A 53692-nucleotide genomic window follows, 5' to 3' on the forward strand; every position below is an offset into this window, starting at 1 on the left:
GATGGCAACCAGGGAGCGCGGCTCGACAACGATCTCCATTACTACCTGATTGCGTGCGCCCATAGCCCGCTCTTAGAGACTCTCTTTGCCCAGCACGGCGCATACTTCACGGCGCTTTTCGATCACGCCGCCCCTGAGACCCGCATGGAAGAGACCATGGCCGCCCAGCACCGTGCCATCTTAGATGCTCTTTTGGAGCGCGACCTAGACCGTGCCGCCGCCACCCTCGCCGCCCATATTCGTGCCCAGCGCCGCATCGTCGAGACGCTCCTTCGGCAGCTCCGATCTTAGTCGTAGCGGCAGGCGAGCTGGCCTTTTATGGGGTCCCAAACCACCGAGAGGGTGCCTGCGAGTGTGGCTTGCAGCGCCTCGCCCAGTAGCTCGTGACGCCAGCCCGTGAAGAGATTACGCACCGAGGCGGGGTTGCGCTGAATGGCGAGCTGGCGCAGGGCATCCGAAGGGGCGAGCAGCGAGGGGGGCATGTCCTCTTCCATGGCCCGGACTTTTACCACGGCGGAGAGAAGCTCCAAGAGCGCGGCACCGTGCTCATCTAGCGGCGGCGAGGACTCGGTGATGGGCCATAGCTCCTCAGGGACTTCCAGGCCGCGCTGGATCGCCTGAACCAGCTCCTCGGCCTGACGTGTCCCGACGCCATTGACGGCACGCAGCTCCAGCACGGCGGCGGCTGTCTTGGGCTTGCGCTTGGCAAGCTCGACGAGCGGCTCGTCCTTGAGAATCGTCCGACGCGGTTTGTTGCGCCGACGCGCTTCGTCATCGCGCCACAGAGCCAGCTCCTGCAAGACCGCAAGCTCCCGTCGGCTGAGACCCTGCTTGCTACCCACTTTCTTCCAGAGATCCTCGGGCGGCGTGGTCTCTGCGGCAGCGGTCAGGAGGCGCTCGGTGTGCTCCGTGGCCCAGACCGTTCGCCCGCGTCGCTCTAGCCGGGCAGAGAGCCGATCGTGGAGCTGATGGAGGTAGCGCACATCGTCGGCGGCATAGCTACACATCGAAGGGGTCAGTGGGCGACGCGACCAGTCAGAAAAGCCCTCTTCTTTGGAGAGCTTCACTTTCAGCACGGACTGCACCAGTGCGCCGTAGCCAACTTGGGTGCCAAAGCCCGCAAACGCCGCCGCGATCTGGGTGTCAAAAAGGGGAGCAGGAATGTGGCCGAGGAGCGCTGTCAGGATCTCGACATCCTGGCCACCCGCGTGCACGATCTTGAGAATCTGCGGGTCGGTGAAGATCGCGCCAATGGGCCCAAGTCCTCCCAGAGCCTGGACATCCAGCAAGGCAATCATACCATCCACGGTGCCTACTTGAACCAGCTCCAAGACGGGTTCGTAGGTTCGCTCCCGGATAAACTCGGTGTCAATCGCAAGGCGCGGGTCGGTGGCGAGGCGGGCTGCTAGCTCAGTAGAGAGTTTTTCTAGCTCATCGGGGCGGGTCAGGGGGGCAATCACAGAAGCTATTAAACCCTAAACAAGTCTTAAAACGAGCGCACTGGCGTATAATTCGAGGTCATGCGCATTTTATTTCTGGGGGACATTGTCGGAAAGTCGGGTCTAGACGCGGTGACCCAGCACTTGCCAGGGCTACGCAGGGAGCTTAAACCCGAGCTGGTGATTGTCAATGGAGAGAACGCGGCGACCACGGGACGCGGGATCACGGAGCCGATTGTTCGTGAGCTGGTTGCCAGTGGCGCAGATGTCATTACGACGGGTAACCATGCCTGGTCGCGCTCCGATGAGCTCGATATTTTTGAGGAGGAGCCACGGCTTCTACGGCCCGCCAACTACCCACCAGGCGCTCCAGGACGCGGCTGGGGGATCTTTCGGACGCGGCAGGGCAAGCTGATCGGAGTGGCGAACCTGATGGGCCGGGTCACGATGGAGGCGCTTGACGATCCCTTTCGCGCCGCAGATGCCATTATCGCCGAAGTGCTACAGCAGACCCCTCTGCTCTTCTTCGATTTTCACGCCGAGGCCACCAGCGAAAAAGCGGCATTTGGGTGGCACTGCGCCGGTCGCGCGTCCGTGGTCGTGGGCACCCACACCCATGTCCAGACAGCCGATGAGCGCGTTTTGCCTGGCGAGACCGCCTATATCACCGATGTGGGCATGTGTGGCCCGGAGAACTCCGTGATTGGGATGGATATTGAGGTCTCACTGGCACGCTTCCGCACCCAGCTCCCCGTTCGCTCCAAGGTCGCTGAGGGCGCTGCGATCCTCTGCGGGGTTGTCGTGGACATTGATGACACAACAGGCCGCGCCCAGCACATCGAGCGCCTGCGCCGCCCAACTCCATTTTAGCCCTTCAGGTACGGCCCGAGCATCAGTCCAACAACGGCATCGCAGGCCTTCTGGGCCTCTTCGCCCGCGACATTGGTAGCCACGAGCACCGCCAAGTGCTTCTTAGGGGCAACCCAAGTGGTGCAGAAGTTCATGGTGTTGCTACCCGCATGGTTAAGCGCCATGCCACCCGCCCAAGAGCGCTTGGCCACAATCCAGCCGCCTGCATAGTTTCCCCCAAAGAGTGGCGTGGTCAGTGCTTTGATCGTCTCTGGCTTGAGGAGCTTCTGGCGCTCCGGGTCGGCGAAGACTGCCACAAACTTGCCCCACTCCCCAAGCGGGAGGTGCACGCGGCCCGCAGGAGACATGAGAGGCGGATTATCAGCCTTCTCTTTGGGGTCTATCGCCACCAGCTTTTTGTCCTCACGCAGGTGCTGCCAGACGAGGGGAGGTGCCCCAAACCCAGCGCCCGTAATGCCTAGGGGCTTCCAGAGCCGTTCGGCGATCAGGCGCTCCCAGGGCACTGCCGCGAGTTTTTCCGTCAGCATTCCCAGAATCGCATAGCCCGCGTTGGCATACTGGTACTTCCCGACTGTCTCATCGGGGGGAGTTGCCAGGCGCTCGGTGTACCAGAGGGCGCGCTGTCTTTCCATTGGCCCCGTAAAGCGGTGCAGGTAGAGCAAGTTCTTGCCCTTGGGCTCATCCATTGTCAGGCCCGCTCGGTGGGCTAAGAGTGCCTCGATGGTCGTTGTCTTCCAGGCAGCGGGGGTCTCGGCAACGAGCTCTCCTAGAGTGGACTTCCAGCCCAGCTTGCCTTCGTCCACGAGGAGCCCTACCAGAGCGGCTGTCATTGCCTTGGTATCGGAGCCGATGTGGAAGGCATCCGTGGGGAGCGCGGGATCCGTGCCGCCTGCCTTGCGCACTCCCGCCACGAGCACGGTCTGCGGCTTGCCCTCGGCCACCACAACCGCCGCCAGAGCGGGCAGGTCGAACTTTTTGCGAATTGTCTCTAAAGCTTCATCATAGATGTGGATCATGCTTTTAGGATACCCTCGGCGCTCCAAAGACAGGAATATTTCCCTCCCAGTGAAACGTCTGCGCCCGGATCACCCGATCCCACCCGGAGCCCGCGTGCCGTGCACTGTGATAGATAATCCAGTCTTGCTTGTTTTTCTTTCCCTCGCGCACAAACGAGCAGTGCCCCGGCCCAAAGACACTCGCCGTTTTTGCAAAGACGGGCTCCGGGTGCTTTTTCCACGCACTCGGACTGAGCGGATCGCCACCAGCGGCGAGAGTGAGCCGTCCCAGGCAGTAGTCATCGCACCACGAGCCCGCCGCCGAGTAGATCACATGAACCACTCCGTTGCGCTCCAGAACCTGCGGCCCCTCGTTGATCGTCGGGAGCTTGCCCGGCCCGCCACTGCCGCGCTTCTCCCAGGCAAACTCGGGCGACGAAATCTTCACGCGCTCACCGCTGGGGGTAAGCGGATCGGCCATGGGGCAGATATAGAGGTGCTGTGCCGTGTTCTCCGCGCCCTCCCAGCCCGACCAGAGAAAATAGAGCTTTTTTGTCTTGGGATGCACCAGCAGCGTCCCGTCAATGGCCCACCGATCCGGACTCAGCGCCAGCTTCCCCACAGCCACATACGGCCCCAGCAGGCTCGCCGCGTGGAGCGCGATCATCCGGTGGTTTTTATTCTCCCCATCATCGGCGGCGACATAGATATACCAGCGTCCCTGGTAGAGATGCAGCTCAGGTGCCCAGATCTCGCGCGAGAACGGCCCCGACTCTTCTGCCTGCCAGAGCGGTTCAATCACCGCCGTACCCAGCCCCGCCAGCGTCGCTGCCCGCCGAATCGCCACGCCGTTATGGTGGCTATGGCACAGAATAAACTGTCCGTCGTGGTGAATTACCCAAGGGTCCGCCCCGGCGCAAATTGGGTTTAAGAGACTGCTCATAGTACTAACAGGATACCAGAGCCACTGTGCAACTGTCTTCGTTTCCCTGTGTCTCACCTCTAGAATGAAACGTTTTTGCCTTACTCTTGTGATCCTAATTAGCCTACTCCCTGTCGCCTGCCTCGCCCAACATGGGGGCTTCACAGGCGGCGGGTTCCATGGAGGAGGATTTTACGGAGGCAGAGGAGGAGGTCATGGGGGTGGGTTAAACCAAGACGAAAACCGGGTAGCTCTAGCCATCGCCGGCTTTGCTCTTCTGGGAATGATCGGAATTTTCACTTGGGCAGACCATAAACAAAGAAGAGTCGGGGTTCTACGGATTGTGGCAGTCCCTTCTGGGGAAGCTCCTGAGGCGATTCGTAGAGCCTGGGTCGGTGTAGCGATCCCATTGCGGCGGGCAGTGAGTCAACCCGTCACCCAAGACACGATTGGAGTGCTCTCGAAAGAAAAAACGGGGCGTATGACAGGCTACGCTCTCACCGGCTCAGAGGCCGTCGAAGCACTTAGAGCGCGGAACCAGAAAGCAGCTACGTGGTGGGAAGACAACGCCCCACATGTCCTCGCTCCAGGGTATATCTTGCTGTTTCCCACGGAAGTATGTGAGACAGAGCTATTCTCTAAAGTATTAGCCCCTGAAGTGCATCTTCGGCGAAGTTGAGCCAGTGGGCATGGAGTTTGTTCTTAGGGAGCGCAATGAGGCCGGGGAGATAGTTTCGGTGACCGCCAGAAAAGAGAGTCTTGGGGACGCTCCACGTTGCGCCGCCATCGTGGCTGAGGGAGAGCTTGATGTCTAGGTGGAGCTTGGCGGCAGGGGTGCCGGGCTTGTCGGGCGTGGCTTGGGCTTCATCGGTGCCGAAGATGCAGGCCAGCGTGCCGTCGGTGCGCTTTGCCAAAAACGGGGAGAGGGCCATGTGGGGGCGCTGTGGCGCTTGAAAGAGCAGGCGGCGGGGTGCCCACATCTGCCCGTCGTCGTCGCTGGTGACATACCGAATCACGCCCGGATGGGGTGACTGGGTATCCACACTCTCCAGAGCGCAGACCAGGCGCTTCCCGACACTCACCACGGTTCCCATGCCATCACGCGAGAGTTTTTCATCTTCCGCACGACTGACCACAACCGGCTCGCCCCAGGTCTTTGTTTTTGCTTCCCAGAACCGTCCCATGAGCCACTGATGCCCCACAAAGCCACGCAAAAACGGCGTGTTCTCGTCGTCGTAAAGGCATAAGAGCCGTCCCCCAGGCGTCTCAAACAGAAACGGAGCCCAGAGCCCACGGCTCGGGCCACCAAGCTCGGTGACGGTGTGAGCCGTGACTTTCGAGTGGGATTTCCAGCTCCTGCCGCTATCTGTGCTCTGGTAGACCTCGATGGCATAGGCTCTCTGAGCGGGGTGGTTGTGGCGGCAGGCATAGAGCAGGCCATAACGCTTGCTATCCAAAAAGGCACCATCCCCCAGATCCGTGGTCGTATCTGGGTCACGAATCACGGCGAAGGGCTCGCCCCAGGTCTTTCCCAAGTCCGTGCTCTGCGACGCCAGCACGGTTATCCCATCTTTGCTGTGCTCCGTCCGTGCCCCCAGGAGCGCTCCGTTGCGCCGCCGGATCGCCCCCCGTGTGACTGGGATTTTCCACGGGCTACTGTACAAAGGTTCCGTTTTCCAGATCGCGCACCACCTGACCAATCTGACTGACCGTGTTCATCACGGAGGAGCGGTACTGAAAAACGGGCTCGCGGAGGGGCGTGGCGCAAACCAGGATAAACCGTGCCTCGGCATCTTTGGGAGCAGTAGCGAGAATTTCTTCGGTCTCGGATTCGGTGATCTCTTCATCGGCAAAGATCGCGAGGTGCCCCGCCGTAACCTCGCGCTCGCCCAAGTGCACACTGCCCTGGTAGACATAGGCAAAGGCGGTCTGCGAGCGGGGCGCGGGCAGGTGCACCGAAGTGCCTGCGGGCAGTGTCACCACAAGATAGGTCGCCTGGATACCAGTTCGTGTCACCGGCCCCTGCACGCCGCTGAGCTCACCTGCGACCACCTGAACGGACACACCACCGGGAAAAGCCACCTCGGGAATTTCGGTGCTTGCAACGGCCTGGTACTCGGGGGGCGTGAGCTTCTGAGCCGCCGGAAGATTGAACCAGACCTGGAGCGCCTCGCTGCCCTGCTCGCCTGCTTGCAAGTACTCCTCGTGGAAGATCCCGCTGCCCGCACGCATCCACTGTACCCCGCCTTCACCGACCTGGCTATCACTGCCCAGAGAGTCGCGGTGCTTCACCCAGCCTTTCACCACATAGGTCAGGGTCTCAATCCCTCGGTGGGGATGGCGGGGAAAACCCAAGCTTGGCTCCGGTGCGGGGGAGACATGAAGGTGATCGAGTAGGAGGAATGGATCGAGTAAGACAAGGCGCTCGCTCCCCAGAGAGCGCAGGATTCGTACACCGACGGCCTCCGCCGCTTCGGTGGGCTCTGCGACTAAGGCAACTGGTCGAATAGACATGACTCTATTTTACCGATTTCTCTACGCAACCCGGCGGCCTCGGAGAGCCTGACCTTGCTGATTGGTTCCCTGGTAGGTGGCGAAGTCTTTAGCCACGATGAGCTTATCTTGCCAGGCTCCCCCTGGTGCTTTTGTGTCGGGCCAGTGAAGTGTCACCATGAGGCCCTCGGAGCTCCACGTGCCGCCCGGTGCACTTGTGGTGCCGTCGGCCTTGAAGGTGAGCATCGTCGCCGCGCCGCCCTGAGGCGTATGCTCCCAGGCCCCGATCAAGCCAGTCCACTTGGGCGGCTTGGGCTGATCCTTCAGGCTCGGCCAGCCACTTCGATCCCAGCGCAGCTCAGACATAAACAGCGTCGGGATGCCGTTGTTCTCCGCGTCGTAGGCGTGGCAGAGAAACGTATCGCCCACCACGGCGCAGTGCCCCGGCCCGCGCCAGCGCCCTTGTCCTTGAGAAACCACGGTTCCGCCGCCCTGCAAGAGCGGCTTGCTCTCGTGGTCAAGATACGGCCCTTCGATTTTTTTGGAGCGCCCGACGACACTTTTATAGGTGCTGTTGACTCCCCGACAACAAAAATCATGGCTGACAAATACGTAGTACCAGCCGCCGCGCTGGGTGATAAACGGAGCCTCAATTGCCGTGGAGCCGGGCCGGGCCGCGATACACTTGGGCTCCGAGGCAGGCTTGCCGGTCTTTGGGTCGAGCTTGAGCAAGAAAATCCCTTGCCAGAACGAGCCAAAGCTCAGCCAGGGCGTGCCGTCTTTCTCGACAAAAATATTGGGGTCAATCGCGTTGTAGGGATCGCCTTTTAGGGAAGTAAAGACCGGGCCATCGTCGCGCCAGCCGTCGCCGCCGAGCTTTTCGCAGCTCGCCACCCCAATGGCCGAGCGCTGGCTTCCAAAGGTCGAGACGGAGTAAAAGAGCCGCCAGCGTCCGCCCCAAAACGAGATATCCGGTGCCCAAGGGTTGCGCGTACCGGGAACAAGCTCTTTGTGCCAGGCGGGAAGTGTCGTAAAGATCTCTTTGACGTACTTCCAGCTCACGCCATCGTCGGAGATACGGTAGGGAATTCCGTTGCCTGTTGCAAAAAGATGCCACTTGCCCTCACTCTTTGCTAGTACGGGATCGTGGACATGCTGGATGTCGCCAGAAAGGCCCTCACCCCCGGCCCCTCTCCCAATAACGCGCCCTTCGGGTGGGAGAGGGGGAAACCCACTTCTTACTCCCCTCCCTTTCCCGTTATCGGGAGGGAGGGGCTGGGGGAGGGAGGGGAAGTCTTTCATCCTATTCTTTCAGCCCCGAGGCGGCCATTCCCGCGAGGATGTGGCGCTGGAAGATAAGAAAAGCAAGAATGGTGGGGAGGGTGCACAGGACGCCCGCCGCGAGCGTGAGACCGTACTCACTGGCGTAGCTGCTCTGAAACAGCGCGACTCCCACGGGGAGCGTGTAGTGATCCACGGAGTCTAGATAGACCAGCGGGCCCAGAAAGTCGTTCCAGGAGCCCACAAAGGTGAAGATCGCCAGCGCGGCTAGCGGCGATTTTGAGAGCGGGATAATCACGTTCCAGAAGATCCCAAAGCGCGAGCAACCGTCCAGCTCTGCGGCCTCTTCCAGCTCGCGCGGGATGCCTGTAAAGAAGCTATGGAGCATGAAGAAGCCAAACGCGCCGCCGCCTGCGGGGACAATCAGCGCCAGCGGCGAGTCGAGCCAGTGGAGGGCGTTGAGCTCCAGATAGACCGGCACCAGCAGAATCTGCCCCGGCACCATGAGCGTCCCAATGACCACCGGAAAGACCCATTTTTTGCCCGGTAGCTCCAGCCGAGAGAACGCATAGGCCGAGAGCGACGCCACGCAGAGCACGAGCAGCGTGGTCGCCGAGGAGATCCCCAGGGAGTTCAGAAACCAGCGTAGGAGGGGGATCTCTTCGGGCGTGCCTAGGACTTCCTGGAAGTTAGCCAGCGTGGGCTGCTTGGGCAGGATGCTCTCAAACTTAATCACCTCACCATCGGGCTTGAACGACGTGATAAAGATCATCGCCACGGGAAAGACAAAGATCAGGGCGGCAATGGCAATCAGCAGCTCCGCAGGCGAGAGTTTTCGTCGTTTCACTTGCGTTTCCACTCCCGCGCCAGCAAGCCGTAAAGAGCGCTATCGGAGATCTCTCCTGCGACGCACCAGCGCTCGCGCAGATAGCCGTCGCGCTCAAAGCCTAGGCGCTCCAGAAGCTTATGAGAGCCGACGTTGCGCGGGTCAATATCAGCCTCTAGGCGACGCAGTCCCAGAGTCGTGAAGGCGTAGTCAATCGCCAGTACGACCGCCTCAGAGGCAAGCCCTTGGCCCCAGTGTGGCCTGCCGAGGAGGTAGCCGATCTCCGCGCGGCCATTGTTTAGGTCAATTCTATAGAGTGAGCAGGTGCCTAGTAGCGCGTTGCCGGTGCGCTGTGCAATGCCCCAGGCTAGATACCCCGCCTCGGGGCTCCCCTCCTGCGCCTCAGTCAGGAGCTTTTGTGCCTGCGCAACCTCGGTGTAAGCGGGCCATGCCCAGTAGCGCATGGCCTCCGGGTCGGAGTAGTAGGAAAAGAGCGCCTGCGTGTCGGTATCCGTCAGAGAGCGTAGACAGACGCGCTCACCCATCAGTATCTCCATCTACTTTTTCTCCCGCATCAGCCGGAACTGAATGACTGAAAAGACGGCAATCACCAAAAAGAGCAGCCAGGAGATCGCGGCGGCGTAGCCCATGCGGTAGTTGTTAAACGCCGTGTCGTAGATGTACTGCACCAGGGTTCGGGTCGAGAGCTCGGGGCCGCCACGGGTGATCATGAAGACCTGGCCGAAGACTTGAAAAGAGCCAACGATATTCATCACCATCGAGAAGAGCAGCACCGGGCGCAGGAGCGGTAAGGTGATCTTAAAGAACGCCTGGGTTCCCGTGGCACCGTCTATGGCGGCGGCCTCATGGTAAGAATTAGGGATGTTCTGGATCGCGGCCAGAAAGACCAGCATCGGCCCACCCAGAGTCCACCAGAGGGTCATGATCACAATGGCGGGCATCGCCCAGTTGACATCGGAAAGCCAAGCGATCTTGATGCCAAAAAACTTGTTCAGATAGGCATTAAAAAGCCCAAACTCCGTGTTGTAGAACCAGCGCCAGAGCAGACCGACCACACTCACCGTCAGCAGGTGCGGCAGGTAGCACAGCGCCCGCCAAAAAGCGCGGCGCTTCTCGTTCACCTGGGAGAGGCCAACGGCTAGGAGTAGAGCGAAGAGAATCGTCGTCGGAACCGCCATAAGAACAAAGCGCACCGTCGCCCAGAGCGCCTTGTAGACATACTCGTCCTTGAGCGCTTCCTGGTAGTTGGCAGATCCCACAAACTGCGCGGGGCGTGCGGTGAGAATATCCCAGCGAAAGAGGCTCAGCCCCAGGCCAAAGAGCAACGGCCCTAGCACAAAGGCGGCAAAGAGGATCAAGTGCGGCGCGGCAAAGAGCCAGCCCGACGCCGCCCCCCTAGCCCCCGCCCGGTGGGGGGATTTCTTTGTCATGGCGTCGCCTCCCGCTTGATGATCGCATTGACCCGTTTCTCAGCAGCGGCGAGGGCATCTTCCGGGCTGGCCTTGCCGCGCAGAATTTTTTCCACCGCCAAGTTGTACTCCGTCTGGTACTCGAAGATAAAGGGCAGGCGCGGCTGGTACTGTACAAACGAGATTTGCTTCGCAAAGGCGCTCTGCACCGCCATTTTTTCAAAACGCTCAGTCTTGCGCAGGCTTGGGCGGGTTGGGATCTGGCCACCGTCGGCCCAGTCGAGGCTGTTGTCGGAGAGAAAGCGCATGAACTTCCAGGCCGCCTGCTGCTTGTCAAGCGTGAGGCCCGACTTCAGGCAGAGATTATGGGAGTCCGCCCAGACCGCTGCACGATCGGCCACTTGCGGCACGGGAGCACCCGCAAAGTCGAGGTCTTTCTGCTTCTGGAGATCCGCGAGCATGTAGATACCCTCAAAGACCATCCCGACGCGCCCCTGACGAAACCCGATCCAGGAGTCAATGTTCTCTGGCGAAGGCACGAGGCCATCTTTGATAAGCTCACGGCAGAAGCGTAGCGCGGCGATATTTTCAGGGCTACTCAGCGTGCAGCGCGAGTAGTCCGGGGTAAAGGGCGAGCCGCCAAACTGCTTGAGAAACGTGTAAGTGCAGGTCTCGAAGTTGGTAAAGACGTAGCCCCACTGATCGGGCTCACCGTTTTTACCCGGCTTCTTGATGCGGCGCATCGCCTCCAGAAACTCCGCGCGGTTGGTCGGCGGCTTCTCAGGATCAAGCCCCGCGTCGCGGAAGAGCTTGCGGTTGTAGTACATGCCCATCGCATGCACATCGAGCGGGAGGCCAAAGTGACTTCCCTCCACGTTTGCCGCCTCCCAGACATTGGGATCCAGGTCATTTGTGGCCGCAGGAAAGTCACCTAGCAATGGATCGAGCGGCGCGGCAAAGCCCGCGCGAGCGAATCGCAGGAGCGCACGGGTGTGTAGCACAAAGACCTCAGGGGCGCGGCCACCCAGCCCACCGACGAAGAGCTTGTTGTAGTAGGTGCCCCAGTCCATCCGCTGCATCAGCACCGTGATCTCCGGGTTTTCCTCGTTAAAGCGCCGGACAAGCCGGAGCATCGTGCGTCCATCGGGGCCGGTAAAGCCATTCCAGAAGCGTATGATGGTGCGTGCACTGCTCCGTCCACAGCCAGCAAGTGGGGCCAGTGCCATGAACTTTAGAAACTGTCGCCGTGGAAATTGTGGAACCTGTCTTGAATGAGCCGTCGTTGTCTCGTTTTTTGAAAACACCTTTAAAATTATACCGGCGATTTGCCCCGCTAGCCCAGAACCACTCCCGCCCGTCGCTCTAGCTCCTCCAAAAGCTCATGGAGCGCGGCGAGGTTTGCGCTCCAGCGAAGAGGCCGCTTTCCGTCGTTGGTCTCGATGTAGTAGCCCAGATCATCGCGGCCGAGAGCGGCAATGTCCTCGAAAAATACCCGCCGCTGCCCCCAGAGCCCGTGGCCTGTTAAGCTCTCCCGATCCAGCACGAGCCGCGCCGTCTTGTAGCGCCAGAGTAGAAACAGCCAGACGAAAATACCAGCGAGGGCAAATCCCGCGATGACACTCAGCTCACCAAAAGGTAAGTCGCGTAGATCCAGCCCGTAGCGTAGCCACATCCATACAATTGCGCCTGCACCGAGGGCACAAAAAATCGGCACGCTCCAGAGCAAGCCCAGCCCACCCCGATTTCCCCGCGTCCGGTAGTGAAATGTCCGCTTCCCACCATCCCACTCGGTCGAGACGAGGGTATCGTTGAGTCGGGGACGAGGCACGGCACTCACTACCTGCGGCGCATAGAGGGCGATCATACTGCGAAACAGGCTTTGGTTGTTGAGGGCGGTGTTAAACGTGATCACCCCCTTGGTCGTTTGCAGCGTCCCGCCGTAGAGAATGGCACCATTAGCCTGAAGTGTTTTCGCACTTGCCGTCTCCAGCTCGCTCCAGGCAAGATGCTGCGGCTCACCGTCGCGCCAGAACGTAAGGCCCTGCTCGTCCAGTTCAAAGCGCTCCTGATGGTCAATCCGCTTCCGAATGTCTCGGATAGCACGACGGGTATCTCGGATGATCTGAAAACCTCCGAACGAGCACATTCCCCCAAACATGAGAACCAACGCTCGGGCTGCATTTATTTGGTCGGGACGTCGCTCCAGAACAGCAAGCGTGACAACCCCACCAAACAGTACTATCATCAAAACAGCAGAAGCTGTGAGTGCTTTTTTCTGCGCCCGAATTGCGTTTTCGGAGTAGGTAAAGGTGTGGGTTCCCTGGATCGTGCCCTCTTTACCACGGATCAGCCAGCCGCTTGCCTTTGCGCCTTTCGCGTGCTCCACCACCCAGGCTTCCAGACGCTTGAGATCATTCCAGTCGCTGCCGAACTTGAGCTTTCTACCATCTCGTAAAAGTATATGACTGCTGGCTCCCCAGTTTTTATCCACCACACGAAAGTAGTCTGTCACATCGTCCCAGGCGGCGCTCTGCAATGGGCCAAGGGTCTTTCGCCAGCGCAGACCGTAGGCATCGGCGATAACAGTAGTGCGAAGGCTGTAGAGGAGAGCAAATACGCCTCCGGGTAAGAGAATAGGAAGCATGAACCAGCCGCTTTGACCCTTTTTATCTGGGATTAGACATAAGAACGAGAAGACAAGGCAAAAAACAGCGAGAAAGAGGGCTGCTCGTGGAGGAGTGGCGGCGATACGCTGAGGCCCAGCTTTTTGCTCCGGGCCTTGCTTCTGGAGACTCATGTCCTCTCCGACCCTGCAAACTTGGTTTAGGTTGCAGGTTTTACGCGGCGTAGATCGTGTCGCGGTTCTGAAGATGGCCTTTGAGGATTTTTCGCGAGACGGGCAACTTGCCATCTACCACGCCCAGCGCTTTGTCCATCGCGATAAACTTCTCGGCGTTCTGCGGGCTTTTCTCCCCGATCACGACTTTCTGGGTGTAGAGCGTGTGGTCAAACTCCTCGCGGGGGTGCACCTGACCATCGTGGATGTGGAGGGTCGGGAAGAACAGCGAGCCGCCCATGCGCGTGTCGAACTCAAAGGCCATCGGGTGCACGCTCGCGCCGTTCTTTGCCGCCGCCTTGAGCTGAAAGACAGCAAAGCCGTAGCGCCGGTAGCTAGGAAGCTGATCCCAGACACTGGCAGGGAGCACAAAGCGCGGATCGAGCCGGGTAAAATCAGCGATCGTCGGCACAAAGCTCGCCACAAAATCCCCGACCTCCGCCACCGGTAGCGGTTCGGGCAGCGCAGCCACCGGAGGGGGAATACTTCCTGCCCCAAAGCTCCCACGGCTGGCTTTTGGAACAGGGAAGCCTTTCTTGAGGTCGTCGAAGAAGCTGGCGTACTCTTTGAGGTTCACAAAGCGCACGGCATCGGGCTTACCCTGGATCACAGGGATCGGCAGGATCATCGCGACAGGCTTCTGCGCCTTCCAGTTCATCTGATAGACCACAAACTGAGTTCCCTTGCTCGTCAGCCGCGCAAAAATCCGCGTGTTGGTCACGCTCTCCACCGCACCAGAAAAACAACACATAAGATAAGTCCTCCACTGCGTTGGACTCAGAGTTGAGCAGGAGGCTTCATTCATTAATCCCAGCGAGCAAAGCAGCGCGGACACTGCTTTGCCCGGCAGGTTCGGCAGAGAGCATGACAGCTTGGACAGAGGTTCATCCAGCTCTCACCATGCTCTGCTATCACGTGCTTCAAAGTTTGCTTATAAAACGCCTCAGGGCCATCTGTAAGCAAAGCCCAAACAGCCTCGCTTTGCTCTTGGAATTGCTCCTGAAACTGCCGACGTAGCCGCTCTTGAATAAGTGAACTGAGATTGCTCTGAATTGCCCCTTGAATCGCAAGAACCTCGCAAGCAACTTGCTCTGTCTCAGTGAGAAACTCGGATGCTTCCCAGTACAAGTACTTTTCCAATGAGACAGTGCCGTAATCGGGCATGACTATTTCTTGCCGTAGAGGGCTTCGGGGTCGGTAAGAACGGGGGCGATCTCGGCCCACTCGCCGCTCGTTTCTTGTGCTTCGCGGTAGTAGCAGGACTCGTGGCCCGTGTGACAGGTGGGGCCGATGGGCTCGGCGAGGATCAGAAGCGAGTTATTCTCGCAGTTGACGCGAATTGAGCGCACTTGCAGAAACATCCCGCTGGTCTCGCCCTTGAGCCAGAACTTCTGACGTGAGCGGCTCCAGAAACATACTTTGCACTCGCTCACGGTACGCAGGAGCGAGTCGTGGTTCATGAAGCCCAGCATCAGGACGGTCTGGTTGTTCACATCCTGCACAATCGCGGGGATCAGCCCGTTTTCGTCGAATTTCAGTTGTTCAATGGGAAAGCTCATGCGTTTTTTTTACGTTCCGGGAGGTTGCGTGGCTGACGTCGTGCGACGAGCCAGAGTGCTTCATCGTAGCCATCACCAAAGTCTACGCGGGTGATGTCACGACAGGCGAATTTCTGAATTTCTCCCCACTCCGCCCCACGGGAGACTACCTGAAAGTGTACCTTCTTTTTCTCAAAGCCCACCACGCGCCCGATGTGAAACGCGCCGCCCTCGCGCTCTTGAAACACTTCGAGCAGGGGAAAGTGCGCTCCCACCGACGAGAGCAGGCCGGGCATGTCCACCAGCAAGAGGTCAAGCTGAGGCTTGGGACGCTCCCCGAGCAGCTTGAGTGCGACCGGAGCGAAGGTCTCGTCTTCCACACACTCCTCAATATCTTTGATGCGAATGGCCGTGTAGCCGTTGAGGCGCATCGTGCCCGCATTCAGCACATGGAGCAGCACCAGGGTGTCTGAGGCTCCCACCACAAAACCGCGCCAAGGCCGCGTGTCATAGCCACGCCGGAGCCAGATCAGGCTCTCGGTGGTATAGGCCAGCTCTAGGACACGAATGATCTCACTACGTTTCATATGACGAACCTCCTACTCTCTTTATCGCACACGGATTAGGGCAGATTAAAACAGGCTGCCTGATTGCCGCCCATCCACCGGGCCGCAATCGAAATTGTCTGCTTCTCGGTGAGGAGCGCTTCGTCTACCTCGGCTTGTAGCGCCCGTGTCAGCCAGGTGCGTGCCTGGAACGCATAGCTCACGCTGGCATTGGGCCAGAACGAGTCGCCGCCAAAGGCAAAGAGCTTGTTGGCAGGAACTGCGTGGACAGCATGGCGGACAAAGTCGCGGGTGGCGTACGGGTCAATACTCCAAGCCCAGCACAGATCCAGGAAAACATTGGGAAAGTGCTTGGCGAGGGCGAGCTGCTCGTGGCCGTAGGGATAGCTGGTGTGCATGAGGACAAACCGCGCTTTCGGGTAGGCACGCAGAAGCCCCGTCAGCAACCCCGACGGTACGCGCTCGATGGGCATGTAGCTATGGCCCGCATAGTAGCCCGTGTGGATTTTTACGGGAAGCTCGTGACGGATCGCCTCCTCAATACACCGCGCAAACATCCAGTCGCCCAGCGCGAGTTTTTCCGCCTCGGTGGGCTCAGACTTGCCCAAAAGCGGCGCGATCTCGCTGTCGGTGCGCTCTTGCCAGAGCAGCGTCCGGTTATAGGCGTGCTGGCTCTTGACCGCAATCGCCTTGGGAGCCCACTGCGCGAAGCCCTTTCCGATGTGCTCGCGAACGGCCTCAGGCGTCGTGCAGCCCTCGGGCACGTTGCCCTGTGCTAGTCCGACCACGCTGATATCGTACTGGAAGAAGCCGTCGTCGCTGGGCTCACAGTCCCAGCGGAAGTCGTCTATCTGGACATAGGAAAGATTCGCAATATCTCGCAGTAAGCGCAGCCGCTCGCAGGGTTTGCGAAAGCCTTCGGCAAGTTTCTGCGCCGCCGGAAGTGCCTCGGGGACGATCTCATCCAGCCCATAGACGCGCTTTGCTGTCAGCCTTACGCCCTCGCCGTAGCCTGTGTGCTGGATCGCCTCCCAGGCAGCGCGAACGCCTATGAAACGCCCCGCAAGATCGGGGTCGCTGGCATCGCCAAGCCGCTTTAGCGCCTCAGGTGTGGCTCCCGCTACCCGCAGATCGGCCTGTGTGTAGTGATCGAACAAGTCCTGCAAGACATCCGGCGACTCGGCGAGAAACTTCGCCTCGCTGTGAAGATGCTCATGGGTATCTGCCAGTGGTGTTGCGGCGATAAAAGCAGCTAGATCCGTCATTGATTTTCCTCAGAGCACCCGCCGATTAAAAGCGGCGTCTCAAGGCCTTCGGCCAAAAAGTCACTCCGTGACTGCCTGGCTCCCAGACGCCGCTTTCAATCGGCGGGATAGATCGTGGTGATGAAACTATTTTACAGCTTCCGAACAGCAACGCCATTTTCAGCGAGGTAGTCTTTTAATTGCCCGACGGTGTACTCGCCGTAGTGGAGCATGGAGGCCAGCAAGACGGCGTCAGCGCGGCCTTCGGTGACGGCTTCGACGAGGTGCTGGGGCGTTCCGGCTCCGCCTGAGGCGATCACGGGAATGGGCACAAGCTCGGAGACGGCACGGGTGAGGGGCAGGTCGTAGCCGGTCTTCATGCCGTCGGCGTCCATCGAGGTCAGCAGAATCTCGCCCGCGCCGAGTTTGGCTACGCGCTCGGCCCACTCCAGCGCGTCTATGCCGGTAGGAGTGCGCCCACCGTGCGAGTGCACCTCCCAGCCGGACTTCGTATTGCCGGTCTTTTTCGGGTCAATGGCGACCACGATGCACTGGCTCCCAAAGCGCTCGCTGGCCTCGCGAATTAAATCGGGGTTCTTGAGCGCGGCGGAGTTGATCGAGACCTTATCGGCTCCCGTGGCGATCATGCGCCGCACATCGTCCACACAGGTGATCCCGCCCCCTACTGTGAACGGAATAAAGACCTGCTCGGCGACGCGGCTGGCGAGCTCGAAGATCAGGCTCCGCTTGTCCGACGAGGCCGTGATGTCCAGAAAGACCAGCTCATCGGCTCCTTGAGCATCGTAGCGTGCGGCCAGCTCCACCGGGTCGCCCGCATCGCGCAAGCCTAAAAAATTTACGCCTTTGACGACGCGGCCCTCTTTAATATCAAGACAGGGAATAATCCGGCGGGTAAGCATAATTTTCATTCTATCGTGCACCAATTCACACTTTACTAATCTTTCCATGTGAGACTATTTTTGAGAGCTCCTCACCAGCTTAGATGGCGATAAGAGCTTTACAACCTAATTAAAAAGACTCAAATCAAGATGAATATCAGCTCACTCCGTCTTGCCATCCTGGCACTTGTTGTCTGGGACTTGACCGCTCGTCCTGCTCATGCCTATCTCGATCCTGGAATCGGAAGCCATGCATTCCAAGTCGCATTGGCCGGGCTATTTGGAGGGATCTTTGCTCTTAAAGCCATGATTCAAGGACTTGTGTTCCGGCTACGTACCTGGCGACAAAAATAACGAATGCGGCAACGACTCTGGCGAATCATCACGGTTGTTTTTGGACCTCTCTGCGCACTCCTCTACCCCCTCTTGGGAACGTGGAGCCAAAATGGAGCGGAAGTCTCAGGCAGTGACCTCCTACGACCTATGCTGGTGATACTGCTGTTCACACTAGCTTTTGGAGGAGTTCTATGGCTTGCTACACGACGTGACACAGAGCGTACAGCCACTTTAGCCACCCTGGTTCTGTTACTTTTCTTCAGCCACGACCTCGTGCTTTTCTATGTTGCCCCGGAAGTGCGTGACTTTCTGAAGACGCTTTTGCCCTATCAAACCCTCATAATTGAAGCCCCTTGGGTAGATATTAGCCTTTGGTTGGTTTTAGCTCTGTCACTGATAGGCATATGTAGCAGGATTCGCGACTCCATAAAGCTACTGACAAGGCTGACGTTTTTCAGCGGCATCCTACTGGGCTCTCTCACGCCCCATCTTGTCCCGTTAGTGAGATCTAATAACTTTTCTCTCCCTTCAGCTAGTACCCCAGCGAAGGTTGCTCCCACACGCTCTTACTCTTCTAGCCCACTTCCCGATCTAATCTGTATTGTCCTCGATGGCTACGGTCGTCAGGATGTTCTCCAGAGACTCTATGGCCTCGATAATACGCCTTTTTTACAAGAGCTAGAGAAACGCGGTTTCTATATCGCCCGAAAGAGCCGTGCTAACTACATTCAAACCCCACTGGCACTCTCTTCAGCCTTCAACCTCGACTATATCTTGCCTCCCACAAAGGTATATGAACATGACACGATTTTTAGCCAAGAGTCACTTGATAAGAATCGTATCCGTACTCTTCTAAAGCCCAAAGGGTTCTCGTTTATCTCCGTCCCAACAGGGGTTGTCCAGACCCAAACCCCCACAGCAGATCTGATTCTGGAGCAAGTGACTCTTCGAGGCTTTCGTCTCACGGACATGGAACGCATGCTACTCCTGCGCACACCACTGGGCTTCTTACTCAGGTTTGAGCGCACTGCCTTTGACGATCACCGGAGCCGCTTGCTCAGTGCCCTAGATATTAACCTGCCTGCCGCTGTTGCTCTCCCCCAGCCAAAGTTTATCTTTGCCCATATCCTAGCTCCCCATCCGCCGTTTGTCTTTGGCCCAAAAGGGGAGCCACGCTACCCGGCGGGTGCGAGCTTTACAATCGGCGATGCCACGGACTACACCCATCGTGGTTCGGAGAAAAACTACCACCAAGGCTACGCCGACCAGCTGGTTTATCTCAATCAAAAGGTACTAGAGAGCCTTGACATGATCCAAAAAAATACCACGCGCCCCACTGTGATTGTTCTCATGGGCGACCATGGACCGCGCATGAAGACGGACTGGAAGTCTTTGGCAAATACTGATGTCCATGAAGTATTTTTCAACCTGATGGCCGTCTCCACCCCCGACGGAAAAGCAGAGGAGCTGCTGGGCGAGTCGGTGAGCCCCATCAATGTATTTCGCCTTGTGCTAACACGCTACTTTGGTCAAAATCTGCCCCGCCTGCCCGATCAGAGCTACTACTCTACCCTCCAGAGACCCTATGCCTTCAGCGATATTACTCCCCAGCTAGGAGATTAGCCCCTGGGTGGTGAAAAAGAGGGCATGCATCAAGAAACACTTCGCATCCCTGCCTTCACTGCCTATGAGGAAAAAGGGACCCTGGTCTGGTACGGGGAGATTAAGCAAACCGGCCCACTTGTCTTCGCACTGGAGGGGAAAAGCAGCGATCTCTTTATCGAGAAAGTTCCTGCCACAGGTATTCGTGAGGTGGGCTTTGAAGGCTTTACAAAGACGGTGCGCTGCTTTGTGGGTGGCCAAGGGACTATCTCGGTAACGCCGGGCTACTGGCGCTTCGCACTGAAGGCTCCAGGCAAAGCTGAGGCGCTACTGCTCTCCGGGCCTGCCAGCAAAGACGCACACTTCAACCTTAAGGAGCGCAAGAATGCGGCATCGGTGCACTTAAGCTATGCATTGGAGAAAACCACCAGAGCCGAGTGGTTCTACAATGAAATAACGGTTCGCACGACGCCGCTTTACTCCTACTACATGGCCTGTGGGTTTGCACGAGGATACTTTGGTATCCAGGTCAATAGCCCCACTGAGCGGCGGATTATCTTCTCGATCTGGGACAGCGGCAACGAGGGGGTGGATCGCAGTAAAGTCGCCGACGAAGACCAAGTGAAGCTCTTGGCCAAGGGCGAGGGCGTCGTGGCGAGCGGCTTTGGCAACGAAGGAACCGGTGGGCACAGCCATCTTGTCTATCCCTGGAAGCAGGACACGACCTACAAATTTCTGGTTCACGCCGAGCCCGTCCATGTGGGCAACGGCCAGCAGACCATCTACTCCGGCTACTTCTGGTTCCCCGAGAAGCGCACCTGGGGCCTGATCGCTCGCTTCCGTGCGCCCAAAGATGGCAACTATCTCTCGGGGCTCTACTCCTTCAATGAGAACTTCGGCGGCGACAATGGTCAGCTTCTGCGCCTGGCAGAGTTTGGCCCCAGCTGGATCCGAACGAGTGAAGACAAGTGGCAGGAGCTAGCAGCAGCAAGCTTTAGCTGCGATGCTACGGGGCGGGCGAAAGATCGCTTAGACTTCGCGGCGGGCGTTGCTAAGAGTGGACGCTGGTATCTTTCTAACGGTGGCTTTGTGAAAAATGGGATTGCCTACAAAGACCCTCTCCCGCCACGTAAGCAACATGGAAAGCCTCCGGAGACGCTACCCGCGTAGCAGGCGGCGCACAAAAGCGAGGGAGCTGCTCCCCACCAGGAGGGCTCCTAGTCCATTTAGAGGAGGAAGGCTAAAGGACGTCTGCTTCGCTCCCATTACCACGAGGGCGCACAGTGCCCCCATTAGTCCTACAATGGTCAGCGCCATTGCAGATGCAACTACTTTGTCTCTTCGGTTTAGATAGCCCACAATGAGGCCATGCTACTATATATTGATTATAAAATCACTAAAATATCGAATAAACAAGCAGTATTACCTATAAAGATTTATTATCAAGTTTATTTCCCCAGTATTTTCATCTGGGTAGCTAAGGTAAAAGGCTTACCCAACTCAATTTCATAAGTCAGCTCCCCATAAGTTGCTGCAAACCCCGTCTCAGGTGCCTGGTAGCGCCCTGTAGCTCGGTTTCCGGAGATGACAATTTCCTCAGATGTCCACTTGGAATCACGGAAGTCAGTTGTCATACTCGTACAGCGGAAGAGGCGGGCAGACTTAAGCGGCACATCACTCTGGATCGCGAGCTCTGCCGTGCGGCCGCTACCACTCCACTTCCATGTCGGAGTCGGCCATTTCTTCTTCTGAGCAAGCGTTCGTGCAAAGGCAGAAAGTGTGGTGAGTAAGCGTCCTCGATCTTCGAGACCATGACCAGAATTGGGCATATAGAGCACCCATTTTGCACCTTTAAGATCATCCCAGTAGAGATTAAGCGCATCTTGGGACCAGTATCTATCGTTGGTGCCCAGTAAGATCAGCTTGGGAAGCGTGAGCTGATTTTTGTAGGAAATGGGATCTTCCAGCTTCATCAGCTCTTTGCCACGTGGAGCCAGCAGGAGCTTATCAAAGCCCACAGCAGTGTAATCAGCGACCTGCTCACTAGGCTTTCCGTACATTGCAAGCTGATGAGGGATTTGTTTTTCGACATGGAGAATGTCAATGACCATGGGCGCAATGGCAACCACACGCTTATCGCCGCTGGCCCCCACAAGCCAGGTGGTCCAGCCACGCTTGCTCGCGCCGGTGATCAGAAAGCGCTTGAGCTCAGGGCGAAACGCCTGGAGAGCATCCATTGCCTTGATCACTGCCTTGGCCATGGGAAAGTGGAGTGGCCAGGTATCATCGCCCGTTTCTAAGAATCGCTGCCAGGTATAGACAATTAACGCATCTTCGGTTAGGCCACCGTAGAGCGGTTGCTTGGGAATGTGGTAGAGGATCGCAAAGGCACTTTTGGTGTTCTGGGCGGCAAGCATCCCGATCAGCTCCTCCTCAGTTCCGCCACCGCCACCCGTATTGAGGAGGGTGCAGAAGTCGGGGGAGAGCACTTTATCGGGAAGAAAGAGTTGCAGGCGATGCTCCCAAACATGCTCGTGCCAGGTCTGGGAGACCAACCAAAGCTCGTAGAGCACTCCGCCTGCAATCTTCTTTTCGCCACGTTTTTCCCACTTATACACAGGTTCAGGGCGGGCAATATAGCCTTTCAGACCGCCCTCTGCCATGGCGACTGTCGGAAGTGCGCTGGTAAGGGCAACTCCCGTAATACTTGAAAGAAAACATCGTCGGTTCATGGGTATTATGGTACCCTGATAATCGGAATGAACGATCTTGATCCCTGCGTATTTGTTCTCTTTGGCGCTACGGGCGACCTAACCCGCCGCAAACTGACTCCTGCTCTCTACGCGCTTCACCGCGAGGGACTGCTCCCCGAAGACTTTGTCATCTTAGCCTATGCCCGTCGTGATAAAGATGATGCAATTTTCCGAGCCGATCTCAAAGCGTCTATGGCCGAGTTTGCTCCGAAGGTTCCTCTAGATAAGTGGGACTCCTTTGCTGAGCACTGCTTCTATGTTCGTGGTGAGTTTGACTCCGCTGAGGGTTTTACGGCGCTTCGTGACAAACTAGAAAAACTTGATATTGAGCACAATGTCAAACATAACTGGCTTTTCTATCTGGCAATTCCCCCGGAGCAGTATGAGGGAGTGGTGGGACATCTAGGAGCCTCGGGACTCTCGCGCAAAGGGATGACCGACCATGGCTGGGCACGGGTGATCGTCGAGAAGCCTTTTGGCTATGATTTAGAGACCAGTCGGCACCTGAACGAGGCACTTCTGGGACACTTTACGGAAGATCAGGTCTACCGCATTGACCACTATCTAGGTAAAGAGACCGTCCAGAACATTCTCTTCTTCCGGTTCGCCAATGAGATTTTTGAGCCACTCTGGAACCATAAGTACGTGGACCATGTGCAGATCACCGTGGCCGAAAAAATCGGGGTGGAGGGGCGTGGGAACTTCTTCGATGCAACCGGGATGACGCGTGATGTGCTGCAAAACCACGCGCTCCAGATTCTGTCTCTCGTGGCGATGGAGGCCCCCGTACGCTTGGATGCCAACGCGGTGCGCGATGAGAAAGTGAAAGCCATCCGAGGGATTCGGCCTATCCCTCGCGAGGAAGTCCACCACATGACGGTTCGTGGGCAGTACGATAGCTACCGCCACGAGGAGGGCGTTCCTCCTGGATCGGACACGGAGACCTTTGTGGCGATGAAGCTACACATGGACAACTGGCGCTGGGCGGGAACACCGTTTTATGTTCGCTGTGCCAAGGCGATGCCCAAGCGCATGACCGAGGTGGCCGTGCAGTTCAAGGCGATCCCACAGGTGCTCTTTGCGCGAACTAACCGTGATGAAGTGCATCCCAATGTGCTCGTGCTGCGCATCCAGCCCGATGAGGGGATTTTCCTCCAGATGGGAGCCAAGAAACCAGGCCCGGACATGGCGCTCCATCCGGTGAACCTAGGATTTCTCTACCGCGATGAGTTCAAGGACATCCCTATCGCGGATGCCTACGAGCGCCTGATACTTGATACGATCCGGGGCGATGCGAGCCTCTTTGCCCGGGGCGATGAAGTCGAGGCTGCCTGGAAGCTACTCACACCCGTGATGGAAGCCTGGAAAGAGCGCCCGCACGACGTTCAGCCCTACTTCACCAATACTTGGGGGCCAGAGAAGGCAGGTACCCTCCTTGATCCCGGCCAGAGCTGGAGAGAGCCCTAGTGAGCCTGAGTCCCTGGGTTGTCTGCCTGCTGGCGTTTCTGTTTGGGGCGATTCCCTTTGGTCTGGTGATTGGCAAGCTCAAGGGGGTGGACCTTCGGACGAAGGGCTCTGGCAATATCGGGGCTAGCAATGCAATGCGAGAGCTCGGCAAGCCGCTCGGAGCGCTGGTTTTTATGCTGGACACTCTGAAAGGGTGGCTCCCCGTTTTTGCCGCTCATCAGCTAGGATTTTCGCCCGAGTGGCTGGTGGGTGTGGGGCTTGCGGCGGTCTTTGGGCATATCTACTCGCCATTTATGCGCTTCAAGGGCGGCAAAGGGGTTGCCACAGCTCTGGGAGTGCTGCTGGGCCTCGACTGGCGTGTGGCCCTGATCGCCTTCGGAATTTTTATCGTGGTCGTCGCTGTCACGGACTATATCTCGGTGGGCTCGATCAGCGCCGCAGTGGCCCAGGCCGCGCTCTTCTGGGTCTTCGCTGACCCGCTACCGATGAAGCTATTCGGTGCCGTCGTGGGACTGTTTGTGATCGTCCGCCACCACTCCAATATCCAGCGCTTGCTAAAAGGCGAAGAGAATCGGCTACGAAAGAAGGCTACGCCGCCCGTTTAACCAGGGCATCGTGGTTGTAGACCGTGATGTGGTAGGTAGTATCCACAGTGATAAAACCTTTCTGCTTAAAATAGCCCATCGCCTTGTTCACGGACTCCCGCGATGCTCCGACAAGGCTCGCCATGTCGTTCTGGGTGAGCCTCAGCTCAATCCGACGACCCGCACCATTCTCCACGTCCACACCATGGGTTTTGGAAAGGTGCAAGAGCTGGCTGGCGATGCGCCCGTAGACATCCTGGCTGGAGAGCGAGCGAATCCAGCTCGTGGCGCGGCGTAGGCGGCCCGCAAGCTGCTTGAGAAGCTCGACGGCAATGGCAGGGACGGCATGGAGACAGGCATGGAAGTCTTCGGCGGGGAGTGCCAGAACTTCGGTGGGCTCTAGCGCGACCACGTCAGCGGAGCGCTCCTCCCCATCCAGAACGGAGAACTCTCCAAAGAAGTCGCCCGGACGATAGATCGCAATAATGGTCTCGTCCTCAGAGTCGAGGTAGGCACACTTTGCCTTCCCCGATGTCAGGATAAACAGTGCATCTCCCGGTGTGCCTCGCCGGACAATCACATCACGCTCTGCATAGCTCCGGCGCTTCAGGTACTTTGCCACGTACTCCAGCTGCTCTTCCGTGAGCCCCGAGAAAAGAGGGATGGCCCCCAGTGCCTTCGATAGAATCATGTCCCTGTTATACCTGAGCCTGAGTCAACGTCGCAAGAATGCTCTGAAACATGCAGGCCCCATCGGCAGAGCCAAGCCCTACTCGAACCGCACGCTCCGGGTGGGGCATCATCCCCATCACATTGCGCCTCGGCCCCCCCAGCACCCCCGCAATGTCGTCTTGAGAGCCATTGGGGTTGTCACTCGCGTAGCGGAAGAGAATCCGATCTTCGTCCACAAGCTGGGCATGCATCTCCGGGGTACAGACATAGCGGCCTTCCCCATGGGCAATGGGAATCGAGAGAGTCGCATCTTTCTCACAGGCGCTCGTAAACGGAGAGTTAGTTGTCTCGACTCTGAGGTCCACGTGCTTGCAGACAAACTTCAGGCCCTCGTTGCGTGCCAGCGCTCCCGGAAGCAGGCCCGCCTCACAGAGAATCTGAAAGCCGTTGCAGATTCCCATCACCAAGCCGCCCCCTGCCGCAAACTTCGCCACTTCGTCCATGATCGGGGCAAACCGCGCAATGGCTCCGGCTCGGAGTGCATCCCCGTAGGAAAAGCCGCCCGGCACAATGACGATATCCACGTTCTGGAGATCGGTGCTCTGGTGCCAGAGGAGCTTCGCTTCACCACAGCCCAGCTCTTTCCAGGCATTGGCGGCATCCCGGTCGCAGTTAGAGCCAGGAAAGACAATCACCCCTGCCGTAAAACCGCTCACTCCGCCACTCCATTAGCGTCCACTTCGATGTGGTACGACTCCATCACGGGGTTGGCAAGAAGCTTCTCGCACATTGCCTTCGCATCCTCGGGGTTTGCGGTTTCAAGCTCGATCACTTTCCCGACACGGACATTTTTGACATCGGTGTAGCCTAGGCTATGCAACGCTTCCTGGATGGTGCGGCCCTGAGCATCCAAGAGAGCAGGCTTTAGCGTGACGGTAACAGTGACTTTAGACAAGAGAATTTCCTTTCGGGAGTTTCGGATGTTGAGATGAGTTTCTGGTGGGTGGGACGGTCTTCAGTATGCCATGTCTTCTTTCTTCCGTCAAGGCTTGGAAAAGCCCTTCGCTTTCCGCTAGGCGTCTCTTTCTTATTCTCTGCTATCTCTTTTTTTTATTACTCTTAGTAGTAGTAGTAGGGGGAGGCTCTAGCCTGTGGATAACTCGGAAAATCACCCAAACACTTTGTATGACAAAGTTAAAAAATACCTCTAAAATGGCAAACATAATACAAACAAAATAGCTACTTTCAGGGTAGACACACGGAAATTTCAGGCAAACAAAGTTATCCACAGGGCTGTGGATAACTCGACTTTGCCTGTGGATAACTCGGCAGTTATCCACAGGCAGCCCAAAGTTATCCACAGGTTATCCACAGGAAAACGGTTAGAAAACAGAAGTTATCCACAGGCAAGCCCGAGTTATCCACAAGTTATCCACAGGTTATCCACAGGTTATCCACAGCCCTGTGGATAACTATTTTTTTAAGATCGGTATAAATTAATCCATTCTTTAGAGGATTTTATTTGAGACAAATTTGAGACACTTCAAGACGATGACGTATTAAGATAAGCGAAGTGGAGACGTGCAGAAACGAACCTAGCGCAAGAGCGCTGGTTCATGCTAAGGGAGAGGGCTTACGGAGCTACTGGATCGGTTGAGGGGCTAGATTCTTGACGAATCTGGTTGCTAAGCTCACTGAGAAGCTCACGGAGCGTGTCGTCGCCGGTGAGCTGGTCTCGGAGGCTGGTGCAGGCGTGCATGACGGTGGTATGGTCGCGGCCCCCGAAGAACTGGCCGATCCCTGGCAGGCTGGTTTCGGTGAGCTCACGCATGAGCAGCATCGCCACTTGCCGGGCACGGGCAGTCTCTTTATCACGCTTCTTGCCCTTGAGAGCCTCAGGATCTAGGCCGTAGCGTCGCGCGACGACTGCTTGGATAATGTTAGCGGTAATGCGGCCTCTGGGAGCACCGGAGACGGCTTGTGAGGCCTCCAGCAGCCCCACAGGGCTATTGGGGTCGGCAGGAAGGCTTCCCAGACCAGCCGATGCAAAGTACCGCGCCAGAATGTCCGAGGCCAGCTCTTCCGTGACCGGGGAGTTGACCAGCGAGGCGTAGGCGACCAGCTTGACAAGGGCACCCTCTAGCGTTCGGATATTGCTCTGCACGAGGCGCGCCATGTACATCAGCACATCATCGGGGATGCGCATGCGTTCCACCTCGGCTTTTTTCTGCAAGATGGCGAGGCGCGTCTCTAGGTCGGGCGGCGCGATATCGGCGATCAGGCCAGACTCGAAGCGGGAGCGCAGGCGCTCGTCCATCATCTTTAGTTCACGGGGGCTCCGGTCCGACGAGATCACGATCTGCTTGCCGGTCTGATAGAGCGCGTTGAAGGTGTGGAAAAACTCTTCGTTGGTCTTGTCCTTGCCCGCGATGAACTGAATGTCATCGAGCAGGAAGACATCAATGTTGCGCCAGCGCCGACGGAACTCTTCCATCTTGTTCTCGCGGCTGGCTTTGACAAAAGCAGTGGTGAAAGCCTCACCAGAGACATAGCAGACATGCTCCGGGCCACGCTGCGCCACAACTTGGTGGCCGATGGCGTGCATCAGGTGCGTCTTGCCGATTCCGGGAGGGCCGTAGAGAAACAGCGGGTTGTAGACCTCGCCAGGGGCCTGCGCCACGGCGTGGGCACCGCCCTCTGCCAAGCGGTTGCTGCGCCCGGTCACAAAGGCATCAAAAGTATAGCGCGGGTTAAGCTGGGGGGCATCGGGGTGAGGCGCTGTCGAGCCCGAAGAGCTTGAGCTACTTACAGACTGGGGACGCGCGACAGCCACGGTGTTCTGCCTGGCTTTGGGAGGCGCGAGCGGAATGCGGGGCGAGGGGACAACAACAATCTCGGCTTCAAGGGTGAGGGGCTCCCCTTGAGGCTCTGGCAGTGCGGCTACCAGGGCCTCGTCGGGTGCGGAGACCTGCTCGATGCGACTCAGCGCGTCGGTCGGAGCGAGGAAATGACCGTTGGTCGGTGCCTCGAACAGGCTTGGTGTGATCGCCTTGGGTTGGCCTAGCTGCTCGGCAGAGGTGCGGCTCTGATCTTGCAGCAAAGCAAACTGAAGTCTAACTTCCCGATCCAGAACTTCTTCGAGAAGTCCTTGGATAAGCGGGGTATGTCGCTTCTCTACCCACTCTCTTGTAAACGCCGAAGGAACGCCCAGTGTGATGTCGCAGAGAATCCGTCCCTCACTCATCCGCTCGCTGAGAAAGAGCGGCTTCAAGGTTCGAATATGAGTCTCAAACGTGGGCTTGTTCACCCGTGTGGCGAGCATGCGCAGCGTGCGATCCCAGGCACGCCGCAGGACGATGGGTATGTCTTCGTCCTCAAATTGTAGTTGCTCACTCACGACCGTCTTGTGCTCCCCGTCCCGATACCACTAGACAAAATCCAGCGGGGAGACAGGGGGGATTCTAGCCCACATACAGGCGCTCTGCAAGGCAGTCGAAACCGTCGTTTGCTGTGTTTACCCAGCGTCAGAAGTGTTAAATTCGAGCGAATAGAAGCAATAGAATTTTTTGCTTGCAATACCTATCAAACCTGTACACATTGGCAGAAGAGGGGGTATGCTGGTCTTGTTGAGTGTTGGGTAAACAAGTGTTTAATAAAATATTTAATGATAGTAATTAATAATAAAAAAGAATTAAGTAGACTGTATTTTGCCTGGGGATTGGTTCTTGTCTCTGTTGGCTATTCGTTTGCTTGTTCACGCATGGCAAACTCAGATGGTCGTAGTGCGGTGGCTCTCAATCTCTTAATATTTATTTCGTGTATTTTTTACATATTAAAAACTCGGGATAAGGCACTCGCTTGTTTGCTTTTTTCTGCTACGGTGTTTGGAGTTGTGGAGCTGCTAGCGGACTTCTTGTGTGTTCGTAGCACCCGGACACTGGACTACTCCATGGCTCACTCGGCCATGATTTTGGAGTCGCCGTGGTGGATGCCGCTCTCATGGGCGATAGTGGCTTTACAAGTGGGCGTTCTCGGGAATCGGGCCATCGAGCGCTTTGGCTTAACGCGTGGCGCGCTTCTCACGGGCCTGCTCGGGGCTCTGTTGATTCCCTTCTATGAGGAGATGGCATGGGGGGCGCACTGGTGGCGCTATGAAAACTGCCTGATGGTGGGCCACACGCCGGTCTATATCATTGTCGCCGAGTTTGTGATCGGCGCAGGGCTGGCGCTGTGGGGACATTCCACGCTCCGCACCGACTCCTACCGCCGCGCTGCCCTGCTCGGAGCTGTGGCTGGTCTGGTGACGGTTTTAGGGGGCATTCTGGGCTGGGGGCTGGTGGAGTTTCTCGGGCGGGGTGCGAGGCCTTTTGCCCCCTCCTCGTTTCCCTCCTCCCCCGGCCCCTCCTCCCGATAACGGGAAAGGAGGGGAGAGAGGGGGGACTTACAGGAAGGTGTTGATCTCGTCGGGGTTGATGCGCCGAGGGAGGATGAGGACGGTGTAAAGGTAGGTGATTTTCTCGCCTTTCTTAAGGACGATCGGCTCGTGGAAAAGGGGGGCGGGGCCGAAGAAGTTGTAGTCGGTCTTGGCGGCGCCGTAGAAGGGCTCGGGGTAGCGCGTGTTCTCAGGCGAGGGCAGAAAGACCACGGCGCAGTCCTTGCCGTCGGGTGTCGTGCCCTCAATTCCGCCCCACTTGTAGCGCTCGCCCGTGCAGCGCGTCGTGACCGTACCATCGTCGAAGACCAGACGCGGGTTCTCTAGGTCGTTGCGAAGGCGCACAAAGAGGCCACCGTAGCCGCCCCAGGTAGTGAAGGGAGTTCGGTCGAGGGTCACGTCTTGTTGCGGATAAATATTAAAGCACCAATGTAACCTGAGGACGTCCTCTTGGAACATCATATTGAGAGCACGGCGCTCACCAAGTATGGGATCAGAGCTATTACTAGGTTTCCAATCAAGATTGTGGTGGAAGACAGACATAAAGCCACCACGAAGCTCTTCGAACTCTTCCTCTGTACACTGCTCCTTCATGGTTTCTGAATCTTCATACAAGTCTGTGCTGGTTGTATGTTGGTATCCGAAAATCTCGTCGCGCTCTTCCCAATAATTCACTCCATTGACGAACTTAAACGCGAACCAGAGACCACGGTGCCAGGTGTGGTCGGCGGGCTCGTGCTCGGTGATGGTGGTGCCGTCGGGGAGGCGCAGGGGATGGATAAAGGGTTTGGGGGCCGAGGCATAGTCGTAGCGCAGGCGCTCGATACCGTTGTCGTCGGTGAGGCCGATCCACTGACCGAGCTCGTGGGTGATTCTCATGGCGTGATCTTGCCGTCGGTGATGGTGAGGGTCGGCCAGCCCGCCGGTGATCTATGGTAGAGCGTCGGGTGGGCTGCGAGGGCAGCGTCTTGGGTGGCTTTGTCGAACATGGAGAGCCCGGCGAAGTAGTGATGCCCGTTGCGCTCGACACTCTCGATTCCCAGCGCCGCCATCACAGCGAGATCTTGTTCCAGACAAACCGGCCCGACACAGGTCAGGTCCTCGCCGGAGAGAAGTGCGCCGCGCTTTTTCGCTAGGCAGGCATTGGCGACTCCTTTAAAAACGCCTTTACAGCCCTTGTGGCTTGTCCCTGCGTAGCCCAGTGCTAGGGCACGAGGAAAGTCCCCGATTGCGCCATCGGACTCATCAATAATAATGGGCGGGTGGCCGTCCCACGCAGCGAGTCCCGCCCCCGCCGCCTCGGTGAGGGCATGGTCGCGGTGGAGGGGCTGCTCGATAAACAGACAGTGGGCTTTGTGGTTACTCGGCAGGCCATCCCAGACGGCGCGAACGTTGGCAAAGTCTGTGTAGGACTCATTGGCATCAAGGGTGAAGGCCCAGTCGGCAGGGGCATGGGCGGCGCAGACTTCTAAAACGGCGCGGGTGCGGGCGATATCGGCCTCGACATTGCCCCCGAGTTTGAGCTTGAAGTGCCGCAGCCCATAGGTAGCGATGTTATCTTCAAGAGTCTTGGGCAGGGCATCGTCGCGCTCAAGGCCCGAGAGAGGATCACCCATCCCGACGGTGTGGCGAAGCGTGATTTCCTTGCGTGGCGCAGCGGGGAGCCAGTCGGTGATCTGCGTTTCGGCAAGCTCAGGGTGCACCGCGCCCAGCTCGATTCCGAAGGCATTGGTCTTGAGAAGTGCGTGGAACGGCTGGCCCGTTGCGTTGCAGAGCGCATCAATCACGGCCCGCTCCACCAGAGTCACGGGAAAGTGTGTCCAGAGCGTGGGCAGGCCCGACTCTTGGGCATAGGCCGCCTGCTTTTCATAGAGCGCCTGCCAGAGCGCAAAGGCAGTTTCCGCCTCCAGACCCGTTGCCCACCCGAGAGTTTTCTTGATCAGCGCGATTAGCTCAAGATTATCCGCATCCGGCGACGTGTCCGGGCGCTTGTAGAGCCACTTGGGCGAGAGATGCTCGGCGGAGATTCCCGTGGTGCATTTGCCGTCTATTTCCACATCTATCTCAACAAAGGCATGCGTGAGGTCGGTGACCGTGGCGATCCCGTAGCGAAAGGGCAGGCGCAGGTGCAGGTCTTGCAGGCGCAGGCGGCAGGCGATGATGCGAATCATGGGGAGATTATAACGGTAAAATACCCCGTGAGCTTTCCACTGCCAACCTATCAGGGCCAGACCCCCGATCCCGCTGCTGCAACCAAAGAAGCAGTCGCTATCTGGAAAACCGGCAAGATTCCCCTCGTCGAGATCTTCTACTCCCTCCAAGGCGAGGGAGGACGCGTGGGGCAGGCGACGGTCTTTGTGCGCTTGGCGGGCTGCTCGCTAGCCTGCTCGTTCTGCGACACGGACTTTCGGGTCAAGCGCAGCCTGAGCGTGGAGGACGTCGTCGCCGAAGTCCTGGAATTTGGCTGCGGCTGGGTCTGCCTGACGGGTGGTGAGCCGACGCTCTTTGACCTCAAGCCGCTCTGTGATGCCCTTCATGCGGCAGGATTAAGGCTCCAGATCGAGACAAACGGCATGCACCCGCGCTCGGACTGGGGACTTGAGCATATCACCGTCTCGCCGAAAGAGACCGAGGGTGGCCACATCAAGCCCTGGTACTTTGAGCACGCCACGGAGTTCAAGTACGTGGTGGACGATGAGGCGGATATTCAGCGTGCCCAAAGCTCGCTCTTTCCCGGCACGATCTACCTACAGCCCAACGCCCTCAACCCCGCCGCGACCCCGCTCTGTATCGAGGCGGTCAAAACCCATCCCCAGCGCTTCCGACTGAGCCTCCAAACCCACAAAATGCTGGAGATTCCGTGAGGCCCCATGCCGCGTAAGTTCACGGTGAGCCCGACCAAGCTCCGCACATTTCACCAGTGCCCGGCCAAGTACAAGCTGGAGTACATCGAGAAGCTGGGGCGTTTTTATCGAAAGCCGCGGGCGGGTTTCTCGTTTGGAGCATCACTGCATAACGTGCTGGAGCAGTTTCATACCCAGGGCGGGGCGGAAGCGGTGACAGTCGAGACCCTCACGGAGACTTTGGTGAGCAAGTGGCAGTCTCAGGGCTATAAAGACGCGGAGCAGGAGCAGGCTTATAAGGCCGAGGCGGTGAAGATTCTGGCGGCCTATCACGCACGAGCTGTCGAGGTGGCCACTGAGTTGCCTTTAGAGGAAGCGCCGGTGACGCTCTACTCCGAAAAGACCCTCAATGCGCCGCTCTCGCCGGAGATTGTCTTGTCCGGGCGAGTGGATCGTGTGGATCAGCACCCAGACGCCTCACTGGAGATCGTGGACTACAAGAGTGGCCGAGAAGTGGTCGAACCCGAGCACGTGGCGGGGGCGCTGGCGATGAGTATCTACCAGTCGCTCCTCAAGCACCATCATCCTGAGCAGCGGGTTTTTGCGACGATTATCGCCCTGCGCACGGGCTCGCAGGCGTCGCACGAGCAGACCCCCGAGGAGCGCGAGTGGCTCCTCGCCGACTGTTTAGAGACCGCTGAGACCCTACGCAACAAAGACTGGGATGGTATCTTGCCCGTCGTCAACGAACACTGCCCCGACTGCGACTACCTTCCCCACTGCGAGCGCTACTGGAAACGCCAGAACCACGACTCGTTTTTTTAGAAGAATCTGAATAGGTGACGCGGTATCATAGCCGTATGGAAACCTTTGTCTCTGCCGCCGATAAGCTTGGGCATTTTGGGCCTTTTGGGGGGCGCTATGTCCCGGAAACGCTGATCCCTGCGCTGGAAGAGCTGGAGCGGGCGTGGCAAGATGCGCTGGCCGACCCGGAGTTCACTCAGGAGTTCCACTACCACCTCAAGAACTTCGTGGGCCGCGAGACGCCGCTGACTTTCGCCGAGGGCCTGACCCGCGAGCTGGGGGGGGCGAAGATCTACCTGAAGCGCGAGGATCTCTGCCACACCGGGGCGCACAAGATCAACAATACGATTGGGCAGATTCTCTTGGCGCGGCGCATGGGCAAGCCGCGCATTATCGCCGAGACGGGCGCGGGGCAGCACGGGGTTGCCACGGCGACGGTCTGCGCCAAGTTTGGCTTTCCCTGCATTGTCTATATGGGCGCGGTGGATGTCGAGCGGCAGGCGCTCAATGTCTTTCGGATGAAGCTGCTCGGGGCAGAAGTGCGCCCCGTGACCAGCGGCACGGCGACCCTAAAAGACGCGGGCAACGAGGCCATGCGCGACTGGATCGCCAATGTCCGCGACACACACTACATTCTGGGCTCTGCCGTCGGGCCGCACCCGTTTCCCTCGCTCGTGCGGGACTTCCAGAGCGTGATCGGAAAAGAGACCCGCGCCCAAGTTCTCGAAGCCGAGGGACGCCTCCCCGATGTGGTTGTGGCGTGCGTCGGTGGTGGCAGCAATGCGATGGGCATGTTCCACCCGTTCTCCGGCGACGAGTCGGTCCGGCTTGTCGGAGTGGAGGCGGCGGGCGCTGGCGTGAACACGGATCGACACGCGGCGACCATCACCATGGGCCGTCCGGGGGTTTTCCAGGGCGCGAACACCTATCTCCTCCAGGATGAGTGGGGCCAGATCCAAGAAGCACACTCCATCAGCGCCGGGCTCGACTACCCCGGAATCGGCCCCGAGCACTCGTCGTTTAAGCTCCGAGGCCGCGCCGAGTACGCCGCCGTCACGGATACCGAAGCGCTCGATGCCCTCGGCTGGGTCTCGCGCGTCGAGGGGATCTTGCCTGCCCTGGAAACCGCACATGCCTTCGCACACGTCAAAAAGCTCGCCCCCACTCTCTCCAAAGACACCATTCTCGTCGTCTGCCTCTCCGGGCGCGGGGATAAGGATGTCAACACCGTGATGAAGGCGCTGGAAACCGTCGAGCGATAAAATATGCACATGGCACTCACTATTCCAGCAGAAACCGAGTCCCTTTTGCGAGCGGAAGAAGCCCGGACGGGTGTTCCTGCTGTAGAGCTTCTCAGCCAAGCCGTTAAAGCCAAGTTCGCCACAGCTCCAAATCCCCCTAGCGATGAGGAGCTTCTGCGTCGGGCCACACAAAAACTTTCCGAGAGCTTTTGGGAGCGCTACCGTGCCCTCGTCGCAAAGCAGAAATCCGAAATAATCACCGAGCTGGAGCGTGGTGAGTTAATAGCTGTGGTGCGTCAGGCAAATGAGTGGCACAACGAGCGCCTAGAGGCTGCGATTGCTCTGGCAAAGTGGCGTGGCATTCCCTTTGCCCAGCTCAAGCAAGAACTTGACCTTGCACCAATAGTGGTGGAATGACCGAGCGCCTGAGGCAAACGGTTCGAGAGCGTGCCAGAGGTCACTGCGAGTACTGCCTTGCCCCTGATGACCACTCTTCGGCATCGTTCACGATTGACCATCTCAGGCCACGCTCCGCGCAGGGTTCCGATGATCCTGCCAATCTCGCTTGGAGCTGCTGGAACTGCAACAGCCATAAAGCCGCCGCTATGACCGCACTTGACCCTCTGACAAACCAGCAAGTTGCTCTCTTTCATCCTCGAACAGACACTTGGGAAGAACACTTTCGCTGGGATGAGGAACAAGTGCGAGTTGAGGGAATTACCCCAACGGGCCGTGCAACCGTAGAACGCCTCCAGATGAACGAACCTGCCATCGTCAACCTGCGCCGCTTGCTCATGCTCATTGAGCGCCATCCGCCAGTGCTATGAAACTGCCCAAGCGCCGCAAACTCAAATCTCGCATAGTAACAGTCGAAGAAGTCGAGGCGTTTCTTTTTGCGAACGGGAAAACTCTTGGAGATTGGCTGCTCTATGACAGTATCCCTCGCAGTGGCACTTTGGATTGGATGATTGATGATAATGCTCTTGCGGAGGCAGTGTGCAACTACTTACGCGATCACGGTATTGTTGAGGAGGCGGGGTAAAATAATCCCATGTCTAACCTAGATTCTCTCCTCGTCGAGCTTGAAGCTACTGCGGATGCGTTTTGGAACATCAGTCGCGAGAACGCGGTGTTTTTATCGTCGTTGCTGAAAGCGATGGGGGCAACGCGCGTGCTGGAAGTAGGGACGTCTAACGGTTACTCGACGCTCTGGTTTGCAGAGGCCGTCAAAGCCAACGGCGGCGAGGTCGTGACGCTGGAGTTCGACGCGGGGCGTGCGGTATTGGCGCGGGAGAATTTTACCAAAGCGGGCTTGTCACAGACCATCACACTGATTGAGGGCGACGCCTGCGAGACGCTAAAAACGCTCACCGGCCTGTTTGATTTTGTCTTTCTGGATGCCGAGAAGCCCGAGTACGCCGCGTATCTACGACTCGCAGTGCCTCTCACGCGCACCAATGGCCTGATTATCGGCGACGACACAATCTCCATGGCCGACCAGATGCCTGAGTATCTCGCGCTTGCCTTCGCCCACCTAGAGCTAGAGTCCGTTGCTGTGCCCATAGACGATGGGATCGTGCTCTCGCGCAAACGTTAGAGTGTGATTTCGAAAAGCATACGGACGTTGAGGACGAACCCAGGAAGCTCCGGGGAGCAGTTAATTGTTTCGGGGTCGCTGAGGCGAAGTGGCTCTGCGTTAGGGCGGTAGAGGTGAACGGTGCGGGTGGTGGGATCGAGAAGCAGTCCAAGGCGGACACCGTTGTCCTGCCACTCGACCATTTTCTCTTGCAAGGCGGGCAGGCGGTCTGTCTCGGAGCGTAGCTCGACGATGAAGTCTGGGGTGAGGGGGAGGAAGCCGTCGCGCTGCTCGGGAGTGAGAGTGGCTAGCCGCTCGTGAGAAATCCAAGCGGCGTCAGGCGAGCGTACCGCGCCGTTGGGGAGCTCAAAGCCACCACTTGACTCCGAAATTTCACCGAGTCCGTTCTGGAGGTTCCACATTCCAAGGTAGGTGGTGAGAAGCGCGTTGCGCTTGCTGGTAAGGTATTTCGTGGGCATTTCGATAGAGAGCTCGCCGGTGGCGTTTCGCTCGATTCGTAGCTCGGCGTTGTCTTGGCAGAAGGTGAAGAAATCCTCGACCTTGGTCATGTCCAGCTCGGGCCGGAGGCGAAGCTGGGTATCTTCTGCGAAGGGAAAGCGCAACAGAAGGGGGGCGACCTGGGTCAGAGTGGACATAGACACATTTTATCGCAAACGGTAGAATCTAGGGTAGGCAGAAAAAAGGGTTTACAGATGTCGTTTTCGCAGCAACAACAAGAGCAACTTTCGTCCATTGTGGAGCGCGAGGTGCAGCGCCGTTCGGACACGGATCACCTGAAGCTCCTCTCGATTGGCTTTTATATCCAGAGCGGGATCTCGCTACTTGCCAGTCTTTACGGCCTGCTCTATATCTTCCTGGGGATGATGGGAGGCACCGGAAGCCGTCCTGGAGATCCGTTCCCGATGGCGATTTTTGTGGGCATGGGAATAGCAATCTTTGCTGGGGGGCTTTTGATGGCGGCGCTGAACCTGATGGCGGGGCGTAGCCTGACGCGTAAGCAGAACCTGACTCTTATTCAGATTCTGGCGGGGCTGAGCTGTCTGAATGTCCCGTATGGCACCGCGCTGGGTGTGCTGACCTTTATGGTGCTGGGCCGCCCCACGGTCAAAGCGCTCTTTGAGGGCCGCGATCCGTATGGGCCGCCCCCTCCCGGCACGCCAGGCGCACCGGAAGAGGGCAACTGGTACAGGAGTCAGGGCGGGGGCTTCTAGCTTTCGTCGCGAGAGACCGCGCTCCGTAGAGTGCCGATCCCTTCGATCTCCACCTCCACCATATCGCCGATCACAAGCGGCCCGACGCCCGGTGGGGTTCCGGTGGCGATGACGTCGCCGGGCTCTAGCGCAAACCAGGTGGAGAGGTAGGCGATGAGCTTGGGGATCGAGTGGATCATCTGGCTGGTGGTGCCGTCTTGCTTGGTCTCGCCGTTGACACGGAGCTGAACCCGGATCGCCGACGGATCGGGAAATGCGTCTGCAGTGACCAGATGCGGCCCGAGCGGCCCGAAAGTATCGAGGCTCTTGGCGAGAAACCACGGGTGGCCCTTGCTCTGGAGAGCCTTGGATTTTTCCCGCGCCGTGATGTCGTTGAAGCATGTGTAGGCCACCACACACTCCATCGCATCGGCTTCAGAGATGTTCTTGCCGCCCTTGCCGAGCACGACCAGAAGCTCGCCTTCGTAGTCCACGCGCCCTGCCCAATCCGGAATAAATACCTCGCTGTCGGGGCCGATCACGCTCTGGGAAGCTTTCAGAAACACCACGGGCTCGTCGGGGACGGCATTGCCCAGCTCCTTGGCGTGTTCGGCGTAGTTGCGGCCAATGGCCAGAATCCGATTGGGTTTAGGGATTGGGGCGAGGCGTGGGGCAAACGGGGCAAGGAGTAGGTCTTCCAGCTGCCCAGTTTCCAGCAAGACTGCCAGCGCCCGCTCTAGGCGCTTTGCGAGCGCTGCCGCATCGCACGCGGCCTCGAACGGCGTTGTGGGAGCCAGAGCCGTGTCCCCTGCGGCGGTGAGTGCTGCTGCCACAGGTAGGAGCTGCTCCTCCTCGCCGTAGGTCACGGCCAAGCGGTTGTCGGAGAGTAAAGCGAGTTTCATGTTACTTGGGTTTCCTTACTAAAAATCGCTGGGTCGCGTAGGCCAGCTCCACATAGTGTGCTTCGGCGAGAATCTCTTCAGTGCCAAAAATAAACGTCGGGACATGACGGATGCCCTTGGCGTAGGCTCCGTCATCGAAAGCGAGGATATTTTCCGCGCCCTGCCCAGCATCAATCGAAGCCAGCAGTGCCTCGGTATCTAGACCAAGCTGCGCACCGAGCTGCCCGAGAACTTCCCACGACTCGATGTCTTCGCAGCGCTCCCAGTAGGCCCGGTAGATCGCTTCATGCCAAGCAAACTCGGTAGCATTGTCGGTGTTGGCTTTGACAAACTCGGCACCGAGGAGCGCACGGTGGGTTCGGACAAAGCCGGGGCGCGGCTCGGGCACTAAAATTTGCTCGCTCTCGCAGAACAGATCAAAGCGCGTTTTTTTGCGGTTGGGATCACGTGGGGCACTCGGGCCGGGCTTGGAGAGCAGCTGCGGCTCTAGCCCGGGGGGATACAGCTCGGCTCCCCGCCAGTCGAAGACCACGTCGAACTCGGCGGCGAGGCGCTCGGCATGGAAAAAACCGACCCAGCACCAAGGGCAGAGATAGTCGTGGAAGAGAACGATGTTGTCGCGAGTCGCGTAGGGGCGGAGCTCAAAAATAGTCACGAGAAAAGTATACCCAGCCCAGGCTTCAGCGGGTTCGCTGGCACAGGAGTAGCGTGAGATCGTCGCTAGGCTCTCCGCCTTCGTGGAGCGCGGTAAAGATCGCATCAGCGAGGGCTTCGGGGCCGTGGGGGGCGTGGGCACGGATGATATCTAAGAGCCTTGCTTCGTCGAAGTAGCTGTGCCCATCGCCGGTGCGTGCCTCGGTAATGCCGTCGGAGTGGAGGATCAGTAGATCGCCAGGAGCGAGGGTGAGCTCCTGTTCGGGAGCCCGCCAGATCGCAAAGAGCCCAAGAGGCGGGGCCTGTCCACAGGAAGCAGACTCCACGTGACCATCCCGCGCCCGCCAGATCAGTGCCGGGGGGTGCCCCGCGTTCCAGAGGCGTAGTGTCCCTGCGCTTGCCTCAATCTCGGCGTAGAGCAGAGTTGCAAATGTGGTGGTAGGCAAGCGTCCACAGAGGTCTTTGTTGAGGCGGACGAGGGCATGGTGGGCTCCACGAAGCGGATCGAGGTAGGGCAGCAGGGAGCCAATGCTCGTCGCTACCAGTGCGGCAGCAATTCCCTTTCCCGCCACATCCCCCACGGCTAGCCCTAGCCGCTCCGTGGCACTGTCGGTGATAAAGGCATGGAAATCTCCTCCCACTTCATGGGAGGGCTGGGTTCTGAGTACCAGCTTCAAGCCAGGGAGCTCCGGCACGGTCATCAGTAGCGACGACTGCTGAATCTCGCGGGCAAGCTCCAGCTCGTGCTGGTGGGTCTGCTCGGTCTGTTTTTGCTCTAGTTCACGCGCGAGGCCCTCTTGGTAGCGCGTAAAGTAGGTCTTCATCTGGGTGACTAAGTAGCCTGTGAAGCCCCCGACAATTAAAAAATAGGGAGCCGTATCACGTACGATCTCCCAGTGGTTGGTGTTGTCCATGAACCCCAGAGCAACCGTCATCAGCCCCGCCAACAGCCCCACCCCGAGCCCGCCCTTGAGGTCGCCAAAGAGCGCCGCGACAAAGACGATCAGATAGCATAGGCCTAAATAGGGACTGGTCGCGGCTCCGGTGTAGTAGGCGGCATTGCCTAAAAACAGTAGATCCAGTACCACGAGTAAACGAATCGGAATGCGCCAGATTGAGAGGCGATAGAGCTGCGCCAGAACCACCATGTTGTAGGTGAGCAGCAGACCCATAGACACCCAAGCCGCAGGCGGACGCTCGCGGTACCAGAGCGCCAGAAAGAGCGAGATTGCCGCCTCGGTGAGGGCCAGTGCCCAGCGCCCTCGGCGAAGGAGCAGAGGAAACTCCTCGGTCTCTAGCAGGTTCATGAAGTACCCCATGCACAGAGCGCCGCCAAGTCTTGTGCCTGGTCGCCCAGGGCTGCCGGAACGATGTCTAGCCCCTCGGTCAGCCGTGGCCAGGCATGGGCACGGAGTGTGGCGCGTATTTTCGGCAACAAGAGATCAGCAGCATGGACGGCGAGGGTTCCCAGAACAATCCGCTCCAGATCGAGCAGCATCGCGAGCGTCGCCAGCGCTTGCCCAAGAAGCTCGGCGGCTTGGTTGAGAGCGGCGAGGCAAGCGGCATTTTCCGCCCGTGCGCCTTCGACGACCGCGCGGCCCGTGAGCTCCCCGCACCAACCAAACTCCTGCGCGATCTTTGTCACCGCTGGCCCGCTGGCGTAGGCTTCCAGGCAGCCCCGTAGCCCACAAGAACAGGCGCGTCCGTTGGGAACCACGGTGATGTGCCCGATCTCCCCGCCCGCCCCCCGCCGTCCTCGGTGTAGCCTACCATCCAAGATAAGCCCTGAGCCAATGCCCGTGCCCACGGTGAGAAACGCCATATTCCGCGTGCCTTGGCCGGCCCCAAAGCGCCACTCCGCTAGCGCGGTGGCATCGGCATCGTTTTCAATTTTCACGGGAAGCGCAAGTGCCTCCGAGAGACGAGCGGCGAGCGGGAAGCCTGTGCTGCCCCACCCAGGGAGATTGGGTGCGGCAAAGACCAGGCCGTGGGCTGCATCGGCAGGAGCCCCTGCGGAAACTCCGACTCCGACAACTGTTTCCGCGCCACGAACTTGTTGGGCAAGACCGACGAGAAAGGCAAAAAGCTCCTCGGCTTTAGCATCCGCAGGCGTGGGAGCGACGACCCGGCGAACCACGGTTCCGTCTTCGTGCAGCACCAGTGCTGCCGACTTTGTTCCCCCTAAGTCTATTCCCAAGATCACGCCAGTCGTATTGTATCTGCCCTCCCCCGGCTTCGCTCGTACCTCGCTATGCCACCCCCTCCCGATAACGGGCGAGGGTTGGAGGGGAGTGAAAGCCGCCTTTTCCACTCGGGCTCCCCTTCTCCCACCCGAAGGGCGATCGTTATTGGGAGAAAGGGGCTGGGGGATGAGGGCTATCAGGTAAAATAGGGGCATGACCAAGCTCGCTGTTCAGCTTTACACACTCCGCGACCACCTCACCACGACCGCCGATGTCGTCTCGTCGCTCAAACGGGTCTCCGAGATCGGCTACCGCGCTGTACAAGTCTCCGCAGTCAAAGCCTTCGAGACGGAGTTCGACGCGCCGACGCTGCGAAAAATGCTCGATGACAATGACCTCAAGTGCATCGCCACGCATCGCTCCTGGGATCGCCTCTCGCAAAATACCGATGAGGAGATCGCGCTGCACCATGCGCTGGGCTGCGACTACGTGGCCATCGGGGGAATCCCCCAGAGCTATGGCGCGGATCACGCCGATGGCTACCGGCGCTTTATCGCCGACGCTCGCCCTGTGATCGAGAAACTCAAAGCCGCCGGGATTCGCTTTGGCCACCACAACCACAGCCACGAGTTTGTGCGCGTCACGCCCGAGAGCCCACAGACGCTCTGGGATATTCTGATCGAGGAGGGTGGCCCGGACTACTACTTGGAGGCTGATCTCTACTGGATCTGGCACGCGGGCGTGGACCCTGCCGCGATGATGCGCCGCTGCAAAGGCCGCGTCCCCGTGATTCACTTAAAGGACAAAGAAGTCGTTCCCAAAGACGGCCCGGTAATCGCGGCCATCGGCGAGGGAAATCTCCCCTGGGAAACGATCCTGCCCGCTTGTGAGGAGAGCGGCGTGGACTGGTACGCCATCGAGCAAGACACCTGCCGCCGTGATCCGTTTGACTGCCTACGCTCCTCGTTTGAGTATCTCAAAACCCGGCTCTAGCCGGAACCCACCCGGCTACTCGCACCGCTCGCATCCACCCTCCCTCTACGAAGGAGGGTCAGGGGGAATTTATCACCGACGCGCACCGTAGCGTTTCAGCAAGGCCACGGCCCCATCGCCGCTATGAAATTGAGCGATGGTCATGACCGTCGTGCCCTTCTTGTCAAAGCGAGCGTTTACATCTGCGCCGTGGCGAATCAGTAGCTTCATCATTGGGAGAGCATCAGAGTCAAAATACGTCGCCCAAGCCAGCGGAGATTGTTGGCCTTTGGGATTGACTTCTGCTCCATGGCGTAGAAGCAGTTTCGCGGTGTCAATTTCCCCACTAAACGCGGCCTCCGAAAGCGGCGATCTATACCCTTTGGGATCTACATCTGCTCCATGACGTAGAAGCAATTTAACTATTTCAAGGCTGCCTTTAGAAGCGGCCCACGAAAGCATAGGCGTGAAGTCAATCAGAATCTGTCCACTCCAATCCGTCGTTTTCTCTAGGATCGCCCCATTGGGATTCGCGCCTTTCTCTAAGAGGGCTTTGACAGTGACCAAAGCCTCTGCCTTGACGGCATCCGCAAGAAGTGTGTTTTTGTCTTTGGGTGGTGCCGGAGCAGGGGGCTTTGCTGAGGGGGTAGCTAGAGGTTCAGTATCAACAGTAGGAGCGGAAGGTGGTGCGGTGTTTTTGTGCAAGCTGGAGCTGGTTGCCTTCCAAATCCCCACGGCGAGGAAGCAAGCAAGGAGGACGCCCACTCCGGTAGAGAGGCGTAGTAGGGATGTTTTCTTAAAATGGCTACTCATGCTGCGATTGTATATCTCCTCGGAGATAACAGCAATCATGAAGACCGAGCACTGTATTTAGCCCAGCACGGGCTTTGTTTTCCGCAGGGAGCCGCCCCGTTCACGGGACGCTGTGAGTTTTTTCTCTTGACAGTTAGGATACTAATGGTTAGAATGCTAACTATGAAAGTAACCACACCAATCTTCGCTCTTGCTGCCGTTGCAGCCATCACCATGCCCTCGGCAAAAGCGCAGGGTCTTGACTTCTTTGTCTCCGCGATGAAAAGCTCCCCCGGCTGCCTGGGGCTCGAAAACGCCAAAGTGCAGGGCGGGCGGCTCGCGCTCTTTGGCTGGTTTGACAGCGCCGCAAACGCCGATGCGTTTATCAATGGCCCGATCTGTCAGGGGATGCGCCAGATGGCAAAGATCCCAGACACCGCCGTCGTAAAATCCACGCCCGTCAAAGGCCCCGTGTTGGTGATCGCCTCGTTCACGCCCTCCAAAGACCCGAAAGATGCGATGGGCCTAGGGCAGCTTGCCCTTGAGCGCATGACTCCCGTGACAGGCGGCTTTGCCTACGGCGGACGCTTTGCCCCGGAGACCGTGAAAGTTCCGGGTCTGATCTCTGTGGCGCGTAGCACGGCCAAGCCCACTCCGACCACGCAGAGTGATGCGGCTCCTAAGCCTCTGCCGCGTGGCAATACGATGATCGCCGATCTCCAGAAAAGCCCCGGCTGTTTAGGGGTGGCCGCGATGCAGTGCGACAGCGGAAAGCTGGTGATTGTGGCCTGGTTTGAGGATAAGAAAGCGACCCTTGCCTGGTACAACGGCGCAGCGCACGGAGAGATGATGGCGCAGATGGCTCCGCCCACCCGCCCGCCACTCGCCGAGGTGAGCGCGGGCACCAAGCCGATCATCGTGATGGCAACCGTCACCAATGCCAAAGAGACAGATCCTACCCTGGGAATGGCACTCTCGCAGATCTCTGTGGAACTCTACACTGCGGCTCCCGGTGGATTTGCCCGAGGCGGTGGCTTTGGGCCTGCCAAAAAGTAACATTTTTGGTAAAGTGCTCTCGTATGCCCGACTCTGAAGTGTCCCAAGACCCTGAGCTTGCGTCGCGTGTTTGCCTTGCGCTCATGCGGGTGGGAACCCGCATGGCAGTGGGCTTTGACCAGCACTTCGCGCACTTTGGGATCACGCAGGCTCAGTTCCGGTTGCTGATCGCGGTCTGGAACTGTGGTGGCCGTGAGGGCGCAACGCCCAGCGCGGTGGCCGACTATCTTTTTCTAGAGCGGGCCACGGTCTCGGTGATGATCAACCGGCTCCTAGGCGAGGGCTTGCTGGCAAAGCTCCCTGGAGAGAACCGACGCAGCTACAAGCTCACGCTCACGGAGAAGTGTGGGACACTGTTGCGACGCATGGGCCCCGAGGCAACCACGCTCGCCGATACTACACTGGCAGCATTCACCCAGCAAGAGCTGCATCAGCTTGAAGCCCACCTGAAAGCCCTAGAGAAGCGCCTTCGCCAAGATCAAGAGCAAGATGCTTCGGCAAAGAGCTGACGCACCCACGCAGGCCGGTCGGTGATAATTCCGTCCACGCCCAGAGCGGCAAGGCGGCGCATTTCGTCGGGGGCGTTGACAGTCCAGACATTGACTTGTTTTCCCGCGCCCTGCCAGAGTGCCATGGTCTCTTCGGTGACGAGCGATAAGTGCGGGTGCAGAACCGGCCACACCGCCCAGTCATCGGGGATCGTTTGAGCAAAGAGCCGGGCGCAGAGCAAGCCGGTGCAGCTGCGGAGGGCTTCGGGGAGGAACGACGAGATCAAGATGCGCTCGGCGATTTTGTGCCGCGCGATGCACTCCAACACCAGCGGCTCTAGGCCGTTGTCACTCTCTTTCAGCTCCACATTGATGCAGGTGAAGTGCTCCCTGATGGTAGCAAAAACCTCGTCGAGTGTGGGCTGGCTCGGATAGTCGGCGCGGGTGCCGGAGATGGGGTCGTGGACAATGAGAAGCTGCTGGTCATCGGTCAGGCGCACGTCCAGCTCAATGCCATCGGCTCCCTGCTCGGCGGCGAGCAAAAACGCCGCGAGGGTGTTCTCGGGAGCATCCGCCGATGCACCCCGGTGGGCAAAAATTCGCATACGGCTATTCTACGCCGCTTTGCGTGCCGTGGTGGGGTTCAGGAAGCGGGCCTCTAGCTCTTCCGGAGCAATCGGGGGACTGAAGAGATAGCCCTGAAAGTGGCGACAGCCGAGGCGGTGGAGAATATCGCACTGGGCTGCGGTCTCGATTCCCTCCGCCACGACGGTCATACCAAGATCATGGGCGAGCTGAACGAGGTGCTTGACCAGCATCTGATCCCGCACACTCCCGACGATAGAGCTCACAAACGAGCGGTCAATCTTTACCACATCAAACGGACAGTGTCTTAAGTGCGAGAGTGACGAGTACCCCGCGCCGAAGTCGTCGAGCGAGAGCGCAACCCCCATCTGCTTCAGGGCGTTCATGATCACGAGTGCCCCCGGAATATCGTCCAAGAGCGCGGTCTCGGTCAGCTCCAGCTCAAGAAAACCCGCGGCTAGCTTGGTGCTGGCAAGAACATCGGCGACCTGCTGAGGCAGATCCCGGTTGCGGAGCTGCTGTGCGGAGAGGTTCACGGCAACGCGCAATGGATAGCCGCTCTTTCCCCAAGCCGCGGCCTGAACACAGGCCGCATTGAGCACAAAGTCACCCAGAGGCTGGATCAGGCCCGTCTCTTCGGCGATAGGGATAAACTTGGCGGGGGAGACGAGCCCGCGCTTGGCATGCCGCCAGCGAATCAGGCTCTCTACCCCGATCATGTGTCCCGTGCTGATATCCACTTGGGGCTGGAAGTAGAGCAAGAAGTTATCGCTGGGCGTGGCGCGGGTTAGATCATGGCGCAAGTCCGCCTCTAGCTCAAAGCGCTCCTTGGTGGTGCGGTTCATCTGTGGGGTGAAGAAGCGGAAGTCCCCACGGCCCTCTTCTTTTGCCTTGTACATCGCCACATCGGCGTTTTTGACCAACGAGTCGGCGTCCTGAGCATCCGTGGGGAAGCGGCTAATTCCAATACTGACAGAGATAACCAGCTCCTGACCTTCCATAAGAATCGGCTCGGTAAGGGCTTTTAGGAGCGACTCTGCCATCTTAGCAGCCCCATTGACAATATCGGGGTGGTGCTCCTCACTCATGATGAGGACGAACTCATCGCCTCCCACACGGGCAAGCAAGTCTCTCTGGCCAATCGTGGGCAAAAGCCGCCGCCGAACGACGTACTGTAGAAATCTATCGCCGAAGGCATGCCCCAGAGTGTCGTTGATCTGCTTGAAGCGGTCGAGATCCATGTAGACAGCGATCACGGACGAGTGTTGTTTCTGTGCTCGCTCAATGGCCAGCTCTAGCTGCTCACGCAGGCGGCGACGGTTGGAGAGGCCCGTAAGGGGATCGTGGAGAGCTTGCTGGAGGGTGTTCTGCTCGCTATTGCGGCGTGACTGTGCTCCGGTGATAGCCTCGGCGGCAATGGTGAGATACTTCTGCTCCTCGTTTTCCCACTGGCGCGGCTCACGTTTGCTCTCCAGTCCCAGGTAGCCCCAGAGCTCCCCTTCAATGACAATCGGGAGAACAAAGACAGAAAAAATTCCTTGGGTCTCTAAAATGCGGCGCTCTTCGTCTGGGAAAGTGTTCACCTGCCCGATGATATTGCCTTCATCTCCCAGTACCTGCACCCAGCGTGGGAAGCTCTTCGTGAGGGTGACATCTTGGCGTACCGGGTTATTGATCTGCCCCGTAACTCCCGGAGCACACCACTCCGCCAGTAGTGTGGCGTAGAGCTCACTCTGGTCAGAGTAGCACTGGCTAAGATAGATCCGGTCGGCCTGTGTGGCATGTCCCAGTAGGGGCAGGACATCTTCTACTGCCTTCCCACGCTGGTCTGCGAGCAAGAGGCGCTCAATCTCGATAAGGGCCGCTAGATAGCGCTCCCGCTTTTTGTAGCTCTCCTGCTCGCGGAGGCTCTTGATACGGCTTGCCTCCAGGGAGCGAAAGCGCTGAAGGTTGAGTCGTTGCCAAGCTGCTAGTCCAACGCCTAAAGCCAGTGCGAGCCCTGCAGTGCTAGGAACTGTCTTGAGCGCGGGGAGTCTCCACAAAAGAAAAAGAAGGAAGAGACCAAGTGCGGTGGCCGATCCTATAACGAAGGGGGAGGCGGCAGTGAGCTTCTCCGCAGTGCTATTTTGCGGGGCCACCTGCTTCGTGCTGGTTCGGGTCTTTGTTTGAGTTACGGGCATGGAACCTGGTCAATATAGATCGGAAGCGCTCGATTTCTTCCACAGCCAACTGAATGCGTAGTGCCCAGAGAGGAGGTTCCTCGGCAGGCCAGAGATGGCGTAGCTTGGTCAGGTCTTTCTCGGTAGTGATAAAAGGACCCACGGGTAGCTGTGCGATTAGATCGAGCGTTTCTTCTTTCTTGTAGGTATGATGGTCAGCAAACTCGCGGAAAAATTTTAGGGAGAGAGAGAGTAATTCCAGAGTTTTTTGAAAAGCTTTTCCATCCGCGATCCCAGCAAAGGCTGCGACACTCTGTCCTGAGAGCAATTCCAGAGGTTTTTGGGTGCCATCCAGTGCGATCCAGCTGTGCGGGGCATGCACCGCCGTAAAGAGCGCGGCACGGGGGGCAAGGCGCTGCACGACATGCTTGCGCCGCTCTAGCTCATCAGGGGGGATTGCATCGGCGCGGGTTAGGACGACAACCCCAGCGCGAGAGAGATGAAACGGCGGCTCTCGCAAGAGCCCACGGGGAAGCATCCAGCCATTATCAAACGGAGCGCGTGCATCTAAGAGAACAATATCCAAGTCGCGGTGGAGCTGCCAGAACTGGAGCGCATCGTCGAGTAGGATCACATCCGGGGAAAACTCCGCACAGGCTAACTTTCCCGAGACACGCCGATCCCGCCCGACAATCACCGGAACATCGGGCAGGAGCTGGGCAAGGAGTGTTGGCTCATCGCCTGCTACTTCGGGAGAAAGACAGAGCGTCCCATCACCCCGGCTGACGATCTTAGCACCGCCCTCTTTTTCGTGACTGCCGCCATGTCCACGTGAGAGTAGCACCACCTTGAGCCCCTCCTCGCGCAGAATCTTGCCCACCAGCGCCGCCATCGGGGTCTTGCCCGTCCCGCCCGACGTGAGATTGCCAATCGCGATCACGGGCACGGGCAGGCGAAAGCGCTTGCGAACCCCGAGGCGATACGGGAGTAAGTACAGCTCCAGCCCCACAAAGTGCAGGCCCGCCAGCGGGGTCATGGCAAGGCGCAACAAAGCCCCCCGCAAGCTCTTCTCCTCCAGAAGCGCCTTAGCGTCCAAGGAGCGCCTCCACCGCATCCAGACACTTTGCTGATACGCCCTGGTTGCGCTCGATCAATCCACGCGCCTTTGTGGCATTCTGCGCTTTTTTCTCCGGCGAGAGCGCGAGCCAGCGACACACCGCCTCGGCAAGGGCATTCGTATCCGCGACTTGCTCCGCCACTCCCTCCGCAATCGCCAGCGCCGCAATATCGCGCTGGTTGTTCATGTTCGGGCCAAAGAGCGCCGGGACGCCCTGCGCCAGCGGCTGAAAGACACTCTGCCCACCCCACGGAGCCAGCGAGCCGCCAATAAACGCGACATCGGCGACGGCGTAGGCACGGCCCAGCTCGCCAAACGTATCGAGAATCAAAGCCCCCCCCGCCCCCAAGATTGGGGGAACCTGCGTACGGAGTACCGCAAAAGGCAGATGCGCCTTTACGGCTTCTACGCGTTCCAAGTGGCGTGGTGCGACGATCAGCCGCAGCTCCGGAAAGCGCTCCCGCACACGCTTTGCCGCCTCGGCAATCAGCACTTCTTCATCGGGAACGCCCTCTTTTCCATCACGGGTCGAGCCACAGATCCAGACCAGAGCGCCCTCAGGAATGCCTAGCTCCGCCCGCAGTTTTACGCGCTCCTCAATGCTCAGCATCGTCGACGACTCATCGAACTTCGTGTTGCCAAAGGTCTGTGTGCGCTCCGCTGGAGCGCCAACTAGCCCCGCCCGGCGCGTGTCTTCGTCGGACTGCATCGCAAAGAGATCCACACAGTCTAGGCCACTCTCCATCAGCCATCGCGCCTTCAGTCCGCGCCGCAGGCCTTTGTCGGAGATGCGCCCATTGAGAACGATAACCTTGGCTCCCTGCTGCTTGGCGGCTTTGAGAAAATTCGGCCAGATCTCCCACTCCATCAGCAAGATCGCATCGGGGCGCACTGCCTTTAGTGCCCGCGTTACAGCCCAGGGAAAGTCCAGGGGAAAGTAGGCCACCGCCGAGGCATCCGCGATTCCCTGCGCCACCTCACGGCCACCGCGTGTGGTTGTCGTTAAGAGCAAAAACGCCTCCGGGTGACGCCTGCGCAGCTCTCGCAAGATCGGCTTAGCGGCCATGACTTCACCCACAGAAACCGCGTGCACCCAGAAACGCGGTGAGCCCTCGCCCGCTTTTGCATAGCGTCCCCAGCGCTCGTGCCAATGCACGGGGTCTTCTTTTCCCGTCGCCATCCGAAACGCATAGTAGAGTAGTAAGAGCGGCGAAAGCAAAAACAGCAGCAGGTTGTAGATCACTCTTTGTACCAACCCTGCGCCTCAAGAGTTGTGCGTACATCGTCCTGGAGGCGCTGAAAAGCACGGAGGCGCAGGAGAGGACTAAAGTCATCCGTGAGCTGTGTGATACGCCGCATCGCAGCAGGAATCTGCTTATTGAACTCCTCAAGCCTTCGTCCTCTGTGCTCGCTCGCCGTGCGAAGTGCTTCACGCAGCACTGTTTTAGGATCGGCTATAGTTTCGAGTTGTGCAATTGTTGGTAAGTTTAACGAGGAGCGACTATTACGATTACCTGCTGCCTGGCGCAAAACGCCTGAGTCAAAGAGGAGCCAAGCTTCCATCATCCGCACAGGCACTACACAAACACTGGGGAGATCAATTTTTGCTTCCGTGAGAGCAACCTGAATCTCTTCGTACCGCCTAATGGGCTCTTCGCGGTCTGAGTCCCGATGAATAAAAAGCAGGTCACACGGGGCATCTTCGAGTGCATTATGAATTTTATCTGCCAATCCCTGTCCTCGGCGATAAACAAACTCTCCTGTGAAAATTTGCTTCGTGTGCCGCTGAATAGTCCAGTCAAGAATCGGCAGGAGTGCCGCATCCGTTGAGCCTTCCGTTAGAAACGTATAGCGAAGTATCATTCTGGAGTGGGACTCCAAACAAGCTGCCCCACGGCATCTGGTTCTAAGTAGGCTTGTTCTAAGGGGCGCAGATACCGCATTAACTTCCCCTTGCTAATACTAGGGGTTTGTGGTTCGGCACTTGCTCGCCAAGTTCCCTCAATACAAGAGAGACTCAGATGTTGGTAGCGCTGTCCTTCTTTCTGGTTTGAGATCAGCTCGGCGGCTAGAAGGCAATCGCTGGGAACTAGTCCAACTACTGTCGGGGAATGAGTATTGATAATAACCTGCCTCAAAGGGTTATTACTATCTATGGGACAATTTATGTCTACAGCAATAGCGCGCAGTAAATTTAGCATAGCCTCGATTCTTTCAGGATGAATACCATTCTCAGGCTCTTCTAAACAAAGTACACCATGAAACTCAGGATCAGCCTCTAAAACGGCTAGGGCTAAAAAACGCAAAGTTCCATCCGAGAGTGCACGTGCCGAGTGCTGCGTACCATCAGCACCCGCTGCCCAAAGCGTAAGAATATCTCGCTTATCGTCGCGCTCAATTCCTACCTCCCGAATCTCTCGCACAAGTTCGCTTACTCGTAGAGCAATACGATCATAGACGGAAGCCTCATCACGTTCCCCCTCTGGCGTCCGATAACTCTGCGCAAGCCGATAGAGAGTCGCCGCTAGATGCTCACCACTTGGTGTCAAATGCCCAGGTGTATTGATTTCATCCACTTCACGTAACGCAGTGGGCTCTAGCTGCAAAAGCGACCAAGAAGACATCTCATTTCTAGCAAGAACCGCCGTTCGGTACTCTGCGGCATTCGCCAAATGAATCAGTGTGCGGGGCAGTGTCCGTGCCGGACGAGGAGTCGGACGACCACCACCAATACCTCCACGATCCTGATGAAGACGAATCTCTATTTCACCATTTGCGTTCTCAAGTGTTGAAATCAAGGGGTCGGTACGGCGACCATTAATTACCGAATCACGCCAGCTTTTTGAGGGCTTAAAGGGCAAGTGTACTCGAGCATCACTTTTATTAATATGAACTAAAGATTCGTACTTTACCTCAAGACTACTATCCACTTCACGATAACCCAGTTCTAACGTGTAGCGCAGAAAAGTCATGCTGGCAACAGCACGTTGCCCCAAATCATCATCTCCCTCTTTGGGCACGATCATTTCCGCCTCAAAATACATCGTTTGTGCGTACTGATTTCCGAACCTATGAAAGAGTGCGCGTGCATCGGGTCTTCGATTATCTCGTACCGATTTGGCAGCCCCAAGCAAAGTATCGCTTGCCAGAGCACTCAAGAATCTTATGGCGTCGAAGAGATTGGATTTCCCTACGCCATTTGCTCCTGCAATGCATGTGAAAGCCGCAAAGCGCACATCCACATCCACAAGATTTTTAAAACCACGCACCTTCAGCCTTGTTAGCATAGCTCTATTGTACTCTCGCAAGCGGCTCGGAGGCGCGGGTCTCAAAGTCGAGGGTGGCGGTGCGGCCATTTTGTAGGTGCCAGTAGCCCGCGCAGGCGATCATGGCGGCGTTGTCGGTACACAGGGCGACGGGGGGATAGAAGAGCGTGAGTCCGGCCTTGTCGCAGCGCTCCTGCATCACTTCCCGCAGGCGCGTGTTGGCGGAGACACCTCCGGCTAGTAAAACGCGCTCCACGCCCAGCTCTTTGGCGGCAGCGATGGTCTTCTTGCTGAGCACATCCACCACAGCCTCTTGGAAGCTCGCGGCGATATCGGAGATCGAGGGCAGGTTCTCACCTTGGAGGGCATAGCGCACGGAGGTCTTAAGGCCCGAAAAGCTAAACTCATGGCTGCCCTGAAGCAAGGCGCGGGGAAATGTGATGGCTTTGGGGTTGCCTCCCTCCGCTGCTTTTTGCACTGCGGGCCCGCCCGGATAGCCGAGGCCCATCAGACGGGCGCACTTATCAAACGCCTCACCCGCCGCGTCGTCGCGTGTCCGTCCCAGCAAGATATAGTCGCCGTGGCCGCGCAGGTGAAACAGATCCGTGTGGCCGCCACTGACGACCAAGGCGACTGCGGGGAAATCAGCCCGTACACTGGCCCCCCCGAACTCGGGGGCGGGGGGGGGAGCCATTGTATTGAGCCAGTTGGCGTAGAGATGCGCCTCGATATGGTGCACGGGAACGACAGGCTTTTTGAGCGCCATGCCGAGCGCCTTTGCCGCCGAGGTTCCGACCAAGAGCGCCCCGAGCAGCCCCGGACGGTTGGTCACGGCGATGGCATCAATATCGGCCCAGGTACACCCCGCCTCCGCAAGCGCCTGGCGAAAGACGGGAATCAGTACCTCCACATGGCGGCGGCTCGCCAGCTCAGGGACAACGCCACCGTAGAGCGCGTGCTCCTCCATCTGCGAGGCCACGATATTGGAGAGCAGTACCCGTCCGTCTTTTACGACTGCCGCGCTGGTCTCATCGCAGCTTGTCTCGATTCCAAATACAATCACAAATCCTATTGTAGCCGACGCCGCGCCAGGAAGACGCCTCCAACAATAAAGCTAGGGGCAAGAAAGAGTCCGAGAAACGGCACAAGGGAGAGAAGCCCTGCGGCGACGGCGAAAGTCAGGGTGTAGACATCGGGCTTTTTCAGAAGCAGCCGCATCTGTACCCTGAGAGTAGTACCACGCCGTAGAAAGGCGGGTGAGGTGTAGTCCAGCAGACTTACCAGCCCTGCTCCTAGAACACCCGCCACAGGCCCAACGGCGGCTCCCAAGCCAAACGCAAGAAGACAGATCCCGCCATTGAGCAAGAGGCGTTTGCAGGTGTCGCCAAAGAGTTGCCAGAAATTGAGCGGACAGACGGGGACTTCTGCTCCCAGCAAGCGCTCCGTCTCCCGACTGAGTGGATCGAAGACTAACCCGAGAAAGCTACTGCCCAGCAGATAGAACGCAAAAGGGAAGAGTACTAAATAGAGCAGAAAAGCGGCAACTCGGGCTCCTTCTTCCAGTCCTGCTCCGTAGCGTTGCCAGCCGATCCACCCTAGGATGACATAGAGCACCGAGGCGATCAAGCCAGGGACAAGCGCTAGCGGCCAGAGCCGTGGGTGCTTGAGCAGAAAACCGATTCCTTTAAGTGCGTCCATTGTAAAATAAGACAGCCGCGCCCCCTTTCGGTTGCGCGGCTGTTGAAGGATTCACTCTCTCCGTTAGGCGAAGGCGAAGCGGCCTGCGTCGGCGTGCTCTTTCAAGCGCTTGAGGCCACGTTCTGCCTGCTTGCGAACACACGCGGCATTGGTTCCTAGCTCCTCCGCGATCTCATCGTGGCTGGCTCCTTCGGCGCGGCGAAGAACCACAATCGCCTCGTTGGGCTTCAGCAGGGTGAGGAGCGCCTCGCGGATCGCTCGCTGCTGAATCCGCGCGAGAACGCCATCTTCCACACGGATCTCAGGGTCTACCACATCGCGGGTCTCGCCATCCTCGGTGTCATCGAGAGAGAGCGCCTGCTTGTCTTGGCCACGGCGGATCAGGTGCCGCTGACGATCAATAAGCAAGTTGGTGGCGATGCGGGTGATGTAGGCTCCGGTTGGCTCGGTGCTAGCAGGGCTCTGGAGCAGGCGGATCACCACTTCCTGTGTCAGGTCTTCTAGCTCATTGGCCAGCATGGTGCGTGCCTGCCGCGCGAGCGTTGCGGCGCATAGCGATTTAATCTGACGACGGAGCTGCTCGGCGGCACGATCACGCTGAGCCTTCGTGCTAGCGTCATCGCGGATAACCGCAAGAAGCTCTTTATTGGTCTGTCGCTTCGGTGCGACAGTGGACGGTACGGAAACGGCTGAAACGACGGGAGCAGGGGCAGAAGCAGCCTGGTCGTGCCATGCTTTGAGTCCCTGTAGTGCATTTAGCGCCTGTGCATTCATGAATTACATTCTCCTCTCTAATCTAAACTAACTAAAAACGACTACCCGCCACCCTTGGTCGGGGGTGGCGGAGAGGTCACATCGGCATGCGCAGACGGAATCATAATGGTAGCCAGCAACAGTGCGGCAGCGATCAGACTTGCAACTTTTTTCATTTATTTTCTCCCAAAAACAGACGTAGTGAGG

Annotated in this window: 58 protein-coding genes; 19 read left to right on the forward strand and 39 right to left on the reverse strand. The window is 58.2% G+C overall.

Going from position 1 to position 53692, the window contains the following annotated elements:
• On the forward strand, positions 1-291 hold a 291-nt coding region (locus RMO15_RS29035), incomplete at its 5' end, for an FCD domain-containing protein (RefSeq protein ID WP_309721308.1).
• On the opposite strand, the gene rnd is transcribed toward RMO15_RS29035, so the two are convergent.
• On the reverse strand, positions 288-1460 hold the full coding sequence (gene rnd, locus RMO15_RS29040; RefSeq protein WP_309721311.1) for a ribonuclease D: 1173 nt from the start codon (positions 1458-1460) through the stop codon (positions 288-290). The two genes, RMO15_RS29035 and rnd, sit on opposite strands and share 4 nt — an antisense overlap.
• A gap of 60 nt (positions 1461-1520) precedes the next feature.
• Here rnd and RMO15_RS29045 point away from each other — a divergent pair, with 60 nt between their 5' ends.
• Positions 1521-2309, forward strand: coding sequence for a TIGR00282 family metallophosphoesterase (locus RMO15_RS29045; protein ID WP_309721313.1), 789 nt, complete (start codon positions 1521-1523; stop codon positions 2307-2309).
• Here RMO15_RS29045 and RMO15_RS29050 read toward each other — a convergent pair.
• The 16 genes from RMO15_RS29050 to hisF all read right to left on the reverse strand — a co-directional run bounded on the left by RMO15_RS29050 (position 2306) and on the right by hisF (position 17360).
• Complete coding sequence (locus RMO15_RS29050; protein ID WP_309721316.1) at positions 2306-3325, reverse strand: serine hydrolase domain-containing protein; 1020 nt, start codon at positions 3323-3325, stop codon at positions 2306-2308. The two genes, RMO15_RS29045 and RMO15_RS29050, sit on opposite strands and share 4 nt — an antisense overlap.
• A 4-nt stretch (positions 3326-3329) precedes the next feature.
• Positions 3330-4247: a glycoside hydrolase family 43 protein gene (locus RMO15_RS29055; RefSeq protein WP_309721318.1), complete on the reverse strand. Its 918-nt coding sequence runs from the start codon at positions 4245-4247 to the stop codon at positions 3330-3332.
• 617 nt (positions 4248-4864) lie between these two features.
• Positions 4865-5890 (reverse strand): sialidase family protein, encoded by a 1026-nt coding sequence (locus RMO15_RS29060; protein ID WP_309721320.1) that lies wholly within the window; start codon positions 5888-5890, stop codon positions 4865-4867.
• Positions 5880-6740, reverse strand: coding sequence for a pirin family protein (locus tag RMO15_RS29065; protein WP_309721322.1), 861 nt, complete (start codon positions 6738-6740; stop codon positions 5880-5882). The genes RMO15_RS29060 and RMO15_RS29065 overlap by 11 nt, the downstream gene beginning before the upstream one ends.
• Before the next feature lie 21 nt (positions 6741-6761).
• Positions 6762-8021 (reverse strand): arabinan endo-1,5-alpha-L-arabinosidase, encoded by a 1260-nt coding sequence (locus RMO15_RS29070; RefSeq protein ID WP_309721325.1) that lies wholly within the window; start codon positions 8019-8021, stop codon positions 6762-6764.
• Between the two features lies 1 nt (position 8022).
• A complete protein-coding gene (locus tag RMO15_RS29075; RefSeq protein WP_309721328.1) occupies positions 8023-8847 on the reverse strand; it encodes a carbohydrate ABC transporter permease in 825 nt (274 codons plus the stop codon).
• The gene (locus RMO15_RS29080; protein WP_309721334.1) at positions 8844-9383 is read right to left on the reverse strand and encodes a GNAT family N-acetyltransferase; all 540 of its coding nucleotides are present in this window, start codon (positions 9381-9383) and stop codon (positions 8844-8846) included. The genes RMO15_RS29075 and RMO15_RS29080 overlap by 4 nt, the downstream gene beginning before the upstream one ends.
• Positions 9384-10277, reverse strand: a complete 894-nt coding sequence (locus tag RMO15_RS29085; protein WP_309721337.1) for a sugar ABC transporter permease — start codon at positions 10275-10277, stop codon at positions 9384-9386.
• Entirely contained in the window at positions 10274-11560 is a 1287-nt protein-coding gene (locus tag RMO15_RS29090; protein ID WP_309721340.1) for an ABC transporter substrate-binding protein, read from the reverse strand. Before RMO15_RS29090 ends, RMO15_RS29085 begins: the two co-directional genes overlap by 4 nt.
• Before the next feature lie 29 nt (positions 11561-11589).
• Complete coding sequence (locus tag RMO15_RS29095; RefSeq protein WP_309721342.1) at positions 11590-12900, reverse strand: hypothetical protein; 1311 nt, start codon at positions 12898-12900, stop codon at positions 11590-11592.
• Positions 12901-13093: 193 nt separating this feature from the next.
• On the reverse strand, positions 13094-13843 hold the full coding sequence (locus tag RMO15_RS29100) for a hypothetical protein (RefSeq protein ID WP_309721345.1): 750 nt from the start codon (positions 13841-13843) through the stop codon (positions 13094-13096).
• Positions 13844-13896: 53 nt separating this feature from the next.
• A complete protein-coding gene (locus tag RMO15_RS29105) occupies positions 13897-14256 on the reverse strand; it encodes a hypothetical protein (RefSeq protein ID WP_309721348.1) in 360 nt (119 codons plus the stop codon).
• A 2-nt stretch (positions 14257-14258) separates the two neighbouring features.
• The gene (hisI, locus tag RMO15_RS29110) at positions 14259-14651 is read right to left on the reverse strand and encodes a phosphoribosyl-AMP cyclohydrolase (RefSeq protein WP_309721351.1); all 393 of its coding nucleotides are present in this window, start codon (positions 14649-14651) and stop codon (positions 14259-14261) included.
• Positions 14648-15217 carry a hypothetical protein gene (locus tag RMO15_RS29115; protein ID WP_309721354.1) on the reverse strand — a complete coding sequence of 190 codons (570 nt, stop codon included), beginning with the start codon at positions 15215-15217 and terminating at the stop codon, positions 14648-14650. The genes hisI and RMO15_RS29115 overlap by 4 nt, the downstream gene beginning before the upstream one ends.
• 35 nt (positions 15218-15252) lie before the next feature.
• Positions 15253-16461, reverse strand: coding sequence for an amidohydrolase family protein (locus tag RMO15_RS29120; protein WP_309721357.1), 1209 nt, complete (start codon positions 16459-16461; stop codon positions 15253-15255).
• Between the two features lie 131 nt (positions 16462-16592).
• The gene (hisF, locus tag RMO15_RS29125) at positions 16593-17360 is read right to left on the reverse strand and encodes an imidazole glycerol phosphate synthase subunit HisF (RefSeq protein ID WP_369016177.1); all 768 of its coding nucleotides are present in this window, start codon (positions 17358-17360) and stop codon (positions 16593-16595) included.
• A 129-nt stretch (positions 17361-17489) separates the two neighbouring features.
• Here hisF and RMO15_RS29130 point away from each other — a divergent pair, with 129 nt between their 5' ends.
• From RMO15_RS29130 to RMO15_RS29140, 3 genes are read left to right on the forward strand one after another with little or no spacing between them, the layout of a single operon-like run.
• A complete protein-coding gene (locus tag RMO15_RS29130; protein ID WP_309721368.1) occupies positions 17490-17693 on the forward strand; it encodes a hypothetical protein in 204 nt (67 codons plus the stop codon).
• A 3-nt stretch (positions 17694-17696) separates the two neighbouring features.
• Positions 17697-19298: a sulfatase-like hydrolase/transferase gene (locus tag RMO15_RS29135; protein ID WP_309721371.1), complete on the forward strand. Its 1602-nt coding sequence runs from the start codon at positions 17697-17699 to the stop codon at positions 19296-19298.
• A gap of 24 nt (positions 19299-19322) precedes the next feature.
• A complete protein-coding gene (locus RMO15_RS29140; protein WP_309721374.1) occupies positions 19323-20447 on the forward strand; it encodes a DUF3472 domain-containing protein in 1125 nt (374 codons plus the stop codon).
• A 278-nt stretch (positions 20448-20725) separates the two neighbouring features.
• Here the strand turns inward: RMO15_RS29140 and RMO15_RS29145 are convergent, their stop codons facing one another.
• On the reverse strand, positions 20726-22009 hold the full coding sequence (locus RMO15_RS29145) for a PhoPQ-activated protein PqaA family protein (protein ID WP_309721377.1): 1284 nt from the start codon (positions 22007-22009) through the stop codon (positions 20726-20728).
• A gap of 27 nt (positions 22010-22036) precedes the next feature.
• Here RMO15_RS29145 and zwf point away from each other — a divergent pair, with 27 nt between their 5' ends.
• Together zwf and plsY are read left to right on the forward strand one after the other, a co-directional pair.
• Positions 22037-23497, forward strand: coding sequence for a glucose-6-phosphate dehydrogenase (gene zwf, locus RMO15_RS29150; RefSeq protein WP_309721382.1), 1461 nt, complete (start codon positions 22037-22039; stop codon positions 23495-23497).
• Positions 23498-23502: 5 nt separating this feature from the next.
• On the forward strand, positions 23503-24102 hold the full coding sequence (plsY, locus tag RMO15_RS29155; RefSeq protein WP_369016178.1) for a glycerol-3-phosphate 1-O-acyltransferase PlsY: 600 nt from the start codon (positions 23503-23505) through the stop codon (positions 24100-24102).
• On the opposite strand, the gene RMO15_RS29160 is transcribed toward plsY, so the two are convergent.
• The 4 genes from RMO15_RS29160 to dnaA form a co-directional block, all read right to left on the reverse strand.
• Complete coding sequence (locus RMO15_RS29160; protein WP_309721386.1) at positions 24086-24772, reverse strand: Crp/Fnr family transcriptional regulator; 687 nt, start codon at positions 24770-24772, stop codon at positions 24086-24088. The two genes, plsY and RMO15_RS29160, sit on opposite strands and share 17 nt — an antisense overlap.
• A gap of 7 nt (positions 24773-24779) precedes the next feature.
• Positions 24780-25469, reverse strand: a complete 690-nt coding sequence (purQ, locus tag RMO15_RS29165; protein WP_309721389.1) for a phosphoribosylformylglycinamidine synthase subunit PurQ — start codon at positions 25467-25469, stop codon at positions 24780-24782.
• Complete coding sequence (gene purS / locus RMO15_RS29170; RefSeq protein WP_309721392.1) at positions 25466-25708, reverse strand: phosphoribosylformylglycinamidine synthase subunit PurS; 243 nt, start codon at positions 25706-25708, stop codon at positions 25466-25468. The genes purQ and purS overlap by 4 nt, the downstream gene beginning before the upstream one ends.
• A 678-nt stretch (positions 25709-26386) precedes the next feature.
• Entirely contained in the window at positions 26387-28150 is a 1764-nt protein-coding gene (gene dnaA, locus RMO15_RS29175) for a chromosomal replication initiator protein DnaA (RefSeq protein ID WP_309721394.1), read from the reverse strand.
• A 465-nt stretch (positions 28151-28615) separates the two neighbouring features.
• On the opposite strand from dnaA, the gene RMO15_RS29180 reads away from it, so the two are divergent.
• On the forward strand, positions 28616-29167 hold the full coding sequence (locus tag RMO15_RS29180; RefSeq protein WP_309721396.1) for a hypothetical protein: 552 nt from the start codon (positions 28616-28618) through the stop codon (positions 29165-29167).
• Between the two features lie 27 nt (positions 29168-29194).
• On the opposite strand, the gene RMO15_RS29185 is transcribed toward RMO15_RS29180, so the two are convergent.
• Entirely contained in the window at positions 29195-30064 is an 870-nt protein-coding gene (locus RMO15_RS29185; protein ID WP_309721399.1) for a DUF6807 family protein, read from the reverse strand.
• Positions 30061-31356, reverse strand: coding sequence for a hypothetical protein (locus tag RMO15_RS29190; protein WP_309721402.1), 1296 nt, complete (start codon positions 31354-31356; stop codon positions 30061-30063). Before RMO15_RS29190 ends, RMO15_RS29185 begins: the two co-directional genes overlap by 4 nt.
• Before the next feature lie 27 nt (positions 31357-31383).
• Between RMO15_RS29190 and RMO15_RS29195 the strand changes: the two genes are divergently transcribed.
• From RMO15_RS29195 to RMO15_RS29225, 7 genes are read left to right on the forward strand one after another with little or no spacing between them, the layout of a single operon-like run.
• Entirely contained in the window at positions 31384-32049 is a 666-nt protein-coding gene (locus RMO15_RS29195) for a 7-carboxy-7-deazaguanine synthase QueE (RefSeq protein WP_309721405.1), read from the forward strand.
• Between the two features lie 6 nt (positions 32050-32055).
• Entirely contained in the window at positions 32056-32853 is a 798-nt protein-coding gene (locus tag RMO15_RS29200) for a PD-(D/E)XK nuclease family protein (RefSeq protein ID WP_309721408.1), read from the forward strand.
• A gap of 35 nt (positions 32854-32888) precedes the next feature.
• A complete protein-coding gene (trpB, locus tag RMO15_RS29205; RefSeq protein WP_309721411.1) occupies positions 32889-34094 on the forward strand; it encodes a tryptophan synthase subunit beta in 1206 nt (401 codons plus the stop codon).
• A gap of 9 nt (positions 34095-34103) precedes the next feature.
• Positions 34104-34490 (forward strand): hypothetical protein, encoded by a 387-nt coding sequence (locus RMO15_RS29210; protein ID WP_309721414.1) that lies wholly within the window; start codon positions 34104-34106, stop codon positions 34488-34490.
• Positions 34487-34900: an HNH endonuclease signature motif containing protein gene (locus tag RMO15_RS29215; protein ID WP_309721417.1), complete on the forward strand. Its 414-nt coding sequence runs from the start codon at positions 34487-34489 to the stop codon at positions 34898-34900. The genes RMO15_RS29210 and RMO15_RS29215 overlap by 4 nt, the downstream gene beginning before the upstream one ends.
• Entirely contained in the window at positions 34897-35115 is a 219-nt protein-coding gene (locus RMO15_RS29220) for a hypothetical protein (protein ID WP_309721419.1), read from the forward strand. The genes RMO15_RS29215 and RMO15_RS29220 overlap by 4 nt, the downstream gene beginning before the upstream one ends.
• A 9-nt stretch (positions 35116-35124) precedes the next feature.
• Positions 35125-35670, forward strand: coding sequence for an O-methyltransferase (locus tag RMO15_RS29225; protein WP_309721421.1), 546 nt, complete (start codon positions 35125-35127; stop codon positions 35668-35670).
• Here the strand turns inward: RMO15_RS29225 and RMO15_RS29230 are convergent.
• On the reverse strand, positions 35667-36305 hold the full coding sequence (locus tag RMO15_RS29230; RefSeq protein ID WP_309721423.1) for a Uma2 family endonuclease: 639 nt from the start codon (positions 36303-36305) through the stop codon (positions 35667-35669). The two genes, RMO15_RS29225 and RMO15_RS29230, sit on opposite strands and share 4 nt — an antisense overlap.
• Before the next feature lie 57 nt (positions 36306-36362).
• Here RMO15_RS29230 and RMO15_RS29235 point away from each other — a divergent pair, with 57 nt between their 5' ends.
• A complete protein-coding gene (locus RMO15_RS29235; protein WP_309721425.1) occupies positions 36363-36881 on the forward strand; it encodes a hypothetical protein in 519 nt (172 codons plus the stop codon).
• Here RMO15_RS29235 and RMO15_RS29240 read toward each other — a convergent pair.
• Genes RMO15_RS29240 through RMO15_RS29255 form a run of 4 tightly spaced genes read right to left on the reverse strand, consistent with a single transcriptional unit; the run spans position 36878 to position 40619 of the window.
• Positions 36878-37762, reverse strand: coding sequence for a fumarylacetoacetate hydrolase family protein (locus RMO15_RS29240; protein ID WP_309721428.1), 885 nt, complete (start codon positions 37760-37762; stop codon positions 36878-36880). The two genes, RMO15_RS29235 and RMO15_RS29240, sit on opposite strands and share 4 nt — an antisense overlap.
• Before the next feature lies 1 nt (position 37763).
• A complete protein-coding gene (locus RMO15_RS29245; RefSeq protein ID WP_309721431.1) occupies positions 37764-38417 on the reverse strand; it encodes a DsbA family protein in 654 nt (217 codons plus the stop codon).
• A 25-nt stretch (positions 38418-38442) separates the two neighbouring features.
• Positions 38443-39723: a PP2C family protein-serine/threonine phosphatase gene (locus tag RMO15_RS29250; protein ID WP_309721433.1), complete on the reverse strand. Its 1281-nt coding sequence runs from the start codon at positions 39721-39723 to the stop codon at positions 38443-38445.
• Complete coding sequence (locus RMO15_RS29255; RefSeq protein ID WP_309721436.1) at positions 39720-40619, reverse strand: ROK family protein; 900 nt, start codon at positions 40617-40619, stop codon at positions 39720-39722. The genes RMO15_RS29250 and RMO15_RS29255 overlap by 4 nt, the downstream gene beginning before the upstream one ends.
• 193 nt (positions 40620-40812) lie before the next feature.
• Here RMO15_RS29255 and RMO15_RS29260 point away from each other — a divergent pair, with 193 nt between their 5' ends.
• Positions 40813-41592, forward strand: a complete 780-nt coding sequence (locus RMO15_RS29260; RefSeq protein ID WP_309721438.1) for a sugar phosphate isomerase/epimerase — start codon at positions 40813-40815, stop codon at positions 41590-41592.
• A 72-nt stretch (positions 41593-41664) separates the two neighbouring features.
• On the opposite strand, the gene RMO15_RS29265 is transcribed toward RMO15_RS29260, so the two are convergent.
• Entirely contained in the window at positions 41665-42384 is a 720-nt protein-coding gene (locus tag RMO15_RS29265; protein WP_309721441.1) for an ankyrin repeat domain-containing protein, read from the reverse strand.
• A gap of 162 nt (positions 42385-42546) precedes the next feature.
• Here RMO15_RS29265 and RMO15_RS29270 point away from each other — a divergent pair, with 162 nt between their 5' ends.
• Both RMO15_RS29270 and RMO15_RS29275 read left to right on the forward strand, forming a co-directional pair.
• Complete coding sequence (locus RMO15_RS29270) at positions 42547-43419, forward strand: hypothetical protein (RefSeq protein ID WP_309721444.1); 873 nt, start codon at positions 42547-42549, stop codon at positions 43417-43419.
• A 23-nt stretch (positions 43420-43442) separates the two neighbouring features.
• Positions 43443-43928: a MarR family transcriptional regulator gene (locus RMO15_RS29275; RefSeq protein WP_309721447.1), complete on the forward strand. Its 486-nt coding sequence runs from the start codon at positions 43443-43445 to the stop codon at positions 43926-43928.
• Here RMO15_RS29275 and RMO15_RS29280 read toward each other — a convergent pair.
• The 9 genes from RMO15_RS29280 to RMO15_RS29320 all read right to left on the reverse strand — a co-directional run bounded on the left by RMO15_RS29280 (position 43898) and on the right by RMO15_RS29320 (position 53506).
• Complete coding sequence (locus RMO15_RS29280) at positions 43898-44512, reverse strand: glycerophosphodiester phosphodiesterase (protein WP_309721450.1); 615 nt, start codon at positions 44510-44512, stop codon at positions 43898-43900. The two genes, RMO15_RS29275 and RMO15_RS29280, sit on opposite strands and share 31 nt — an antisense overlap.
• A 9-nt stretch (positions 44513-44521) precedes the next feature.
• Positions 44522-46672 (reverse strand): EAL domain-containing protein, encoded by a 2151-nt coding sequence (locus RMO15_RS29285; protein WP_309721453.1) that lies wholly within the window; start codon positions 46670-46672, stop codon positions 44522-44524.
• Positions 46614-47747, reverse strand: a complete 1134-nt coding sequence (gene lpxK / locus RMO15_RS29290; protein ID WP_309721456.1) for a tetraacyldisaccharide 4'-kinase — start codon at positions 47745-47747, stop codon at positions 46614-46616. The genes RMO15_RS29285 and lpxK overlap by 59 nt, the downstream gene beginning before the upstream one ends.
• A complete protein-coding gene (locus tag RMO15_RS29295; protein ID WP_309721458.1) occupies positions 47737-49011 on the reverse strand; it encodes a glycosyltransferase N-terminal domain-containing protein in 1275 nt (424 codons plus the stop codon). The genes lpxK and RMO15_RS29295 overlap by 11 nt, the downstream gene beginning before the upstream one ends.
• Positions 49008-49631: a DUF4276 family protein gene (locus RMO15_RS29300; RefSeq protein WP_309721463.1), complete on the reverse strand. Its 624-nt coding sequence runs from the start codon at positions 49629-49631 to the stop codon at positions 49008-49010. Before RMO15_RS29300 ends, RMO15_RS29295 begins: the two co-directional genes overlap by 4 nt.
• A complete protein-coding gene (locus RMO15_RS29305; protein ID WP_309721466.1) occupies positions 49628-51055 on the reverse strand; it encodes an AAA family ATPase in 1428 nt (475 codons plus the stop codon). The genes RMO15_RS29300 and RMO15_RS29305 overlap by 4 nt, the downstream gene beginning before the upstream one ends.
• Before the next feature lie 4 nt (positions 51056-51059).
• Positions 51060-52097 (reverse strand): tRNA (adenosine(37)-N6)-threonylcarbamoyltransferase complex transferase subunit TsaD, encoded by a 1038-nt coding sequence (tsaD, locus tag RMO15_RS29310; RefSeq protein ID WP_309721469.1) that lies wholly within the window; start codon positions 52095-52097, stop codon positions 51060-51062.
• A 5-nt stretch (positions 52098-52102) separates the two neighbouring features.
• Positions 52103-52732: an EI24 domain-containing protein gene (locus RMO15_RS29315; protein ID WP_309721472.1), complete on the reverse strand. Its 630-nt coding sequence runs from the start codon at positions 52730-52732 to the stop codon at positions 52103-52105.
• A 63-nt stretch (positions 52733-52795) separates the two neighbouring features.
• Positions 52796-53506 carry an RNA polymerase sigma factor gene (locus RMO15_RS29320; protein ID WP_309721475.1) on the reverse strand — a complete coding sequence of 237 codons (711 nt, stop codon included), beginning with the start codon at positions 53504-53506 and terminating at the stop codon, positions 52796-52798.
• Positions 53507-53692 lie beyond the last annotated feature (186 nt).

This window comes from Armatimonas sp., from assembly GCF_031410135.1.
GTDB lineage: Bacteria > Armatimonadota > Armatimonadia > Armatimonadales > Armatimonadaceae > Armatimonas.

What these genes read in the sequence shown, in the direction of transcription:
- RMO15_RS29045 (WP_309721313.1), top strand. Translation starts at nt 1,521, where the DNA reads ATGCGCATTTTATTTCTGGGGGACATTGTCGGAAAGTCGGGTCTAGAC.
- RMO15_RS29050 (WP_309721316.1), bottom strand. Translation starts at nt 3,325, where the DNA reads ATGATCCACATCTATGATGAAGCTTTAGAGACAATTCGCAAAAAGTTC.
- RMO15_RS29055 (WP_309721318.1), bottom strand. Translation starts at nt 4,247, where the DNA reads ATGAGCAGTCTCTTAAACCCAATTTGCGCCGGGGCGGACCCTTGGGTA.
- RMO15_RS29065 (WP_309721322.1), bottom strand. Translation starts at nt 6,740, where the DNA reads ATGTCTATTCGACCAGTTGCCTTAGTCGCAGAGCCCACCGAAGCGGCG.
- RMO15_RS29070 (WP_309721325.1), bottom strand. Translation starts at nt 8,021, where the DNA reads ATGAAAGACTTCCCCTCCCTCCCCCAGCCCCTCCCTCCCGATAACGGG.
- RMO15_RS29080 (WP_309721334.1), bottom strand. Translation starts at nt 9,383, where the DNA reads ATGGAGATACTGATGGGTGAGCGCGTCTGTCTACGCTCTCTGACGGAT.
- RMO15_RS29085 (WP_309721337.1), bottom strand. Translation starts at nt 10,277, where the DNA reads ATGACAAAGAAATCCCCCCACCGGGCGGGGGCTAGGGGGGCGGCGTCG.
- RMO15_RS29095 (WP_309721342.1), bottom strand. Translation starts at nt 12,900, where the DNA reads ATGCTTCCTATTCTCTTACCCGGAGGCGTATTTGCTCTCCTCTACAGC.
- RMO15_RS29100 (WP_309721345.1), bottom strand. Translation starts at nt 13,843, where the DNA reads ATGTGTTGTTTTTCTGGTGCGGTGGAGAGCGTGACCAACACGCGGATT.
- RMO15_RS29105 (WP_309721348.1), bottom strand. Translation starts at nt 14,256, where the DNA reads ATGCCCGATTACGGCACTGTCTCATTGGAAAAGTACTTGTACTGGGAA.
- hisI (WP_309721351.1), bottom strand. Translation starts at nt 14,651, where the DNA reads ATGAGCTTTCCCATTGAACAACTGAAATTCGACGAAAACGGGCTGATC.
- RMO15_RS29115 (WP_309721354.1), bottom strand. Translation starts at nt 15,217, where the DNA reads ATGAAACGTAGTGAGATCATTCGTGTCCTAGAGCTGGCCTATACCACC.
- RMO15_RS29120 (WP_309721357.1), bottom strand. Translation starts at nt 16,461, where the DNA reads ATGACGGATCTAGCTGCTTTTATCGCCGCAACACCACTGGCAGATACC.
- hisF (WP_369016177.1), bottom strand. Translation starts at nt 17,360, where the DNA reads ATGCTTACCCGCCGGATTATTCCCTGTCTTGATATTAAAGAGGGCCGC.
- RMO15_RS29130 (WP_309721368.1), top strand. Translation starts at nt 17,490, where the DNA reads ATGAATATCAGCTCACTCCGTCTTGCCATCCTGGCACTTGTTGTCTGG.
- RMO15_RS29135 (WP_309721371.1), top strand. Translation starts at nt 17,697, where the DNA reads ATGCGGCAACGACTCTGGCGAATCATCACGGTTGTTTTTGGACCTCTC.
- RMO15_RS29140 (WP_309721374.1), top strand. Translation starts at nt 19,323, where the DNA reads ATGCATCAAGAAACACTTCGCATCCCTGCCTTCACTGCCTATGAGGAA.
- RMO15_RS29145 (WP_309721377.1), bottom strand. Translation starts at nt 22,009, where the DNA reads ATGAACCGACGATGTTTTCTTTCAAGTATTACGGGAGTTGCCCTTACC.
- zwf (WP_309721382.1), top strand. Translation starts at nt 22,037, where the DNA reads ATGAACGATCTTGATCCCTGCGTATTTGTTCTCTTTGGCGCTACGGGC.
- RMO15_RS29160 (WP_309721386.1), bottom strand. Translation starts at nt 24,772, where the DNA reads ATGATTCTATCGAAGGCACTGGGGGCCATCCCTCTTTTCTCGGGGCTC.
- RMO15_RS29185 (WP_309721399.1), bottom strand. Translation starts at nt 30,064, where the DNA reads ATGAGAATCACCCACGAGCTCGGTCAGTGGATCGGCCTCACCGACGAC.
- RMO15_RS29190 (WP_309721402.1), bottom strand. Translation starts at nt 31,356, where the DNA reads ATGATTCGCATCATCGCCTGCCGCCTGCGCCTGCAAGACCTGCACCTG.
- RMO15_RS29200 (WP_309721408.1), top strand. Translation starts at nt 32,056, where the DNA reads ATGCCGCGTAAGTTCACGGTGAGCCCGACCAAGCTCCGCACATTTCAC.
- trpB (WP_309721411.1), top strand. Translation starts at nt 32,889, where the DNA reads ATGGAAACCTTTGTCTCTGCCGCCGATAAGCTTGGGCATTTTGGGCCT.
- RMO15_RS29210 (WP_309721414.1), top strand. Translation starts at nt 34,104, where the DNA reads ATGGCACTCACTATTCCAGCAGAAACCGAGTCCCTTTTGCGAGCGGAA.
- RMO15_RS29215 (WP_309721417.1), top strand. Translation starts at nt 34,487, where the DNA reads ATGACCGAGCGCCTGAGGCAAACGGTTCGAGAGCGTGCCAGAGGTCAC.
- RMO15_RS29220 (WP_309721419.1), top strand. Translation starts at nt 34,897, where the DNA reads ATGAAACTGCCCAAGCGCCGCAAACTCAAATCTCGCATAGTAACAGTC.
- RMO15_RS29225 (WP_309721421.1), top strand. Translation starts at nt 35,125, where the DNA reads ATGTCTAACCTAGATTCTCTCCTCGTCGAGCTTGAAGCTACTGCGGAT.
- RMO15_RS29230 (WP_309721423.1), bottom strand. Translation starts at nt 36,305, where the DNA reads ATGTCCACTCTGACCCAGGTCGCCCCCCTTCTGTTGCGCTTTCCCTTC.
- RMO15_RS29235 (WP_309721425.1), top strand. Translation starts at nt 36,363, where the DNA reads ATGTCGTTTTCGCAGCAACAACAAGAGCAACTTTCGTCCATTGTGGAG.
- RMO15_RS29240 (WP_309721428.1), bottom strand. Translation starts at nt 37,762, where the DNA reads ATGAAACTCGCTTTACTCTCCGACAACCGCTTGGCCGTGACCTACGGC.
- RMO15_RS29250 (WP_309721433.1), bottom strand. Translation starts at nt 39,723, where the DNA reads ATGAACCTGCTAGAGACCGAGGAGTTTCCTCTGCTCCTTCGCCGAGGG.
- RMO15_RS29260 (WP_309721438.1), top strand. Translation starts at nt 40,813, where the DNA reads ATGACCAAGCTCGCTGTTCAGCTTTACACACTCCGCGACCACCTCACC.
- RMO15_RS29265 (WP_309721441.1), bottom strand. Translation starts at nt 42,384, where the DNA reads ATGAGTAGCCATTTTAAGAAAACATCCCTACTACGCCTCTCTACCGGA.
- RMO15_RS29270 (WP_309721444.1), top strand. Translation starts at nt 42,547, where the DNA reads ATGAAAGTAACCACACCAATCTTCGCTCTTGCTGCCGTTGCAGCCATC.
- RMO15_RS29275 (WP_309721447.1), top strand. Translation starts at nt 43,443, where the DNA reads ATGCCCGACTCTGAAGTGTCCCAAGACCCTGAGCTTGCGTCGCGTGTT.
- RMO15_RS29280 (WP_309721450.1), bottom strand. Translation starts at nt 44,512, where the DNA reads ATGCGAATTTTTGCCCACCGGGGTGCATCGGCGGATGCTCCCGAGAAC.
- RMO15_RS29285 (WP_309721453.1), bottom strand. Translation starts at nt 46,672, where the DNA reads ATGCCCGTAACTCAAACAAAGACCCGAACCAGCACGAAGCAGGTGGCC.
- RMO15_RS29300 (WP_309721463.1), bottom strand. Translation starts at nt 49,631, where the DNA reads ATGATACTTCGCTATACGTTTCTAACGGAAGGCTCAACGGATGCGGCA.
- RMO15_RS29305 (WP_309721466.1), bottom strand. Translation starts at nt 51,055, where the DNA reads ATGCTAACAAGGCTGAAGGTGCGTGGTTTTAAAAATCTTGTGGATGTG.
- RMO15_RS29315 (WP_309721472.1), bottom strand. Translation starts at nt 52,732, where the DNA reads ATGGACGCACTTAAAGGAATCGGTTTTCTGCTCAAGCACCCACGGCTC.
- RMO15_RS29320 (WP_309721475.1), bottom strand. Translation starts at nt 53,506, where the DNA reads ATGAATGCACAGGCGCTAAATGCACTACAGGGACTCAAAGCATGGCAC.